The sequence below is a fragment of the Neisseria sp. P0022.S010 genome, assembly GCF_051956635.1.
Genome location: NZ_JBQCXF010000003.1, coordinates 1 through 52,035, shown reverse-complemented (window position 1 = coordinate 52,035; position 52,035 = coordinate 1). Strand labels below are relative to the sequence as shown.

Annotated in this window: 49 protein-coding genes and 1 pseudogene; 26 read left to right on the top strand and 24 right to left on the bottom strand. The window is 49.9% G+C overall.

Annotation, left to right across the window (positions count from 1 at the left end; translation table 11 throughout):
• The 3 genes from ACTHUT_RS01065 to rnhA all read right to left on the bottom strand — a co-directional run.
• Positions 1–1,048 (bottom strand): LD-carboxypeptidase (locus tag ACTHUT_RS01065; protein WP_440418662.1); only part of this gene is annotated, 1,048 nt, incomplete at its 3' end.
• A gap of 74 nt (positions 1,049–1,122) precedes the next feature.
• Positions 1,123–1,521 carry an HIT family protein gene (locus ACTHUT_RS01060; RefSeq protein ID WP_036491586.1) on the bottom strand — a complete coding sequence of 133 codons (399 nt, stop codon included), beginning with the start codon at positions 1,519–1,521 and terminating at the stop codon, positions 1,123–1,125.
• Between the two features lie 321 nt (positions 1,522–1,842).
• On the bottom strand, positions 1,843–2,280 hold the full coding sequence (gene rnhA / locus ACTHUT_RS01055; RefSeq protein ID WP_049323866.1) for a ribonuclease HI: 438 nt from the start codon (positions 2,278–2,280) through the stop codon (positions 1,843–1,845).
• A 120-nt stretch (positions 2,281–2,400) separates the two neighbouring features.
• Here rnhA and ACTHUT_RS01050 point away from each other — a divergent pair, with 120 nt between their 5' ends.
• Both ACTHUT_RS01050 and tehB read left to right on the top strand, forming a co-directional pair.
• Positions 2,401–2,790, top strand: a complete 390-nt coding sequence (locus ACTHUT_RS01050; protein ID WP_049329817.1) for a PH domain-containing protein — start codon at positions 2,401–2,403, stop codon at positions 2,788–2,790.
• A gap of 12 nt (positions 2,791–2,802) precedes the next feature.
• Complete coding sequence (tehB, locus tag ACTHUT_RS01045; protein WP_440385587.1) at positions 2,803–3,672, top strand: SAM-dependent methyltransferase TehB; 870 nt, start codon at positions 2,803–2,805, stop codon at positions 3,670–3,672.
• A gap of 56 nt (positions 3,673–3,728) precedes the next feature.
• Here tehB and ACTHUT_RS01040 read toward each other — a convergent pair whose 3' ends face one another.
• Positions 3,729–4,229: a GNAT family N-acetyltransferase gene (locus tag ACTHUT_RS01040; RefSeq protein WP_070461353.1), complete on the bottom strand. Its 501-nt coding sequence runs from the start codon at positions 4,227–4,229 to the stop codon at positions 3,729–3,731.
• Between the two features lie 13 nt (positions 4,230–4,242).
• Positions 4,243–4,779 carry an isochorismatase family protein gene (locus tag ACTHUT_RS01035; protein WP_440385588.1) on the bottom strand — a complete coding sequence of 179 codons (537 nt, stop codon included), beginning with the start codon at positions 4,777–4,779 and terminating at the stop codon, positions 4,243–4,245.
• A gap of 162 nt (positions 4,780–4,941) precedes the next feature.
• Here ACTHUT_RS01035 and argS point away from each other — a divergent pair, with 162 nt between their 5' ends.
• The gene (gene argS / locus ACTHUT_RS01030) at positions 4,942–6,660 is read left to right on the top strand and encodes an arginine--tRNA ligase (RefSeq protein WP_440385589.1); all 1,719 of its coding nucleotides are present in this window, start codon (positions 4,942–4,944) and stop codon (positions 6,658–6,660) included.
• A gap of 155 nt (positions 6,661–6,815) precedes the next feature.
• Here the strand turns inward: argS and ACTHUT_RS01025 are convergent, their stop codons facing one another.
• Both ACTHUT_RS01025 and ACTHUT_RS01020 read right to left on the bottom strand, forming a co-directional pair.
• Positions 6,816–7,172, bottom strand: coding sequence for an STAS/SEC14 domain-containing protein (locus ACTHUT_RS01025; RefSeq protein ID WP_063067994.1), 357 nt, complete (start codon positions 7,170–7,172; stop codon positions 6,816–6,818).
• An 18-nt stretch (positions 7,173–7,190) separates the two neighbouring features.
• Entirely contained in the window at positions 7,191–8,081 is an 891-nt protein-coding gene (locus tag ACTHUT_RS01020) for a DMT family transporter (RefSeq protein WP_188211391.1), read from the bottom strand.
• Between the two features lie 174 nt (positions 8,082–8,255).
• Between ACTHUT_RS01020 and ACTHUT_RS01015 the strand changes: the two genes are divergently transcribed.
• Entirely contained in the window at positions 8,256–8,603 is a 348-nt protein-coding gene (locus ACTHUT_RS01015) for a hypothetical protein (RefSeq protein ID WP_440385590.1), read from the top strand.
• Between the two features lie 73 nt (positions 8,604–8,676).
• Here the strand turns inward: ACTHUT_RS01015 and ACTHUT_RS01010 are convergent, their stop codons facing one another.
• Positions 8,677–9,429, bottom strand: coding sequence for a CPBP family glutamic-type intramembrane protease (locus ACTHUT_RS01010; RefSeq protein ID WP_063075969.1), 753 nt, complete (start codon positions 9,427–9,429; stop codon positions 8,677–8,679).
• 204 nt (positions 9,430–9,633) lie between these two features.
• Here ACTHUT_RS01010 and ACTHUT_RS01005 point away from each other — a divergent pair, with 204 nt between their 5' ends.
• Positions 9,634–10,032 (top strand): DUF350 domain-containing protein, encoded by a 399-nt coding sequence (locus ACTHUT_RS01005; RefSeq protein ID WP_440385591.1) that lies wholly within the window; start codon positions 9,634–9,636, stop codon positions 10,030–10,032.
• 197 nt (positions 10,033–10,229) lie between these two features.
• On the opposite strand, the gene ACTHUT_RS01000 is transcribed toward ACTHUT_RS01005, so the two are convergent.
• Positions 10,230–11,072 carry an outer membrane beta-barrel protein gene (locus ACTHUT_RS01000; protein WP_440385592.1) on the bottom strand — a complete coding sequence of 281 codons (843 nt, stop codon included), beginning with the start codon at positions 11,070–11,072 and terminating at the stop codon, positions 10,230–10,232.
• Between the two features lie 406 nt (positions 11,073–11,478).
• Here ACTHUT_RS01000 and ACTHUT_RS00995 point away from each other — a divergent pair, with 406 nt between their 5' ends.
• The 8 genes and pseudogenes from ACTHUT_RS00995 to ACTHUT_RS00960 all read left to right on the top strand — a co-directional run bounded on the left by ACTHUT_RS00995 (position 11,479) and on the right by ACTHUT_RS00960 (position 19,285).
• Complete coding sequence (locus ACTHUT_RS00995; protein ID WP_311476270.1) at positions 11,479–12,492, top strand: SPFH domain-containing protein; 1,014 nt, start codon at positions 11,479–11,481, stop codon at positions 12,490–12,492.
• Between the two features lie 162 nt (positions 12,493–12,654).
• Positions 12,655–14,172, top strand: a pseudogene (locus ACTHUT_RS00990) (DUF4178 domain-containing protein); the annotation flags it as partial.
• Positions 14,173–14,176: 4 nt separating this feature from the next.
• Positions 14,177–14,323 (top strand): hypothetical protein, encoded by a 147-nt coding sequence (locus tag ACTHUT_RS00985; RefSeq protein WP_162837292.1) that lies wholly within the window; start codon positions 14,177–14,179, stop codon positions 14,321–14,323.
• Positions 14,320–14,703, top strand: coding sequence for an adenosylmethionine decarboxylase (gene speD / locus ACTHUT_RS00980; RefSeq protein WP_440385594.1), 384 nt, complete (start codon positions 14,320–14,322; stop codon positions 14,701–14,703). Before ACTHUT_RS00985 ends, speD begins: the two co-directional genes overlap by 4 nt.
• A gap of 78 nt (positions 14,704–14,781) precedes the next feature.
• Positions 14,782–15,309 carry a hypothetical protein gene (locus tag ACTHUT_RS00975; RefSeq protein ID WP_440385595.1) on the top strand — a complete coding sequence of 176 codons (528 nt, stop codon included), beginning with the start codon at positions 14,782–14,784 and terminating at the stop codon, positions 15,307–15,309.
• A 170-nt stretch (positions 15,310–15,479) separates the two neighbouring features.
• Positions 15,480–17,171, top strand: a complete 1,692-nt coding sequence (locus ACTHUT_RS00970; protein ID WP_440385596.1) for a DUF4178 domain-containing protein — start codon at positions 15,480–15,482, stop codon at positions 17,169–17,171.
• Between the two features lie 67 nt (positions 17,172–17,238).
• Positions 17,239–18,849, top strand: coding sequence for an NAD(P)-binding protein (locus ACTHUT_RS00965; protein ID WP_440385597.1), 1,611 nt, complete (start codon positions 17,239–17,241; stop codon positions 18,847–18,849).
• 67 nt (positions 18,850–18,916) lie between these two features.
• Entirely contained in the window at positions 18,917–19,285 is a 369-nt protein-coding gene (locus ACTHUT_RS00960; protein WP_440385598.1) for a hypothetical protein, read from the top strand.
• A gap of 106 nt (positions 19,286–19,391) precedes the next feature.
• On the opposite strand, the gene ACTHUT_RS00955 is transcribed toward ACTHUT_RS00960, so the two are convergent.
• Both ACTHUT_RS00955 and edd read right to left on the bottom strand, forming a co-directional pair.
• Positions 19,392–20,030: a bifunctional 4-hydroxy-2-oxoglutarate aldolase/2-dehydro-3-deoxy-phosphogluconate aldolase gene (locus ACTHUT_RS00955; RefSeq protein ID WP_003745733.1), complete on the bottom strand. Its 639-nt coding sequence runs from the start codon at positions 20,028–20,030 to the stop codon at positions 19,392–19,394.
• A 195-nt stretch (positions 20,031–20,225) separates the two neighbouring features.
• On the bottom strand, positions 20,226–22,061 hold the full coding sequence (edd, locus tag ACTHUT_RS00950; protein WP_003745735.1) for a phosphogluconate dehydratase: 1,836 nt from the start codon (positions 22,059–22,061) through the stop codon (positions 20,226–20,228).
• A 481-nt stretch (positions 22,062–22,542) separates the two neighbouring features.
• On the opposite strand from edd, the gene zwf reads away from it, so the two are divergent.
• The 5 genes from zwf (at position 22,543) to pgi (ending at position 28,419) form a co-directional block, all read left to right on the top strand.
• The gene (gene zwf / locus ACTHUT_RS00945) at positions 22,543–23,988 is read left to right on the top strand and encodes a glucose-6-phosphate dehydrogenase (protein ID WP_440385599.1); all 1,446 of its coding nucleotides are present in this window, start codon (positions 22,543–22,545) and stop codon (positions 23,986–23,988) included.
• Positions 23,989–24,051: 63 nt separating this feature from the next.
• A complete protein-coding gene (gene pgl, locus ACTHUT_RS00940) occupies positions 24,052–24,747 on the top strand; it encodes a 6-phosphogluconolactonase (RefSeq protein WP_440385600.1) in 696 nt (231 codons plus the stop codon).
• Positions 24,728–25,708 (top strand): glucokinase, encoded by a 981-nt coding sequence (locus ACTHUT_RS00935; protein ID WP_440385601.1) that lies wholly within the window; start codon positions 24,728–24,730, stop codon positions 25,706–25,708. The genes pgl and ACTHUT_RS00935 overlap by 20 nt, the downstream gene beginning before the upstream one ends.
• A gap of 75 nt (positions 25,709–25,783) precedes the next feature.
• The gene (hexR, locus tag ACTHUT_RS00930; RefSeq protein ID WP_003745745.1) at positions 25,784–26,632 is read left to right on the top strand and encodes a DNA-binding transcriptional regulator HexR; all 849 of its coding nucleotides are present in this window, start codon (positions 25,784–25,786) and stop codon (positions 26,630–26,632) included.
• Between the two features lie 143 nt (positions 26,633–26,775).
• Positions 26,776–28,419 carry a glucose-6-phosphate isomerase gene (gene pgi / locus ACTHUT_RS00925; RefSeq protein WP_440385602.1) on the top strand — a complete coding sequence of 548 codons (1,644 nt, stop codon included), beginning with the start codon at positions 26,776–26,778 and terminating at the stop codon, positions 28,417–28,419.
• A gap of 52 nt (positions 28,420–28,471) precedes the next feature.
• Here the strand turns inward: pgi and ACTHUT_RS00920 are convergent, their stop codons facing one another.
• From ACTHUT_RS00920 to ACTHUT_RS00890, 7 genes are all read right to left on the bottom strand, one after another.
• Positions 28,472–29,569 carry an NnrS family protein gene (locus ACTHUT_RS00920; protein WP_440385603.1) on the bottom strand — a complete coding sequence of 366 codons (1,098 nt, stop codon included), beginning with the start codon at positions 29,567–29,569 and terminating at the stop codon, positions 28,472–28,474.
• 121 nt (positions 29,570–29,690) lie between these two features.
• Positions 29,691–30,305: a CadD family cadmium resistance transporter gene (locus tag ACTHUT_RS00915; protein ID WP_167435446.1), complete on the bottom strand. Its 615-nt coding sequence runs from the start codon at positions 30,303–30,305 to the stop codon at positions 29,691–29,693.
• Between the two features lie 197 nt (positions 30,306–30,502).
• Complete coding sequence (locus ACTHUT_RS00910) at positions 30,503–31,195, bottom strand: ATP-binding cassette domain-containing protein (protein ID WP_440385850.1); 693 nt, start codon at positions 31,193–31,195, stop codon at positions 30,503–30,505.
• On the bottom strand, positions 31,195–31,992 hold the full coding sequence (locus tag ACTHUT_RS00905) for an ABC transporter permease (protein WP_308887689.1): 798 nt from the start codon (positions 31,990–31,992) through the stop codon (positions 31,195–31,197). Before ACTHUT_RS00905 ends, ACTHUT_RS00910 begins: the two co-directional genes overlap by 1 nt.
• A gap of 126 nt (positions 31,993–32,118) precedes the next feature.
• A complete protein-coding gene (locus ACTHUT_RS00900; protein ID WP_440385604.1) occupies positions 32,119–33,084 on the bottom strand; it encodes a YncE family protein in 966 nt (321 codons plus the stop codon).
• A 171-nt stretch (positions 33,085–33,255) separates the two neighbouring features.
• On the bottom strand, positions 33,256–34,233 hold the full coding sequence (locus tag ACTHUT_RS00895; protein WP_440385605.1) for an ABC transporter substrate-binding protein: 978 nt from the start codon (positions 34,231–34,233) through the stop codon (positions 33,256–33,258).
• 57 nt (positions 34,234–34,290) lie between these two features.
• Positions 34,291–36,210 carry a TonB-dependent receptor gene (locus ACTHUT_RS00890; RefSeq protein ID WP_440385606.1) on the bottom strand — a complete coding sequence of 640 codons (1,920 nt, stop codon included), beginning with the start codon at positions 36,208–36,210 and terminating at the stop codon, positions 34,291–34,293.
• Positions 36,211–36,518: 308 nt separating this feature from the next.
• Between ACTHUT_RS00890 and fumC the strand changes: the two genes are divergently transcribed.
• Positions 36,519–37,907 carry a class II fumarate hydratase gene (fumC, locus tag ACTHUT_RS00885; RefSeq protein ID WP_440385607.1) on the top strand — a complete coding sequence of 463 codons (1,389 nt, stop codon included), beginning with the start codon at positions 36,519–36,521 and terminating at the stop codon, positions 37,905–37,907.
• Positions 37,908–37,957: 50 nt separating this feature from the next.
• On the opposite strand, the gene ACTHUT_RS00880 is transcribed toward fumC, so the two are convergent.
• Together ACTHUT_RS00880 and argH are read right to left on the bottom strand one after the other, a co-directional pair.
• Positions 37,958–38,482 (bottom strand): hypothetical protein, encoded by a 525-nt coding sequence (locus ACTHUT_RS00880; RefSeq protein WP_440385608.1) that lies wholly within the window; start codon positions 38,480–38,482, stop codon positions 37,958–37,960.
• Positions 38,483–38,648: 166 nt separating this feature from the next.
• Positions 38,649–40,028 carry an argininosuccinate lyase gene (gene argH / locus ACTHUT_RS00875; RefSeq protein WP_440385609.1) on the bottom strand — a complete coding sequence of 460 codons (1,380 nt, stop codon included), beginning with the start codon at positions 40,026–40,028 and terminating at the stop codon, positions 38,649–38,651.
• Positions 40,029–40,120: 92 nt separating this feature from the next.
• On the opposite strand from argH, the gene ACTHUT_RS00870 reads away from it, so the two are divergent.
• Entirely contained in the window at positions 40,121–41,158 is a 1,038-nt protein-coding gene (locus tag ACTHUT_RS00870) for a sensor histidine kinase (RefSeq protein WP_440385610.1), read from the top strand.
• A 200-nt stretch (positions 41,159–41,358) separates the two neighbouring features.
• On the top strand, positions 41,359–43,944 hold the full coding sequence (acnB, locus tag ACTHUT_RS00865) for a bifunctional aconitate hydratase 2/2-methylisocitrate dehydratase (RefSeq protein WP_036491670.1): 2,586 nt from the start codon (positions 41,359–41,361) through the stop codon (positions 43,942–43,944).
• A 161-nt stretch (positions 43,945–44,105) separates the two neighbouring features.
• Here the strand turns inward: acnB and ACTHUT_RS00860 are convergent, their stop codons facing one another.
• Positions 44,106–45,497: a DEAD/DEAH box helicase gene (locus ACTHUT_RS00860; RefSeq protein ID WP_070849388.1), complete on the bottom strand. Its 1,392-nt coding sequence runs from the start codon at positions 45,495–45,497 to the stop codon at positions 44,106–44,108.
• Positions 45,498–45,928: 431 nt separating this feature from the next.
• Here ACTHUT_RS00860 and ACTHUT_RS00855 point away from each other — a divergent pair, with 431 nt between their 5' ends.
• Positions 45,929–46,264 carry a hypothetical protein gene (locus ACTHUT_RS00855; RefSeq protein WP_440385611.1) on the top strand — a complete coding sequence of 112 codons (336 nt, stop codon included), beginning with the start codon at positions 45,929–45,931 and terminating at the stop codon, positions 46,262–46,264.
• Positions 46,265–46,457: 193 nt separating this feature from the next.
• Here the strand turns inward: ACTHUT_RS00855 and clpX are convergent, their stop codons facing one another.
• A complete protein-coding gene (gene clpX, locus ACTHUT_RS00850; protein WP_440385612.1) occupies positions 46,458–47,723 on the bottom strand; it encodes an ATP-dependent Clp protease ATP-binding subunit ClpX in 1,266 nt (421 codons plus the stop codon).
• Positions 47,724–48,036: 313 nt separating this feature from the next.
• Between clpX and ACTHUT_RS00845 the strand changes: the two genes are divergently transcribed.
• Entirely contained in the window at positions 48,037–48,945 is a 909-nt protein-coding gene (locus ACTHUT_RS00845; protein ID WP_410505886.1) for a serine hydrolase, read from the top strand.
• A 108-nt stretch (positions 48,946–49,053) separates the two neighbouring features.
• Positions 49,054–49,827 carry a M48 family metallopeptidase gene (locus ACTHUT_RS00840; protein WP_070823319.1) on the top strand — a complete coding sequence of 258 codons (774 nt, stop codon included), beginning with the start codon at positions 49,054–49,056 and terminating at the stop codon, positions 49,825–49,827.
• A gap of 62 nt (positions 49,828–49,889) precedes the next feature.
• On the opposite strand, the gene ACTHUT_RS00835 is transcribed toward ACTHUT_RS00840, so the two are convergent.
• Positions 49,890–50,384 carry a DMP19 family protein gene (locus ACTHUT_RS00835; RefSeq protein ID WP_070823395.1) on the bottom strand — a complete coding sequence of 165 codons (495 nt, stop codon included), beginning with the start codon at positions 50,382–50,384 and terminating at the stop codon, positions 49,890–49,892.
• 110 nt (positions 50,385–50,494) lie between these two features.
• Between ACTHUT_RS00835 and ACTHUT_RS00830 the strand changes: the two genes are divergently transcribed.
• Both ACTHUT_RS00830 and ACTHUT_RS00825 read left to right on the top strand, forming a co-directional pair.
• The gene (locus ACTHUT_RS00830; protein WP_036491686.1) at positions 50,495–50,692 is read left to right on the top strand and encodes a zinc-finger domain-containing protein; all 198 of its coding nucleotides are present in this window, start codon (positions 50,495–50,497) and stop codon (positions 50,690–50,692) included.
• Between the two features lie 3 nt (positions 50,693–50,695).
• Positions 50,696–51,052: a hypothetical protein gene (locus ACTHUT_RS00825; protein WP_070823323.1), complete on the top strand. Its 357-nt coding sequence runs from the start codon at positions 50,696–50,698 to the stop codon at positions 51,050–51,052.
• Between the two features lie 6 nt (positions 51,053–51,058).
• On the opposite strand, the gene mutY is transcribed toward ACTHUT_RS00825, so the two are convergent.
• Positions 51,059–52,035 (bottom strand): A/G-specific adenine glycosylase (gene mutY, locus ACTHUT_RS00820; protein ID WP_440418661.1); only part of this gene is annotated, 977 nt, incomplete at its 5' end.

The following is a 52,035-nucleotide window of genomic DNA, read 5'->3' as shown; positions in this document are numbered from 1 at the left end:
CGGTACTGCGGACTTTGGCATGCGCGCCCAACGGGAAAGTGGTTTTGTTGGTGATGTGGCCGAATGGGAAACCGGTCAACACAGGAATCTTGGCGGTGCGCGAAATGTGGTTGACGACGGCGGAGAAGTCGTAGCTGGAATCGTACGCGTCGCGGATGGTGCCCATGCGGAAATCGCCGAAGATGATGGCGCGTTGTTTTTGCAAAACACCTGACAGATAAAGTGTATTGAGCATACGCTCGATGCGGTAAGGCTGCTCGCTGACGTCTTCGATAAAGAGGATGCCGCCTTGAATGTCGGGCATGTAGGGCGTACCGGCGAGGGAAGCGAGAACGCTGAGGTTGCCGCCCCACAATGTGCCTTCGACGTTGACATCGGCGCGTTGAATGGTTGGGACATCAACGATGTTGACGTTGTTGGTCGTGCCGCGGATGAAGGAATCCATGGTAAAGACGCTGGGGTCTGCTTTGCCGAATTCGCTGTACACCATCGGGCCTGCAAAGCTCATCATATTGCCTTTGGCCAACAGGGCGAGTTGGACGGCGCAAACGTCGCTGAAACCGAAGAACAATGTGCCGCGTTCGCGCATTCTGGCACCGAGTGAGGCGAAGTCGATTTGTGGCAGGATGCGTGCCGCGCCATAGCCGCCGCGTAGGCCCATGAGGACTTTGGGTGTTTCAACACGGCCGCTGGCAACGTCTTGGAAGTCGGCGGCGCGTTGGGCGTCGCTGCCGGCAAAGCGTTGGTAACGGCGGCTGCCTGCTTGTTGGTTGGTTACGGTAAAGCCTGCGTTGTAGAGGCGGGTCAGGCCGGTGGTTACGCGGTTGGGGTCTTCGGCGAAGCCTGACGGCGCAACAACGCGCAGGAGGTTGTCGCCGGAACGTGGCGGATGGGGTTGCTTAGGTTGCACGGTTTGGGCTTTCGCGGTGGTGGAAGTGGTTTTGGTTTGCGGCGTGGTGGTCGTGCCTGTACCGCAGGCTTGCAACAACCCTGCGCCTGCCGCGGCAGAGCAGGTGCGCAGGAAATGGCGGCGCGTGGTGGAAGTCATTGAGGTTTTCCTTTCGTTATATGTTCAGACGGCCTAAAGCTTGGCGTGTCGGACCTTACAGGCCGTCTGAAAGTTTAAGCGATTAAGTTTTTGATTTGTTGCGGCCAATTTTCGGGCAGGGTCATGCCGTGTTCGCGGACGGGCGCGGCCCAAATCGGCGCGGGGAAGTTGGCGTCGTTTTCAAAGCGGGCGATGACATGCCAATGCAAGTGAGGCACAACATTGCCGAGGCTGGCCAAATTGATTTTGGCCGGGCGGAAAACTTGGCGCATTGCGGCTTCGACCTGATACACCATTTCCATGATTTCGTTGCGCTCGGCAGGAGAAAGGTCGGTCATCTCGGAAACATGGTTATTCCAAATCACGCGGCAGAATGCCGGTGCGCCGGCTTCGTTGTGGACGGCGATAACGCGCAGATTGGGCGTTTGCAGCAAAATGTCTTCGTTGTCGGCAGTGCAGATGGGACAGGTCATGGTTTTTTCTTTCTCAGTCTGAATAGGAATCGGATGATTTCAATCAGGATTTTTAGAACAAGGTAAATGGCAGTCAGAGATATGAATGCGAAAAGCCACGGTTTGGGTATAAACCACCAAAATAAATAGGAGGGCGTGATTAAGTCGTCACATTCTTCTGCACTCTCAATGTGATCGCACAATCCAAAGTTAAAATAATCATTGACATCATGAAAGGGCGAATAGGCGAACATAAGTGCTTTTGGCGTCACATAAATCAATGCAATGATAGCAATCCAAAAGAATGGTTTGAGATATTTGAGTACAGTCATGGGTGAAGTGTTATAAAAATTTTGCTGCGCCTCGGTTGGCAAGCTCGTCGGCTTTTTCGTTTTCTGGATGTCCGGCATGGCCTTTTACCCAAGTCCAGCGGACATCGTGCTGTTGAACCAAACTATCCAGCTCTTTCCATAAATCGTCGTTTTTGACCGGTTTTTTAGCGGCGGTTTTCCAACCGTTTTTTTTCCAACCGTGTATCCAGCTTTCCATGCCGTTTTTGACGTATTGCGAGTCGGTGCAGATGACGACTTGGCAGCGACGTTTTAAGGATTTCAGGCCTTCGATGACGGCAGTCAGCTCCATGCGGTTGTTGGTGGTTTCGGCTTCGCCGCCGAACAATTCTTTTTCGTGTGTGCCGTAGCGCATAAATACCCCCCAGCCGCCTGCGCCGGGGTTGCCTTTGCATGCGCCGTCTGTGTAGAGGTAAACGGGTTTATCCATGGGCATGTCTTTGTCGAATAAGGCGGTATCATAACATAAGGCCGTCTGAAATATCGGCAAATACAGTTTGCGCGTGTAAAATACCCTGCACTTTATCACTCGTATAGAAAGCAGGCAGATATGGGATTGTTCAGCGGCCTTTTGGGCAATGCTTCACAAAAAGACGCCGATGCGGTGGAACGCGATTTGGCGAATATCCTGATTGATGGCGAACAGGTAAAAATGGCATTCAGCCTGGTGCGCGATTTGATTGTGTTTACCGAATATCGGCTGGTGTTGGTGGACAAACAGGGTTTGACCGGTAAGAAAGTGTCTTACCGTTCGATTCCATACCGTTCCGTGTCACGCTTTTCGGTGGAAACCTCGGGTCATTTCGATTTGGATGCCGAGCTGAAGATTTGGGTTTCTTCCAGCGAAGCGCCAACCGAAACCTTGCAGTTTAAAAGCGACAAGAGTGTGATTGCCATTCAGAAAGCCTTGGCAGAAGCTGTGTTGAAACCGTCAAAATAGAAAGGAAATATGATGAGCGAACAGCAAGAATTGTTTTGTTACAAACAGATGCCGGTGTGGACGGCGGACGAGATTCCCGAAGCCTTGTTGTCCAAACACAATACCGCCGCCGGTACTTGGGGCTGCCTCAATGTTCTCCAAGGCCGTTTGAACTTCAATGAATTGGACGAATCGGGCAATATTACGGCTACGCACGAGCTGACGCCTGAGAGCGGCGATTGGATTATCCATCCGCAAGCATGGCACTTTATTGCGCCGCAAACGCAAGACACGGAAATCCAACTGTCGTTTTACTGCGAGGCGGCGGACTATTTCAATAAGAAATACGGCATGAGCGCGACGCATTCGGCCGTCCGCGCCGCCGAAGGCATCGTGCCCGTCGGCAAGGTTTTGGATATGGGCTGCGGCCAGGGCCGCAATGCGCTGTATCTGGGTTTGAAAGGTTTTGACGTTACCGCTGTCGATAATAATCCCCATGCGGTTCAAAACGTGGAAGAGCTGGCGCGTATTGAAGAGTTGAATGTCCGCGCGTTTGAATACGACCTCAACGCCGCCAATATTCAGGAAAACTTTGATTATATGGTGGCGACCGTGGTGTTTATGTTCCTGATGCCGCGTTACGTTCCTGACGTGATTGCCAATATGAAGGAACACACCAACCCAGGCGGCTATAATCTGATCGTTTCTGCGATGGATACGGAAGATTTCCCTTGCCCGATGCCGTTCCCGTTCAAGTTTGGCGAGGGCGAGCTGCGTGAATACTATAAGGATTGGGAATTGGTGGAATACAAGGAAGAGCTGGGCTCGATGCACGCGAAAGACGAATTCGGCAATCCGATTCAGTTTAAATTCGTTACCATGCTGGCGAAGAAACCGCAATAAAGGTTTTGCCGTCAAAAGGCCGTCTGAATTCAGTTTTCAGACGGCCTTTGCCGTAATCAATCCACAATCCTTTTACCCAAAATCACCACGTCTGCCAACATGGTTTCCAAATCGCAGACTTGTGGCAGCCGCCCCCATTCTTCAAATCCGAAACGGTGAAATAGGTTCAGGCTCGGATAGTTGTGGCCGAACACAAGCGCGATGACGTTGCGGATGCCTAAGGACGGCGCGCGTTCGAGCATGTGCCGCAACAGGATTTTGCCCACGCCTGCGCCGCGCATATCGTGGCGGACATAAACGCTGACTTCTGCGCTGATATGGTAGGCGTAGCGCGGATGGTAGTCGCTGAAACTGCCCCAGGCCAATACGGTGCCGTCGGTATCGTAAAGGGCGTAGATCGGGCGTTTGTCCGTGTGTGCGGCAAACCACATTTCGCGTTCGGCAACCGTGGTCGGCGACAAATCGGCCGTGGATTGGCGCGTGGCCACGGTGCTGTTGTAAATATCGACGATGGCGGGCAAGTCTTGGCGCAGGGCAGGGCGGATGGTGTATTGCATTTCAGACGGCCTTTTATTGAATCAGTTTGGAGATGGTCTTAAAGGCCGGATGTTTGGCATCGCCGAGCAGTTGGAACAAAATACTTTCGACATTGGAAACGGTAATGCCCTGACGGCTCAGTTGCGCCAAACCATTGTCGCGGTTGGCAGTCGTGCGCGAGGCGGTGCATTCAAAAGGCAGGGATACGGCGTAACCTTGCGCTTTCAAATCCAAGGCCGTCTGAAGCATACAGATATGCGCTTCCGCACCCACTAAAATAACGTGCTTAATGTCGTTTTTGCGTAAGATTTCCTGAATTTCGGGCAAAAATGCCGAAAATCGGGTTTTCTCGACAACCGGCGTGCCTTCGGGCAACAGCAGCGATACGGCGGATACAGTGTTGCCCAAACCTTTCGGATATTGTTCGGTTACGGCAAAGGGGATGTCCAAAGCCGTCAAGCCTTGAATCAGTAGGCGGCAGCGTTCCAACATTTCGTCCGCGCCGGAAAGGGCGGGCAGCAGGCGTTCTTGAATATCGACAATCAGACAAAGCGTATTTTTTGGGTTCATGGCTTTTCCTTTCAGACGGCCTTTACAGCAAAATCGTTGAATCAGAATGCAATCATATAACAAGTATAACAAGCCGCTGGAAAAGTATTGCAGCCTGCCCTGTTTTAAAGCCCGAAATTCTTTTAAAATACCGCCTGATTTGAATTGATAGAGACCGACAACATGAATTTATACCAAACCGTCGAACGCGAAGCCGCCGCCGCCTTTGCCGCCGCAGGCATCGCCGACAGCCCCGTTGTTTTGCAGCCGACCAAAAACGCCGAACACGGCGATTTCCAAATCAACGGCGTGATGGGGGCGGCGAAAAAAGCCAAACAAAATCCGCGCGAATTGGCGCAAAAGGTCGCCGAAGCATTGGCCGACAACGCCGTGATTGAAAGCGCGGAAGTGGCCGGCCCCGGCTTCATCAACCTGCGCCTGCGTCCTGAATTCCTCGCACAAAACATTCAGACGGCCTTGAACGACGCGCGTTTCGGCGTAGCAAAAATTGCCCAACCGAAAACCGTCGTTATCGACTATTCTTCGCCTAATCTTGCCAAAGAAATGCACGTCGGCCACCTGCGTTCCAGCATCATCGGCGACAGCATTTCACGCGTGTTGGAATTTATGGGCAACACCGTTATCCGTCAAAACCACGTCGGCGACTGGGGTACGCAGTTCGGCATGTTGGTCGCTTATTTGGTCGAGCAGCAAAAAGACAATGCCGCGTTCGAGCTGGCAGACTTGGAGCAGTTTTACCGCGCCGCCAAAGTGCGCTTTGACGAAGACCCTGCCTTTGCCGACACTGCGCGCGAATACGTTGTGAAGCTGCAAGGCGGCGATGAAACCGTGTTGGCATTGTGGAAACAGTTTGTCGATATTTCACTCTCGCACGCCCAAGCCGTTTATGACACGCTGGGCTTGAAACTGCGCCCCGAAGACGTGGCGGGCGAATCGAAATACAACGACGATTTGCAACCCGTGGTCGATGATTTGGTCGAAAAAGGCCTGGCAGTCGAAGACGACGGCGCAAAAGTCGTGTTCTTGGACGAGTTCAAAAACAAAGAAGGCGAACCTGCCGCATTTATCGTGCAAAAACAAGGCGGCGGCTTCCTTTATGCTTCCACCGACTTGGCGTGTCTGCGCTACCGCGTCGGCACGCTTCATGCCGACCGCCTGCTGTACGTCGTCGACCACCGCCAAGCCCTGCACTTTGAGCAACTCTTTACCACTTCCCGCAAAGCAGGCTATCTGCCGGAAGATGTAAAAGCCGAGTTTATCGGCTTCGGCACCATGATGGGCAAAGACGGCAAACCGTTCAAAACGCGCAGCGGCGACACTGTAAAACTGGTTGACCTGCTGACCGAAGCCGTCGAGCGCGCCACTGCTTTGGTGAAAGAGAAAAATCCTGAACTGGGCGCAGACGAAGCAGGTAAAATCGGCAAAACCGTCGGCATCGGCGCAGTCAAATACGCCGATTTGAGCAAAAACCGCACCAGCGATTATGTGTTCGACTGGGACGCCATGCTCTCGTTTGAAGGCAATACCGCCCCTTACCTGCAATATGCCTACACACGCGTACAAAGCGTGTTCCGCAAAGCAGGCGAATGGGACGCAACCGCGCCAACCGTTTTGACCGAACCTTTGGAAAAACAACTGGCCGCTGAGCTGCTGAAATTTGAAGACGTACTGCAAAGCGTAGCGGACACGGCATATCCGCACTACCTCGCCGCCTACCTCTATCAAATCGCCACCCTGTTCAGCCGCTTCTACGAAGCCTGCCCGATTTTGAAATCAGAAGGCGCAACCCGCAACAGCCGCCTGCAACTGGCGAAGCTGACCGGCGACACGCTGAAACAAGGCTTGGAGTTGTTGGGCATTGATGTATTGAATGTCATGTAAGTTTTTGAATAAAAACGATGAAAGGCCGTCTGAAACTTTGCAGGTTGCAAGGTTTCGGACGGCCTTTTTTATGCTTTGAAAAATATTGTGATACCGTTGTTTGAGCCTGAGCGGTTTTGAATTTGCTCCGGTAATGCGCTTAGACGGCCTTATCTTTATTTCAAATTGCTTGCCAACAACCAAGCCTGTGCTTCGGCAGCGTCGCTGAAATATTTGGGATGTTGGTTGGTCAAGAGGCTGGAAAGGCGCGCGCCGAGTTTGATCCAAATGTCGTCGGTAATGACGGCAACGCGGCCGAAGTCGGTTTCGTGTTGGTTGAGGAATTTGATTTGCTCGACCGCCATATCGATGGTGAAGTCTTTCAACATGGACAAGTCCAACAGGATGTCGGGCAGATGGATTTTTTGTTTTGCGGCCAACAAGGCTTCTTCCAATTGGCGGAAATCGTCCAAAGTGAATTCGTTGTACAGCGCTACGTTTAAGCCGTAAGATTGTTCGCGGATGGAAATCATGGTGTTCTCCTTGTTAAATTATTGCTTCATCAGAAATTTTTTGATTGAGGCCGGAGTAAAGCTGCTGAACACGCCGCCTGCAACAATGATAACCATGCCGGCAGCTTCCTGCCAAGTGATTTTATCGCCGAAAAGCAGTACGCCGGACAGAGCGGAGAAAACGACGGTCAGGTAGGAAAGCGAGGCAACGGTAAATTTCTTGCCGACCTTGTAGGCGCGGGTCATGGCCAGTTGGGCAATCATGGCGGAGATGCCGATGCCGGCCAGATAGGGCAGGGAAGAGACGGTCAGCGGATGCCAGCCTGTGATGGTGCTCCAGACTGCGCCCATAATCAGGCCGGTAAGCGAGAGGTAAAACACCACGCGCCAGCCCGGTTCGCCCAAAAGCGAGAGTTCGCGCACCTGCAAATACGCCCAGCCCGACATGGCGCCGCCTGCCAAACTGACCAGCGCGGCAAACTCCTGTCCGCCTTGAAAAGATGGGTTGAGCAAGAGGATAACGCCGATAAAGCCCATAACCAAAATGGCTTGGGTATAAAGTGTAATTCGTTCTTTTAAAATGAAAAATGAAAAGATGGCCAGCCAGATGGAAGACGTGTAGTTGAGTGTGACGCCTGTTGCCAGCGGCAGGTGCATGACGGAATAAAACGTGCACATCATGGCAAGCGTGCCGATGACGCTGCGGTTGAGATGGGTTTTCCAATACGGCGTGGAAAACGTGTTGCCTTGCGCTTTGGCCATGATGCCTAAGAACAGGGTGGAGACCAGCATGCGCCAAAAGACCAGCTCGCCGCTGGAAAAGCCGAATTGCGTTGAGGCGGCTTTGATGGAGAGGTTCATGACGGTAAAGCCGAGCGCGGCAATAACCATCCAGGCCGAGCCGAGCGGATCTTTTCTGACGGTTTCCATTTGATGGTATGTAAAGCGGTTTTATTAATAAGAGAATATTATACAGGCCAATCAGGCCGTCTGAAAAATATCGTTGGATTTCAGACGGCCTGTAGATTAAGAAATGAGAATTATTATTGAACAATATAGTGGTTTTTTGTAGAATGAAAGCCCTGTTTTCAAGAAAGGCTTGTTATGAAAGTTGCCAATATTGCTGCCGTATTGCTGTCCGCTTTGTTTTCCGTTGCCGTTTCTGCCGCGCCTTTGGGAGAGGTTTCTTCTGAAAACGGTAAGATTTTCAGCGGTGCAAATTACATGGTCGTTAAGAAAGACATGAAAAAAGGGGAGCAGATTAAGCCGCACGATCATCCGGGTTTTAAAACGTTGATTTTTGCCGTTGGAAAAGGAAGCTTTGACGTAACCTTGAATCAGAAGGAAAAACATACGGTCGGCGCAGGCTCGGTGTTGCGGTTTGGCGGCGATGTCGTGATTGAGGCCGTTGCAACGGAAGATGCGGATGTGGCGATTACGTTGATTAAGTAAGCCGATAGATGATAAAAGGCCGTCTGAAAAATGATGTTTCAGACGGCCTTGTTTATTCAGCCAACTGTTGCCATTAAGCGCAAATCAAATAGATGAAACCGGAGCCGAAGATATCTGCCAAGGCATGAATCAGGAAAAACGGCAGCAGGTTTTTGACTTTGTATTTGTAGAAGAAGTAGTACATCAAGCCGAAAACGACGCCGATAACGGTTGCCCAAAGCATGCCTTGGTAAGTATGGAAGGAGATGCGCACCAAGGTCGAATAGGCCAATGCCTGCCATTTGTATTTGTCTTCCACGCAGGTCAAAAGGCCGAGAAAACAGAATTCCTCATAAAAGCCGTTTAAAAGGCCGTAGAGGATGGCCATCGGCGCAAGGGCGGCAAATTTGTCGAAGATGGATAATGGTTTGATGTATTGGAAGATTTCAGTGGTAAAGTAATTGTAGCCGCCGCTTAACGAAGTTACCGCATCGGCGGTTAGGCCCATCAGGATAAAAATCACAGGCGTCCAAAACAACACGCCTAAATTAAAACGAATCGGCAATTGTTTGAAGTCGAAACGGCGGATAATGAGGTAAATCAAAGCAATAGCAAGCAGTGTCAACTGCAGGCTCATGTTTTCCGAATAAGCCACGCCGGTTACCGCAGTATCGCGCGCCTCTTCGGCAACGGCGGCTGTTTCCACTTGCGGCATCAGGCTGGCGATATAAAGTTGGGTGGAGCGGTAGGCAAATTGACCGAACAGGATGGCGGTAACAATCAGCATGTCAAACCAGCGCAGATGGCGCAAAGGTTCTTTAGGGCGGATAGCGGCGAGTATGCTCATATTCTCCTCTTTGCTCTAATAAATGGCGGTGCGCAATAGTTACATAAATATACAAAAATCGTCAACAATTATCACAATAAAACATGAATTAAAAAACAGACTGTTTCAGACGGCCTGAAGTGCTTCCAAAATTCCGTATTTTCTAAAGGGTTTATCTTCAAAAGTATGGCATAATCACTTTATTGCAAACCAAGGAATCTTATCGTGAGTATTTCTCTGTCCCAATATATGCTCTACCTGCAATATATGTTGGTAGGTATCGCCATGACCGTTGTTTTTGCCGCCGTATATCTGCGGATTACACCCGTTGAAGAATTGCGCCTGATTAAAAACGGCAACCTTGCCTGCGCCTTATCATTTGGCGGCGCGTTGGTCGGTTTCTGTCTGACACTGGCTTCAAGTATTGCCCACAGCGTCAGCTTCATCGATTTTATCCTGTGGGCCCTTGCCGCAGCCGTGATTCAGATTTTTGTCTATTTCGCCGCCACCATGATGATTAAAGGCGCTACCGCAGAACTTATTGGCAACAATGTCGCCGTCGGTGCGTTATTTGGCGCAGTGTCCATTTCGATTGGCATTTTGAACGCTGCTTGTTTGACTTGATTTTGGGCTTGATCGCAAAAGATGTACTCATCTCAAATCTTGTCTGGAAAAAAACAGCGGTAGATTTTTTTTGACGGATGATGTCTTATGCCTGATGGTATTAGCGTAATGATGAGATTTGGGAGGTATCAAAAAATTCAGACGGCCTGTTATATACAAGGCCGTCTGAAACGTTTTAACTACTTAAACTCATCAAATTAGAAAGAGTATTGCAATCTTACGCCCGCTTCGTGGGTGTGGTTTTTAGGTTCTATAGATCCCAATCCATATGAGTCATACTCTTCCGTAACGGTAAGGTTCGATTCTTTAACTTTCCAGCCGCGATAGAATGGAGCGAGGCTGATTTTGGAGCCGTTAGCGAATTTTTTAGACATAGGCACTTCAACCTCGATACCTTGTCCGCCGCCTTGTTTCATTCGGGTTTCTACCTGGTCGGGTTCGTAAGAATATTGGCGGCCTTTCACGGCACGATTGTAGGCAATGCGGGGAGATATCTCAAAGTTTGCAGGAAGGGTGATATTTACTCCAGTATTGATTTGCGCATATGTAGTTCGGTTTTTGCGGTCATAATCATTAGGATCAATGCGGCTGCTTAAGTCTCTCAGAACGCGGTGTCCCAAGCCGGCTCCGGCAGTAATGCTAAGGCGATCGTTAATCGGGAGTGTGTATTCGTATAAAGCACGGATATCGTATGCGCGGCGTGGTGCATTTTTGAGTGTGGCTGAGCCATAACTTGCTGAATCATCGATATAATCCTCAGTTATATATTGTATGCTTCCCGTGTAATCTGTTTTACCGCGCGAATAACGGCCTTCTAATTTTGCCGCATGGCGATCGTTGAAACGGTATTTTACGCCGGCATTAATAGACCATAAGTTACCTTTTTGCTGCATTAAGCGAGTGCCATCTTGTTCATATTCGCGATAGGTCTCGTTGTAATATTCGCTGCCAACGGTAAATTCAACAGGGCGGGCAGCCTGTGTACCTACGGCAACAGAGAGTGCTAACACAGCAAAACAGAAATGAGCAGAATTTTTCATATAAATTCCTTTTACTTTATGAAAGCCAATGTGATAATTTGACAATACAGCATGATGAATTTCTAGGATTTAATAAATATTAACAGGTGTAGTGAACGCTTGGTATGGTGTTTAATGATTTTCTACCTGTATTTGTCTTTTTTATGATATAGCGCAGGTAAAAGCAGAAAAATCGTGTAAAACAGAGTCTGCATGAGATTTAATGATATGTTAATGTTTCTAGGTCGGCTAGTGGGCTTAACAGTAAAAATAGATACAGCTACCCACTCTATTCCCATGCATAAAGACATTTTGAATGTTAATATCGTATGACATTCTATTTATATAAAATAAGTGATATAACCGACCAGGCAAATTGACCTGGCTGCCCATAAGTTATCCCTTCTTCTTAAAATAAGGAACTGCGATGTTCAACTTTATCAAGAAACAGTTTATCGACGTCATCCAATGGCCGAATCCTGACGACAGCCTGCTGATGTGGCGTTTTCCGATTGCCGATGAGGAGATCCAAAACGGTGCGAGCCTGACTGTGCGTGAGGCGCAGATGGCGATGTTTGTCGATGAAGGCGTGACCGCCGACGTGTTCGGTCCGGGGCGTTACACGCTTAATACGCAAACGCTGCCGGTGCTGACCAATTTGAAAAACTGGGACAAGCTCTTTGAATCTCCGTTTAAATCGGATGTTTACTTTTTCAATACCAAACAACAGCTTGCACGAAAATGGGGTACGTCCCAACCTGTTACCGTGCGCGATGCCGAGTTTGGCGCGGTACAACTGCGTTCGTTCGGTATGTATTCTTACCGCATCAGCGATCCGGCAAAATTTTTCAAAGAAGTCAGCGGTGTGGCGGCGCAATACAGCGGTGTAGACTTGGAAAACCAACTGCGCAATATTGCAGTCACCCAGTTAGCGGCCGCATTTGGCAGCTCCGGTATTCCGTTTTTGGATATGGCTGCGAACCAAGTTTTGCTGTCGCAAAAAATCGGCGAATTGCTCGGTGCGGAATTTGCCAAGCTGGGTTTGGCGCTGGAAAACTTTACGGTTGAAAGCATTTCCTTGCCTGCTTCTATCCAGGCTGCGTTGGATAAGAAAATTTCGATGGGCGTTATCGGCGATTTGGGTCGCTACACCCAATATCAAACCGCCGAATCCATCCCGCTTGCGGCACAAAATGAAGGCGGACTTGCCGGAATCGGTGCAGGTTTGGGCGTGGGTGCCGGTATTGGTCAGGCGATGGCGGGTGCCATGTCTGGCATGATGCAGCCGAATGCGCAACAGGCTCAGCAAAATGTTCAGCCGGCTGCCGAAGATCCGCAGGCGAAATTGTTAAAACTCAAGTCTTTGCTCGATGGCGGTTTGATTTCGCAAGAAGATTTTGACAAAGCCAAGGCTGAAGTGTTGAAACAGCTGATTGGTTGATCAATTGAAGGCCGTCTGAAAAATATCATTCAAAAGAAGCATTGAGCTGCTTCTGTGGAAAAGGTTTCAGACGGCCTTTCAAATGATTTGATTAAGTCTGTCCGACTTCAAAAACGTTAAGGCCGTCTGAAACATCCCAACCCATTCTGAAAAAGCAAACCCATGTCTCAAACTCCTTTCTTCAAAACCGACTGCCCAAGCTGCGGCGCACCTGTCGAAGCGCATTCTGCTTCCGCCGTGACGCTGGTGTGCGGCTATTGCAACAGCATGCTGGTGCGGCAAGATAACGGCGTTGTCGACTCCGGCCGCGATTCCGCATTGCTGGAAGATTTTAGTCCGCTGCAAATCGGAACCAGCGGTACATTTGTCGCACAACGCTTTACCTTGGTCGGACGGCTTCAGGTGCAGTACGACGATGGCACGTGGAACGAATGGTATGCGCTGTTTGACGACGGCAGGGCCGGGTGGCTTTCTGAGGCGGGCGATTTGTATGTGATGACCATGCCGGTCGAAATCGATAATCCGCCGAGATTTGAAGACACGCGAGCCGGGTTTAGCGAGCTGATTTTTCAAGATAAACGCTATATTGCCTCCGATGTCCGCAACATTAGCTTGAAACATGCGGCCGCGCAGGGTGAGTTGCCGTTTGTTTTGAAAGAGGATACAGAAAATCGGGTTTCCGACTGGCGTTGCGAAAACCTTTTCATCACGCTCGATTACAGCAGCGAAACACCTGAAGCCTTCTTCGGACGGATGGTAAACCTGGATGATTTGAAGCTGGAAAACACCCGCAGCGAAGACGAAATCAAAGAAAGCGCAGGCCGTCTGAAAGGCAGTATTTCCTCAGAAAACTGTCCCAACTGCGGCTCGTCCGTCCACTGGGTCAACGGCCTCACCGCCCATCTCAACTGCCCAAGCTGCGGCAGCGAATTGGCAATCGGCAAAGACAAAGCCGAACTCATTACCGCCAACGCCATGCGAACGGCGCAGCAAAGCCTGTTTACCCTGCCCGTCGGCAGACAAGGCCGTCTGAAAAATCGCGAATTTTACGTTATGGGCGCAGTCAGATACGCCGAAACCGACGCACAGGAAACATTCGAAAACCTGTTCAGCGGCCTCAACCGTACGCTCACGCCCGAAGGGCAATGGACGGAGTATCTGCTTTACAACCCTACACAGGGTTTCTTATGGCTGGTTGAAGCTGATGAAGGTTGGAATATTTCCGAAACCTTGAACGATTGGCCGCGCCTCGACCGCAACCGCCAACCGCAAGGCTATGGCAAACTTTATGACTATGGCGGACAGGTCAAGGTTGCCAGCGGAGCGTTTTATTGGCGTGTCCGAAACGGTGATTTGAACTATTACAGCGATTACCGAGACGGACAAAGCCGTAAGATTGGCTCCGAACTAAACAGTCACGAAATGGCATGGACTAGAAGTGCCCCAATTGCTTATCGGGAAATTGCAGATGCGTTTAATCTGACCAGCCAAGCTCCGCATTACACTGCAAACATGGCGGCGGACGGCATTGATAAATCATTAAGAATGATAATGACCGCCATCTTGGTTGTCGTCAATCTCCCTGCGCTTTTGACCGGCGATAGCTCTGCCGCACTTACTGTCATCTTTGTAGGATGCTGGTTGTTGTGGAGTATGGGCAAAAAAGACGAGGACGAGGATTAATATGTCAAGAATCACTTACATCATTTTCAGTACCATCATCATCGTCATCTCCATGATCATCAGCTACGGCTCTTCCGACTCCGACGGCTCGCGTATGCACTCCGGCGGCTATTACGGCGGCAGCGGTTATTCCGGAGGCCATAAATGACCCATGCGCCCGGTAATCATGGCCTATTGGACTTATACGGTTGCGATGAAGCCATCTTAAAAGATGAAGGCCGTCTGAAAACCGCTTTGACAGCTGCTGCACAAGCCGCAGAAGCCACCATATTGACCGAACACTTCCACACCTTCGGCGGCGCAGGCGGCGTAACCGGCGTTTTACTGCTCGCCGAGTCTCATATCAGTATCCACACTTGGCCGGAACACCGCTTCGCCGCTATTGACGCATTTATCTGTGGTGGCATGAAATTGGAAAAAGTGAAGGAAATCTTGTGCAGGGAATTGGCGGCTGAAAGAGCTGTTTGGACGGTTGCACAACGTGGCGAAGGAATACTGGACGATATACAACCATTGGTTGAACAATAAAATCTGTCAGGCCGTCTGAAAAAATCGGCTAATAGTAAATTAGATAACAAATTTTGTATAAAAAGGCTTTTAAACAAAATGCTTAAAATAAAAAATTGGAAGAGAAACAGAAGTTTGCCATTGGTTATTTACTTGCTTGCAGGTTTGTTTTTGCTTGGAGTAGAAAGTGCCGAAGCAAAAAAATTAACATATGAACGTACAGAGTATTGCCGTAATCAAGTTTATGTCAGTAATAACCAAGGCACATCCCTACAAGTTCAGCCAGGCGATAAGGCATCTTCAATCGCTCAATTGCACTATATGCAATACCTTTGCGTTGTCGGTAATGACAGCAAAAATACCGAAGAAGGATACTCTTGGATAAAAGTAAAAAAAGTACCTTTGGCAATCAAAGAAAACCAAATCAGTTGCCATGATATGGGCCTACCTGACAACTGCACCAAACCTACCGATTTCCCGACTGAATGGAAAATCAAACCGCCCAAAGGCAAAAAATGTCGTCTTTCCACTCATGTTGATAATGAAGGTCAGTTTCTTATTGTCGCAAAAGGCGTTTGCCTGACTGGATGGGTAAAAGAGAGAGATGTACAATTTTTTGCCGATTAGTAAACTTGGCTTTAGTTAAAGAAAAAAACAAAGTTCATCATATGGCAGAACAATCAAGAAAAAAGATTTAACTTATTCTTTATTAAAAGACAGGCCGTCTGAAAGCATATTCAATCCGTTTTCAGACGGCCTTAAACCTTGTGCTGATTAAACTGAAATATTGACGTTATATGGAAAAAACGCCTTTTTTTAAAACCGATTGCCCAAGCTGTGGTGCGCCTGTGGAGGCATATTCCGCTACTGCCGTGACGCTGGTGTGTGGCCATTGCCACAGTATGCTGGTTGCTAGAAGCGGTAAGGGGAGGAGCGGATATTTTGTTGCCAATTCTGGGCGTGATTCTGCGTTGCTGGAGGATTTTAGTCCGTTGCAGATTGGAACGAGAGGCGTTTTTGATGATCGGAAATTTACGCTGATTGGGCGATTGCAGGTGCATTACGATGTCGGCGCATGGAATGAATGGTATGTCTTGTTTGATGACGGGCAGACCGGCTGGCTTTCCGAGGTTGGCGATTTATATGCGATGACATGTTTGCTTGCCCAGAAGAGGAGACGGGGGCCGAAAAATTTTAAGTCGGTGAAAGCCGGTTCCAGTTCGTTGATCTTTAATGGCCAAACCTTTATTGCGTCAGACGTCCGCACCATACATTACCGTAATACCGATGCGCAAGGCGAGTTGCCGTTCAACTTATCTGGGAATCAAGCGACAGGCGAGGTTTGCGACTGGCGGCGGGGCAATTTGTTTTTGACCTTGGATTATTCGACTTTTCCAATGGACTCCTACTTCGGACGCATAGTCAGTTTGGACAGTTTGAAGCTGGAAAATAAGCGTAGTGATGATGAAATCCGTGAAAGTGCAGGCCGTCTGAAAGGAGAGATTCTTTCTGAAAACTGTCCTCATTGCGGCGCTCCTGTCCATTGGCCAAGTGGTGTTACTTCTTTCCTTTTGTGTCAGTCTTGCGGCAGCAGTTTGAACACGACAAAAGATACTGTTGCGTTGATGAAGGCAAATGCCCAAAGGAAAGAACAAGAAAACCTGTTTACGCTTTCCATTGGTACGAAAGGCCGTCTGAACGATACAGAATATCTGATTATCGGGGCTGTAAGATTTGCCGAAATATCGTCCTATAACCAAAATCAGTCCGAATACTGGACGGAATATCTGCTTTATAACACGCAGCAAGGGTTTGCCTGGCTGATTGAGTCTGGAAAACGCTGGCGGCTGTCAGAAACCTTACACACATGGCCGGACTTTGATTCAAGCGGCAATCCTGCCGGTGAAATGTTGATTGATCATTACCGCGGGCGGGTCGAGGCAGCGGCTGGCGCTTTTTATTGGAAAGTCAAACAAGGCGATTTGCTTCATTACAAGGAATATAGCGGCAAGAAAAGTTATGGCCGGAATGTCATTCTGTGTTCCGAGCAGAGCAAGGATGAAATTGTCTGGAGTAAAAGCAGTCCTGTGTCTTACCGTCAAATGAGAAAGGCATTCGGCCTGTCTTTTGATACTAAGGAGATGCTCTCTTACTGGCTGAAGGGCGACAATAGAAATGTTGGGAGTAGAGATAATGTAGCCCGTATCATTGCTATGCTGATTCTTATCATCGTCAACCTTCCGGCCTGGCTGTCGCCGCACCTACGTAGCCCTGTCGGCATAGTGGTCAGTCTGTGTGCGTTGGTATGGATATGGATTTCTGACAGATATAAAAACGATCGTGATTACGAAGAGGAACGGGTAGGGACGATTATTTTCTTTGCTTTCATCATTTTCCTTACCGTCTTGTTCAACTATGTCAAAGCTGAAGACAGCGACTCATCGCATTCCGGAAGCTCCTATCATGGTTATTCGGCAGGACATAAATAACGTGAGATCTGTTTAACCTCATTGTACCGTTTCATTTTTATTTTTTCAGACGACCTTTTTATAAAACATGCTAACCCGCCGTCAATTTCTCAGTTACACCGCCGCGCTTGGCGCTGCCTCTGCTTTTTCTTGGCAAACTTACCAATACCTCAACCGTAAACCGCCGGTTTCTATTAACCGTGTCGGTTTGCCGTTGGGGCATTTGTTGCGCGACGGGAAATTGCTCAGCTCGCCGACTCGACGTTACGAATGCAATACGCTGATACTCGGCGGCGGCGCGGCGGGTTTGGGGGCGTTGTGGTATTTGGCGAAACACGGTCATCGTGATGTATTGCTGGCGGAAGGGTTCGAGCGCAACGGCAACAATGCCGCCTATACGTCTTCAGACGGCCTGAAAGCGCCGAGCGGTGCGCATTATTTGGCTTTGCCGTCGAAAGAAAGCGTGTATGTACGCGAGATGCTGGCGGATTTCGGTATTTTGCAGTCGGACGGCAGCTTTAGGGAAACCGATTTGGTCTATGCGCCCGAATCGCGCCTCTTGTATCAGGATAAATGGGTGGAACATTTATTGCCGAAAGAAGATGCGGATTCCAAACGGTTTTTTGATTTAATATGCCGTCTGAAACAGGCTTACGGCAATGATGGTAAGAAAATTTTTGCCATTCCGATTGCGCTGTCATCGACAGATGAAACATGGCGAAAACTCGATCATCTGACGTTTAAACAATGGCTTGAGCAAGAGGGCTACTCCTCACCCGAGCTTTTGTGGTATCTCGATTATTGTTGCCGCGACGATTACGGACAGGGCATAGCGCAAGTATCCGCCTTTGCCGGACTGCATTATTTTGCCGCCCGCAACAGCGTGGAAACCATCCTCACTTGGCCCGAAGGTTTGGCACATCTTTCTGAAAATCTGCGCCGTCATGCCGGTTTGCAGGAAGGCTGGCAATGGCCGTCTGAAAACCGCATCTATTTGGAGAAACCTGCTTCCGTCAACGCATCCGCCGTTAAAATCAAACCGCTTTCAGACGGCCGGATTGAAGTGTGGCTGCGTGATAATGCAAAAGGGGAAACCGTTGCCGTCACCGCGCAATACCTTATCTCCGCCATGCCGCTGATGGTTGCCGCCCGCATTATTGAATCTCCCGAACAATTTGGTCTGGACATTCCTGAATACGCGCCATGGCTGATTTCCAATTTTGAACTGCACAGTTTCCCTAAAGAAAAAAACAACAGCGAACTTGCGTGGGACAATGTGGTTTACGGCAGCCAAGGGCTGGGTTATGTTGTTGCGACCAACCAGTTTATTCGGGTTGCCCGTCCTGAACGCACGATTTTTACCGCCTACGCCGCGCTCAATCACGATACGCCACAATCCGTCCGCCGCCAGCTGCTTGAAGCAAGCGACGAAGAGCTGCTCCGGCTTGCCGCCCAAGATTTGCTTACCGCTTACGGCGAAGGCTTTTGGCGGCATGTTTCCCATGTTGACATTACCGTCCGCGGACATGGCATGAGCGTGCCGAAACCCGGCTATTTAAGCGAAGAGGCTTTATTAAAAATCAGAAATCGAAATGCCGGATTATTGTTTGCACACAGTGATTTAAGCAGCTATTCGGTATTTGAAGAGGCTTTGTATTGGGGTGTGGAAGCAGCACGGAAAGTGTTGGAACAGGGATAATTTGAATTAGGCGGATACTGGACTAAATATTTGTTTGTATTTAAATTTCAATTCTAAAAGGAAGTATATGAAATATTTGAGTTTTTCTTTGATTTTTGCATTAGGGTTAGGGAGCGCGGCATTTGCCTCTGCTGAAAAAATACTGCCTCTGAACGAAACAGGCTGCATTGACCAACCCTTACAGGTTAAACGTGGCCAAGTGTATGGTTTTAATAGCTCGGCAGATGCCGGTTTAGTGCTTTCATTCGCGCCTGTCAGTCCCGGTGTCGTTGTAAAAGACCCGAAAGGCAAACGGATTGCTTTGGAAGTAGGGGCTGATGGTGATACGCCTGAAAACCGCTTCAGCTTTGCCGAAATCGATCAGAAAGGACATTACACCATCCGCTTCCCGAGGGCAGGTAAGATTGAATCTTTGTGTGTCAATGCCGCCAGTTAGGATAAATATCAAGCTGAATAATGCTTGATTCAGTATGCTTGCAGTAAAGAAAAGGCCGTCTGAAATCATATTCAGACGGCCTTTTCTTTTTTAACCTATAACCTTATTAGGCTTTTGGTTTCAAAGCGGCAGCTTCGCGAGCCAGACGGGTGATGGTATCCCAGTCTTTGTTTTTGATGGCTTCTTTCGGAGTCAGCCATGAGCCGCCGACGCACAAGACATTAGGCAGCGCTAAGTACTCGGGGGCGGTTGCCAGGCTGATGCCGCCGGTCGGGCAGAAGCGCACGTCGGCGTAAGGGCCGTACAGGGCTTTGAGCATGGCTTTGCCGCCAACGACTTCGGCAGGGAAGAGTTTGAGGGTGTCGATGCCGTGTTCCAAAGCCAGTTGGACTTCGCCCGGAGTGGCAACGCCGGGAATCAGGGGAATGCCGCTGTTGTGGCTGGCTTTGGCGAGGGATTCATGCAAACCCGGGCTGATGGCAAAAACCGCACCTGCGTCTTCGACGGCTTTGAGCTGTTCGGGATTGGTTACCGTACCTGCGCCGACGATGGCATTGGGCACTTCTTTGGCAATCAGGCGGATGGCGTCGAGGCCGACGGGGGTACGCAGGGTGATTTCGAGGGTGGGGATGCCGCCTTCGACAAGGGCGTGGGACAAATCGACGGCGGTGCTTAAGTCGTCAATCGCCATCACAGGCACAACTGCGCCGGCGGTCAGGATTTCGCGTGGGGTCAGTTTGGACATTTCAGTTCTCCAAGTGGGATAGGGGCATTTTTGTTGAGGTCAAACAGGAAGAGGCTAAGTTTTCAGACGGCCTTTTTGAAAAATGGGAGACGTTGCTTATTCGTGGGCAAAGCCCACGCTGCGTCTGATCCGTTTAAACAGCTTCAATAATTTTTCAGACGACCTTCTGTTTTAAAAGGCCGTCTGAAACGGACATCAGGCAAATTCGCCGCCGAAGCTCATGGCACCGGTTTCTGCGCTGCTGGTCATGCTGCGGAAGTTGGCGAAGAGTTCGCGGCCGCAGCCTTGTTGGTTGGCGCTCAAGTCGATGTGTTCGACTTCGCGGGCGTTCCATTCGGCTTCGTCAATCAGGACGTTGAGTTCGCCGGTAACGGAGTCGAAGCGGATCAGGTCGCCGGTACGGATTTTGGCGATATTGCCGCCCATCAGGGCTTCGGGCGTCATGTGGATGGACGCAGGCACTTTGCCGGATGCGCCGGACATGCGGCCGTCGGTCAGCAGCGCCACTTTGAAGCCGCGGTCTTGCAGAATGCCCAAAGGCGGGGTCAGTTTGTGCAATTCGGGCATACCGTTGGCGCGCGGGCCTTGATAGCGAACGACGCAGACGAAATCGCGTTCCAATTCGCCGCGTTCAAACGCAGCCAATACTTCGCGTTGGTCGTTGAACACGATGGCGGGCGCTTCGATGATGCGGCAGCCTTCGCGCACGGCGGACACTTTAATCACGCCGCGACCGATGTTGCCTTTCATCAGGCGCAGGCCGCCGTCCGGGGAGAACGGGTTGTCGGCTTTGCGCAGGATGTCGTCGTTGCCGCTGGTTTCGGGGGCTTCGCGCCATTCGAGTTTGCCGTCGATGAGGAAAGGCTCTTTGGTGTAGTGGCGCATACCGTGTCCGACGACGGTATCGACATCGTCGTGCAACAGGCCTGCGTCCAGCAATTCGCGGATAACGAAAGGCAGGCCGCCTGCTGCGGTAAAGTGGTTCACGTCGGCTTTGCCGTTGGGGTACACGCGGATGAGCAGCGGGATGATGGAGGAAATTTCGTCGAAGTCGTCCCAGTTCAAAATCACGCCTGCGGCGCGCGCCATGGCGACGAGGTGCATGGTGTGGTTGGTCGAGCCGCCGGTTGCCATTAGGCCGATCAGGGCGTTGATGAACGATTTTTCGGTCAACATTTCGCCCAAGGGTTTGATGGTGCCGTTTTTAATGCCGCGCGCGAGGTGTCCGGCAGCGTAGCGGGTCAGGGCTTCTCGCAGGTCGGTGTAAGGATGGACGAAGGCGGCGGCGGGCAGGTGTACGCCCATCATTTCCATCATCATTTGGTTGGAGTTGGCGGTGCCGTAGAAGGTACAAGTACCCGGGCTGTGGTAAGAACCCATTTCGCTTTCAAGCAGGGCATCACGGCCGACTTTGCCTTCGGCAAAAAGCTGGCGGGTACGGGCTTTTTCTTTATTGCCGATACCGCTGGACATCGGGCCTGCCGGAACGAAGATGCCTGGGATATGGCCAAACGACAACGCACCAATCATCAAACCCGGTACGATTTTGTCGCATACACCCATAAACAGGCCGCCGTCAAACATTTGGTGCGACAGACCGATGGCGGTACTCATGGCAATCACGTCACGGGAAAACAGCGACAATTCCATGCCGGCGTAGCCTTGCGTGATGCCGTCGCACATGGCGGGCGTGCCGCCGGCGACTTGGGCGGTTGCACCGTTTTTCTGCGCTTCGTCTTTAATTTGGTCGGGGAAGTCTTTAAACGGCTGGTGTGCGGAAACCATGTCGTTGTAGGCGGTGATGATGCCTAAGTTGGGAACGGTTTCCTGAAGCATTTCGATTTTGATGCTTTTAGGCATGGAAGCGTAGCCGTGTGCCAAGTTGCTGCAGCCGAGCTGGTTGCGCTCTAAGCGTCCCATCTGTTTGGCGCTGCGGATTTTCGCCAGATATTTTTCACGCGTCGGGCGGCTGCGCTCGATGATGCGCTCGGTAATTTCGGCGAGTTTCGGGTGAATAGGAGTGGGGTTCATGTGCGGTCTCCTGGCTAAACGATATGATAGGGATTTTGTTTGCGCGTTTCTGATTTTTGTATTGGGTATGTTTCAGACGGCCTTGAGCTGTGGGAATAAATAATAAGGGCCGTCTGAATATTTGAAGATTTCTCTTCGAAGCGTCCGCATATTATAGTACAAAATCTGTAATTTTGTTACAAAATAATTTGCTAAATGTAAGAAATTTGATTTAAATCGAGGTATGGTCAATTCGTAAAACGATGGGCTGTAAAAGTCATCAAACTTTTATGTTAAATCAAACAATTTGTAAAAATGAGAATAGACAAAATGTGTAGCCATGTGTAGTATTACTACTCATTAGCCCGCTTGTTTGAAATTTTGGTGCAGGCGATTGGTTTTTTACTGCTTATTGCTTAAAGGCTTTTGATTCTAATCGATTTTTATAGATGACGACAGTCCAAAAGTTTTGAAGCAAGCTTCCTCAACGAGAGATGAAACAATGAGTACACAGACAAATTTTGATTTGGTGTTGTTTGGCGCGACCGGCGATTTGGCAATGCGTAAACTTTTGCCTTGCCTGTATCAGGCGCATGTAGCCGGTTTGCTTCATCCCGAAGGTCGTATTTTAGGCGTAAGCCGCAGCGAATTGGATACCGCCGGCTTTTTGGCCAAAGTGGAAACGAATTCTAAAATCCATGTCAAACAAAACTTCTCAGAAGAAGCGTGGGCATCGTTTATCCAACGTCTCGAGTATTTAAAAGTCGATGTGACAAAGAAAGATGACTTCATTGCTTTGGGCGACTTGGTAAAAGCGCGCAAGAATACTGAGAATGTCGTGATCTACCTCTCAACTGCGCCGAAGTTCTTTGCACAAGCCTGTGAAAACCTTGCCGAAATCGGTTTGAATGCCGATAACGTGCGCGTGGTTTTGGAAAAACCGTTGGGTACAGACTTGGCTTCTTCCCAACAAATCAATACAGATGTGGCCCGTTATTTCAAAGAAGAACAAATCTACCGTATCGACCATTATTTGGGTAAAGAAAGCCTGCAAAACCTGCTGGCCCTGCGTTTTGCCAATGTGATGTTCGAGCCTTTGTGGAACAACAAATACATTGAAAGCGTACAGCTGACCATTGCCGAGCAGTTGGGCGTGGAAGAGCGCGGCGAGTTCTACGACATTACCGGCGCATTGCGCGATATGGTGCAAAATCACTTGATGCAAATGCTTTGTATGACCGCCATGGAAGCGCCCGCCAGCTTGGATGCCGATGCCGTGCGCGATGAAAAAGTGAAAGTCATCAAGGCTTTGAAACCGCTGACCATCGAATCCGTCAATGAAAATGTTATTCGCGGCCAATATGTTGCGTCAAACGGCATGAACGGCTATCTGGAAGAAGTCGATGTACCGAAAGACAGTTTCACTGAAACCTATGTCGCCATTAAAGCCGAAATCGAAAACGAACGTTGGAAAGGCGTACCTTTCTACCTGCGTACCGGCAAACGTATGGCAGGCAAAGTGGCGGAAATCGTGTTGAACTTCCGTCCGTTGCAAAACCATATTTTTGAAAACAGCCAAGCCGCGCCGAATCGTTTGGTTATTGAGCTACAACCGACCGAATCTGTCCGCCTTTACACGCAAGTGAAAACCCCGGGTGCAGGCAATAAAGTGGAAGTAACGTCTTTGGGTGTGGATTTGGGCAAAGCCGTAGAAGGCCGTCGCGCCGAGGCTTATGAGCGTCTGCTGCTGGATGTGATTAACGGCAAACTCGCTTTGTTCAACCGCCGCGACGAACTCGAAGCCGCTTGGGAATATGTAATGCCGATTTTGGAAAACTGGGCGAACAATACAACGCCTCCGCATGCTTATGAAGCCCATTCTTGGGGCCCAGAAGCTGCGCGCGCGCTGTTGGCGCGCGACGGCAACAAGTGGCACGAAGAGCAATAATATTTCTTTCAGACGGCCTTGTTTTCCAACAAAAGGCCGTCTGAAACCATGAAAGGACGAAACATGTTTGTTTGGCACGAACAAGAAAACGCTGCAACTGCCGCGCAAGCTTTGGCCGATGCCGTTGCCGCCGCATTGCAAACCGCGTTGAATGAGAAAGACCATGCGGTTTTGGCCGTTTCCGGCGGTCGTTCGCCGATTGCGTTTTTCGAGGCTTTGTCGCAAAAAGATTTAAATTGGCAAAACATCGGCATTACTTTGGTGGACGAGCGTATTGTCCCGACCACGCATGCCGACAGCAATACGGGCCTGGTGCGCGAATATCTGCTCAAAAATAACGCGGCCGTTGCTACATGGATTCCGGTTGTTGAAGACGGAAAATCTGAAACTGAATTACAACCTGAAGTTGTCGTTGCTTACGCATTGAAACATTACAAACAACCTGACGTGCTGGTGTTGGGCATGGGTTCAGACGGACATACGGCGTCGTTGTTCCCTCAAGCGCCTCAATTACAGGCCGCAATCAATGAAGCCGATGACCCGACATTGATTCATACCACGCCGGTTACCGCGCCGCATGAGCGCGTGAGCATGACTTTGGGTGTGATTGCCAAAACGCCGAATGTGTTTTTGGCCATTCAAGGCGCAGAGAAAAAAGCAGTATTTGATAAAGCTGCCGCAAGGGCCGATACCGAATATCCGACCAGCCTGATTCTCAATCATCAAGGAATTAACTGCCATGTCTACTATGCACACTGAAGCTTATCCTCGTTTGGTCGCCGATATTGGCGGTACGAATGCCCGTTTTGCACTTGAAACTGCACCACAGGTCATTGAAAAGGCTGAAGTCTTGCCTTGCAAGGATTACGACACCATCGTCGATGCCGCCAAAACTTATTTGGAACGTGCCGGCAGTCCGAAAGTTTTGCACGCTGCCTTTGCGATTGCCAATCCAATTTTGGGCGACTGGGTGCAAATGACCAACCACCATTGGGCGTTTTCCATCGAGACCACCCGTCAGGCTTTGGGTTTGGAAACCTTGATTCTGTTGAACGACTTTACCGCCCAAGCTTTGGCTGTGACCAAAACCGAAAAGAAAGACCTGGTACAAATCGGCGGGCAAAAACCCATCGAATTTGCGCCTAAAGCCGTCATCGGCCCGGGTACAGGTTTGGGTGTCAGCGGTTTGGTGCACAGCGCCGCAGGCTGGGTGGCTTTGTCAGGCGAGGGCGGCCATACCAGCTTTCCGCCGTTTGACGATATGGAAGTGTTGATTTGGCAATACGCTAAAAACAAATACGGCCATGTTTCTGCCGAGCGTTTCTTGAGCGGCGCGGGTTTGAGCCTGATTTACGAGGCATTGGCCAAGCGCGACAACATCAAACAATACCGTCTGAAGCCGTCTGAAATTACCGATAAGGCATTGAGCGGAACATCGCCGATTTGCCGTCAGACTTTGGATATTTTCTGCGCCATGTTGGGCACGGTCGCTTCCAATTTGGCTTTGTCATTGGGTGCGCGCGGCGGCGTGTATTTGTGCGGCGGCATTATCCCGCGCGTGTTGGATTACTTTAAAACGTCCCCGTTCCGCAGCCGCTTTGAAAATAAAGGCCGCTTTGAGGCTTACCTTGCCGCTATTCCCGTGTATGTCGTATTGAGCGAGTTTCCGGGCATCGTCGGCGCAGCGGCGGCATTAGACAATCATTTAAATAACGTTTAAACACACAAACGGCGGTGCAGGGCAGGGGTGGAGAAACCCTTGTCCTGAACGTCAAAAAATCAAAGGGTAGAGTATATGTTAAGCAAAATCAGCGAATCATTGTCCAACCTCTCCGGCGCAGAACGCAAAGTTGCCGAATCTGCGCTGGCCGAGCCGAAATGGTTCGTTCATGCCGCTGTGGCGGAAATCGCCGAGCGTGCGTCCGTCAGTCAGCCGACAGTAATCCGTTTCTGCCGCAGTCTGGGTTACAAAGGCTTGCCTGAGTTCAAACTTGCTTTGTCTGCCAGCATCGGCCACGAAGGCATGCCTTACGTTCATGAAGAATTAAACGCCGATGACAACATGGGCAGCGTGGTCGAAAAAGTATTGGGCAATGCCGCGGCCTCCCTCTTGGGCGAGCGCCGCTTCCTGAAAGAATCCGAGCTGGAAAACGCGATTGCCATTCTGATGCACGCGCGACGCGTTGAGTTTTATGGTGTCGGCAACTCCGGCATCGTAGCCCAAGACGCGCAACACAAATTTTTCCGCTTCGGTATGTCCACCGTTGCCTATGTCGATACGCATACCCAGCTGATGGCGGCTTCCGTATTGACCGAGCAGGATGTATTGGTGGCGATTTCCAATACCGGCTCATCTATCGAATTGTTGGATGCGGCCAGTATCGCCAAAGAAAACGGCGCATCCGTTATTGCGCTGACCCGCAATGATTCGCCGTTGGCCCAAATGGCCGACTGTGTATTGAGCATCGCCACTCAGGAAAATGCCGAGCTTTATACGCCTATGGTGTCCCGCCTTCTGCAATTGGCCGTTATCGACATTCTTGCCATCGGCTTGGCCTTACGCTTGGGCGATACCGCCAGCACGCAACTGCAAAAAAGTAAAAAAAGCATACACAACAAACACATCGAATACGATAAAGATTGATTCTTCACTGACATTTTCAGACGGCCTCGTCCCATATCCAGGCCGTCTGAAACCTCAAAAAACGGAAACCATCCCGTTCCCGTTTCAGACGACCTCACGGCCGTTTTCTCAACAAAACTGTCCACTATCCAGGAGAGCATCCGATGAAACACCTTCACGATTTACCGGCTTGGTCAAAATTATGGATACATTTTGACGAAACCAAAGAACAACACATGCGCGAAATGTTCGAGCAAGATCCCGAACGTGCCGAGCGTTACTGGCTGCAAGTCGGAGGCCTGACGCTGGATTATTCCAAAAATCGCATCAACGACGAAACCATGGCACTGTTGTTCGAGCTGGCGCGTGAAGCAGGCGTGCCGGAGCGGATGCAACAAATGTTCCACGGCGAAAAAATTAATACAACAGAAAACCGCGCCGTTCTCCACATTGCCCTGCGTAACCGCACCAATGCCCCCATCGTCGTAGACGGCGAAGATGTGATGCCTAAAGTCAACCATGTCCTGCAACGCATGGGCGAATTTGCACACGAAGTCCGCAGCGGCAGCTGGTTGGGCTATACCAACCAAGTCATCACCGACGTCGTCAACATCGGTATCGGCGGCTCCGACCTCGGTCCGCTGATGATGTGTACCGCGCTCAAACAATTCGGCCATCCGCGTTTGAACATGCACTTCGTCTCCAATGTGGACGGCTCCCAACTGCGCGACGTATTGTCCAAGGTCCACCCCGAGACCACCCTCTTCATCATCGCCTCCAAAACCTTCACCACCCAAGAAACCCTGACCAACGCCCTGACCGCGCGTAAATGGTTCTTGGATCATGCAGGCGATGAAAGCGCGGTGGCCAAACACTTCGTTGCCGTATCGACCAACCAAAAAGCCGTTGCCGAATTCGGTATCGATACCGCCAATATGTTTGAATTTTGGGACTGGGTCGGCGGCCGTTACAGCCTCTGGTCAGCCATCGGCCTGCCGATTATGTTGTACCTCGGCGAAGAGAACTTCATCGAAATGCTCAACGGCGCGCACCTGATGGACCAACACTTCATCAATACGCCGCTCGAGCGCAACATGCCCGTCATCCTCGCCCTCATCGGCATCTGGTACATCAACTACTACGGCGGCGGCAGCCACGTCATCGCCCCTTACGACCAACATCTCCACCGCCTGCCCAAATTCATCCAGCAGCTCGACATGGAGAGCAACGGCAAACAAGTGACCCTTGACGGCAAACCGGTCGGCTACGAAACTTCCCCGATTATTTGGGGCGAAACCGGTATCAACGGCCAGCACGCATTTTTCCAACTGCTGCACCAAGGTACGCACATCACGCCGATTGACCTGATTGCCTCCCTTGAAAAACGCAGCAATTTGCAAGGCCATCACGAAATCCTGTTGGCCAACGTTTTTGCCCAAGCCGAAGCCTTTATGCGCGGCAAAACCACAGACGAAGTCCGCGCCGAACTCAAAGCCCAAGGCATGGAAGCAGAGCGCATCGAAGAGCTGGTTCCGCACAAAACCTTCTCAGGCAACCGCCCGACCAACCTCATCCTCATGGACAAAATCAACCCGCGCAATATGGGCAGCCTGATTGCCATGTACGAACACAAAACCTTCGTTCAAGGCATTATTTGGGGCATCAACAGCTTTGACCAATGGGGCGTAGAACTCGGCAAACAATTGGCAAAAACCATTCTTGCCGAATTGAACGGCGAGACTGAAGTGCAAAAACACGACAGCTCGACTACACGTCTGATTAATCTTTATTTGAACGCCAACAAATAAAGCATTTAGTTAAATGCCAAGGCCGTCTGAAACTTTCAGACGGCCTTTTGTTTTATTCCGGATCATCCGTAAATGCATTATCCCGAAATATCGGTACAAACGTGAAAAGATACAGTACGAATACGGCGGCGGTCAGAATCGCAGGGACGGTGATGAAGAATATCGGGTTTAAGTTCATCAAGAAAGCACGCGAGACGGCGGCCATAAAGAGCAGGGGAACGGCAATGCGGCAGAGCTTGGGGTAGTCGAGTTTGGTAAAGCCGCTATGCCACAGTCCGGCGGTCAGCCACACCATCATCACGCCGCCCATCATGCCGCCGAGGGTAATCAGGTGCAGGGGAGCGGAGGAAGGCAGATTTTGCAGTTTCGCCGCGCCTGTCCACAGATAGCCTGCGGCGGCAAAGAGTTGGAGCAGGTAATAGGTGCGGACGTAGTGTTTGCGCAGGAGTTCGTGATGGTGCAGTTCGCGCAGTTTGGCAAGCAGGATGAAGCCGACGGCAAGCGCGGTAAAGCCGGCGGTTTGCGCAGGCAGCCAAAGTTCGGCGGCGGCGTGCAGCAACAGGAAAGTAATGGCGATGTTTTTATAAACGATATTTGGAATAAAAACAGGGTCTTTCAGACGGCATTCTTTAAGAGCTTCCGCACCCAAGAGGACGCTGACGCGCACGGATACGAACATCACCGCCGCCATGTTCAGATGCACTTGCGCACGCAACAGGTTTAAATCGCCAGTTGCGGCATAGGCCGTCTGAAAAACGGTAAACGCGGCAAGCAGCATTAAGAGGGCGAAGTTGTCAGTGTTGCGGTCGAGCCAAATCAGCCAGGCGCAAAACAGCAGCAACACCAGCCAATAGGCGGCAACGAAAAACGAGGCAGTTTGCGGCGAAAAGGGAAGTATGGTGGATGCGGCAAGCAACAATGCCGCCATCAAAGTAGCGACAGGTTTCAGACGGCCTTGATAGCCCGTCCATTCGAGCATGGCGGCAGTCAAAAAACCACCATATGCCGCAGGCAGCATGAGTTCTAAGAAGATTTGGCGGTGCAAAATGACGGCACTAGGGCTGATGAAAAACACCAACGCGCCGAGTATGGCAAGTACCGCCGCGCCGACGAAAAACGGCCGCATAGGGTGGGTGAAAAATTTATTCATGGCTTGGCTTGATTCTGCATGAAGATGCTTTCGGATATGGATTTATTGGGCGGACAGGGCTGTATCTTTTGCCAAAGAGGCAAGCCGCAAGGTTTGTCAGATACTCAAATGCCCGTATCATTCATATTATTGATATTATTGTTCGAATCGTATTATTTTCAATAATAATAAATAACCCTAAACCAATATAAATAACAGCCATTATCCAACGACTAAACTTCTCTATAATTTCACCAACACCTGAAATATTAGCCAATCTTTGTGCTGTATATACTAAAACAAAAATCAATATTAAAAATACAAGAAGAGTAACTAATAAGTCGACAAGATCTAAAGTCACAAAGTAAGGAACAAAAAGTCCAATATTATCTGCACCACAACTAGCAACTGTAACCAAAGCAACAATACCGACTAATTTTGACAACCCTTTTTCATCCAATTCTTTTTTAGCTCTTTTTTCGCCCTCACAATCGTCGTAAATAGCAACTTTAATACCTAAGTAAATCGGTATTAAACCTAATAAACCCAACACCCATTTTTCCGGAACATAATTCAAAACAAAAGCTAGAAATAAACTAACTAATATTAAAATTACAGAACCTAAATATTGTCCGATATAAATATCTCGATATTCTTTTCTAGTATTTGCTCTAGCAAAAAATATTAATAGTATTACCAACAAATCTACTGCTGTAGCAATATATAAAACAGCAGCAGTAATCACAGTCGAAAACATAAAGCACCTCATAATGAATCCCCTGCCTCCTTGGCACCACGGCTTTTTCAAAAACCGAATCGCGTTCGGATAACAGATTCGTATCTTTCGCTAAAGAGGCAAGCCTGCGGCTTGCTTACCCTCTCCCTGGCCCTCGCCCCGTGGGAGAGGGTTAGGGAAACGAACCGCAAGGTTCGTCAGATACTCAAATGCCCGTATCATTCATAATAACGAATCCCCTGAAACTCCCTTGCCACCACGGCTTCTTCAAAAGCCGAATCGCGTTCGGACAGCGGCGAGGGCAGGGTAATCACGTTTTGCACGTTCATGCCCTTAGCGGAAAGCAGCATGATTTCATGGCTCAGGCGCGCGGCTTCGAAGCGGTCGTGCGTGACCAGCATACACGCCATGCCCTGTCGCTCGATTTTTTCCACCAGCATGGCAACCAAAATATCGCGCAAATCGCGGTCCAAACCGACAAACGGCTCGTCCAGCAAGGCAAGGTCGCAGCCGCACAGCAGCAGGCGCAAAAACGCCACCCGTTTCGCCATACCGCCGGACAACTCGGTCGGATATTTGTTCAAATCGCCCGCAGTCAGCCCGACTTTCGCCGCCAGAGCGATGATTTCGCCTTCATCGGGTTTGTCCATAAAAATCGCGATATTCTGCATCGCGGTCAGGTTTTCAGGCAGGCGGTTTTCCTGAAACAGAAAACCCGTTTTGCGAAAAGTATTGCGTATCGTGCCCGATTTCGGCGTTTCCAAGCCCGCAATCAGCCGCAAAACCGTCGTCTTGCCGCAGCCGCTCGGCCCGAACAAGGCCTTCACTTCGCCATGTTGCAGGTTCAAACTGAAATCGCGCACGATGGGGTCGCGGAGAATTTCAAAACGCACGTTTTCAAGGCAGAGCATCATCTTCTCCACGGCATAAACAAAATTTCCAAAGGCTTGGTAATCAGGTATTCAAACAGCGACACAAACACAATAACCAACACCACATAAGCCATCACCGTCGAAGTCTCCAGCATCGCCCTCGCGTCCGCAATCCGCGCGCCCACGCCTTCGCTCGCGCCCAAGAGTTCCGCCATAATCACCACCTTCACCCCCATCGCCACCGCCACGCCGATGCTGGAAATCACATAGCCCGTCAGATGCGGGATATACAGATAACGGATTTTTTTCAGACGGCCTAATTTATAAGCGTCAAACAACTCCTCATGCTGCTTGTTCACGCTCGCCATCCCGACCGCCGCACTCGCAAACGTCAGCGGCGCAACCAACACAATGATGGTAAACAGCACGCTCGGATTGCCGAAACCGAACCAAAATAACGCCATCACCACCCAAATAATCGGCGGCATCGCCAACAAAATCGTAATCACAGGCTTGAGCAACGCCATCGCCGTCTTAAAACTGCCCGCCACCAGCCCCGCCGCCAATCCCGCCGCCAGCGCAACCGAAATGCCCACCACCGACCGCCACAGCGAAATCCCGATTTCGTTTTCCTGAAAATGTTTCAATAAATCAAACGACTTTTGAAACACCTCCACCGGCGCAGGCAGCATAAACTCACCGAACACGGCACTGCCCCACGCCCACAACGCCACCACCACCATCGCCACACTCAGACCGGCAAAGCCGCTCCAAAGGTAGTCGATGATGTAAAACACCGCAGGCTGCGGTTTGCGGATTTTGTCGGTTTTAATCATGGTTTGAATATTGGTTTGTTGTTATGTTTTGGAAAGGGAAGGCCGTCTGAAACAGGAGAGGCTGGGTATTTAGTATTTCATTTCTGAGAAAAAAGATAGTAAAACAGGAAAAACATTGTTCTGTTTTTAAGTTTTTAAAATCTGTCTAGCAATCAGCCTTTGTTGACTCGTTTCTTTTTCGCTGCATAAGATTAAATTTTGCTTTTCAAAAAAAGCTTCTAGCCGCTCATTCAAAATGATTTCGCTAACTATTTTTTCTTCGCTCAGCACAAATTTCAAAATGCTGTTTGTATTTAGTAAAAATAGTGATTTTTCATCTGTACTAAGGCGGATTTCTTTAAATTGAACTCCTGTATCCCACTCTTTCTGAGTCCCATCAGTACCCAACATTAAAATTTTATTTGAGAGGAGCATTTGCTCGCCTGTTCCATGGTTGTCATAATTCTTAGCAGGAACGTAAACAGCCGGGTGGAAATACCAATTTCCTTTTTTATCTAGTAGCGAGGCATTGAAAGTACCTACCTCAAAGAGTGTCTCAATTTTACCTTTTGCTACGTCATATCGTTGTACGCTACCACGTACGGGAGTTGTAATAAGATAGCGGTCATCGTGTTCATGTCGCAGCAGCCGACACCCTCTGTCCTTTAGCTTTTTTCTATTTATGCTGCCTTGTACGTAGTTAAAGGCGACAACACTACCACCTAAGCGGTTTGATAAAATAAGAGTGTTACGCTCATTTGATGCTATGAAGTCAGAGTATTTGGGCACACCTTTTTCATATTTTTCTAAAATTTGCAGAGAATGCCTACATAGACGGTAAATTTTGTTATCGGTTACGGCAAAAATGTACTGCCCATCGGCACTAAAATGCATACAACGCACAGCATTTCTTAGCAGTATATTTGCAGTTTGATTACCCGTGGTAAGGTCTAGTCGGTGCAGGCGCATTGAGGTGTAGGAGCTGCCAAATCCATCTGCAATATAAAGTGTGCTCGCATCAAATGGGTCTAAAGTGGGAGAAACTCCGCCGAAGATAGTGTTTTGGAGTTGTACCTGCCACAAAATTTCAGTTTGAAGTTTTAATCGTGTCATTACATCTCCTTTTAGCACATATATAAGCATATAAATTTACTTACAGCTTGTAGGCTGGGATTTGGGGATTTGATTTAACCTACACAGCGGATAATGCTCTGAGGCCGTCTGAAAAATAGAAGATTGAATACTCACAACTATTCTACACTTTCAGACGGCCTTTCTTTCATTTTAAGCCAAGAAGAACCCGTTATCCGGCAACTTGCCGCCCAGAAGTTTCGGATTGAACTGCATCAGGATTTCGTAAAACTTCAAAATCTCGTTCTTCACTTCGCTGCCTTTGGTTACCGTCAGACGTGCGCCGTCCAAGCCCATGACTAGAGCGGGTTCGGGGGCGGGTAGGTAGTTTTTGCCGATTTTCGCGGCGCTTTGGCGGTTGGCTAGTATCCAGTTGAGCGCGTTTTTCAAATCCTGATGGAAGATGTCGAACTGCGCTTTGTGTGCGTGGAAATATTCTTCGTTGGCGATGATGCCCGCCATCGGAATCAGCGGTTTGGTGTCAAACGCTTGTCCCCATGCTTTCACCAAGTCAAATCCGCGCACGACGTTTACGCCCATGGTTTTGCCTTTAAGCAGGCTGGCGGTTGCCATCGGTTCAGGCAGGATGGCGGCGTGGTAGTCCTTGCTCAAAAACAGTCCGACTGCTTCGGGCGGCGTAGCGGTGTAGGTGATGCCGACTTTGTGCGCGTCGATTTTCAGTTTTTTCAACAAGGCTTGCAGCACGATGTCGGGCATGTCGTTTTTAAACGGCACAAGGATTTTTTTGCCGACCAAATCATGAGGCGAGGCAATCGCACTGCCTTTGCACATCAGCTGCGTGATGCCGTTGGTCAAAATATTCACCATGCCGACTTTCTGCCCTTGGTTGCGCAGGTTTACGCCGACATTGCTCGGGCTCATCATAACTTTAAATTGTCCGCTTGCTACGCCCGCGCGCAGTTGGTCGGGCGAACGCCAAATTTTTAGCGATACATCTGCCTGCTTCGCCAGCTTGCCTTGCAACGCCGCTACGGCGATGGTAACGCTGGGCATCGCCGGTGCGCCGTACACGGTAAATTGTTCTTTACCGGCTGCCAACAATGAAGGCGAAACGCCTGCGGCTGCCAGTGCGGCGGTCATTTTTAAGAAATCGCGTCTTTTCATATCCATTTTTTATCTCCTAATTCTTAATAAGCCAGTGTAGGCATTCTTTCAGACGGCCTGATTTTAAAAAGCCGCGTGCAAACTCAACCAATATGTCCTGCCCGGTGCATACACGACACTGGGGGACAGGGCGAGGACGTGGTCGCCGCTGATGTGTTCGGCGTATTTTTTGTTGAACACGTTGTTCACGCCCAGGCGTAAGCCGTATTTGTCTTTGATGTTTACGCCTGCGTACACGTCGGCAACGGTAAAGCCTTTGGCGGCTTCGCGTTTGTCTATGCCCAGACCGCTTGCCGCGTCAAAATCGCCGCGCGTTTGTTTGGCGACAAAGCGTGTTGCGGCGCCGATGTTGTAGCTGCCGTGGGCAAAGTAGTTTTTGTAGTCGGCTTGGACGGCGGCTTCAAACGGACGGATTTGATAGAGCGGCCTGCCGTCGGTTTCATTGTGTCCGTAGTTGTAGGTGGCTTTGATGCCTGCTGCCCAATGCGGATTGAAGTTGTAACGCGCGTAGGCCTGCGCGGTAAACAAGCGTGCGTCCACGTTGCGTGTGATGATGCCGCCGCCTTTGGAAGCTGTGCCGCTTTGTCCGTGTGCGCGGTCAAAAATAATCAAGTCTTTGACTTTATCTGCCACAAGCGTGCCGCCCACGTTCCAGCCTGCGCCTGCGAGCGAGTTCATGTAGCCGTTGTAGTAGTCGTTGCGACTGTCGGCGGTGAGCTTGATGCGGTTGTGTTTTTCGGTTTCCAGTAGGGGATTGCCTGCGATGGCGGCGGCTGGGTTTTGGTTTATCAGCGCGCCGTTCATGCGGTTTTGCACGATGGCGGCAAGCGAGTTGAAGCGTTCGGTGTTGTCGCCGATTCGTTCTAAGTGAGCAAGGGAAACGCTGTATTTTTGCGTTTCAGACGGCGTGAAATCGTATTTGAGTTCACCGGAGAAGGCATGGCGGCGAACTTTGCCGTTGAAGTCGTAGCCGTAATGGGTTTTCCAGATTTGTTGCGATGAAGCGAAGGCAAGGTTGCGGTTCATCGGATGGGCAGGCTGCGCCGTATTTTTGCGAACGTCCGCTTCGTTGATTTCGTAGCTTAAGCCCAAGCCCAGTTTGTGTTGGTCGTTGAACTTGTAAGACAGGGTATCGGCGATGCGCCAGCGGTCGAGGTGTACATCGGCGAAACGGTAGCCGTTGAGGAAATCGCGCATGGCGGTGTGGGCGTTGCGCTCGCCGTTTTGACTGTCGTTACGGTAGCTGACGACGGCGTTGTTGTGGAATTTGCCGAAGTCCGCGTCGTGTTTGAGCGAGAAGTCGTACACTTTGCGGTCAAGTTCTACAAACATTTGCTGCGGCGTGTTGTTTGGGCGTAGGGAGTAGTTGTCGGCATGGCGTTTGAGTTTGATGATGCCTGCTTCCGCGCTGACCGTATTGCTCAAATCGGCATTGCCCCAACGCGCGTTGAGTTTGGCGATGTGGCGTTCGGTATCCAATGCGTCATTGACGAACTGCGGTTGGCGGTCGTTGTTGATGTCATCGTGTAGATAGGTGAGGCGGTATTCCTGGTTTTCAGACGGCACGAAACCGAGTACCAAAGCTTGATTAAAACGGCTGTATTTCCAATCTGTTTGATTGCCGTCGCCGTCTTTATAGCCGTTGGCCTTGGTGTGATTGAGGTTGACCACGCCGTACACTTTCGCCCCGCGCGCTTGCGCGGTAATGGAATTGTAAAAGCTTTTGCCGTAAAAACCGCTGTTTGCTTTCAGCGGACGGAAGGCTTGGTCTATGTTTTCGGTAACAAAGTAATGATCGCTGCGGTCGGTGCGGTCGAATTGGTTTTCGGGGAAATAGCCTTGTGCGGCGGTCGGAGCAATCGGTTTGGGAGGGGAAAAGGTTTTGACAGGCTGGATTTCATCGGGGTCTGCCAAGGTTTCGGCAAAGCCGTTTGCAGCGGCAAAACTGCTCATTAACAGGTAAACCAAATGTTTTCGTTTCATCTCTATCTCCTGATAATCATTTTTATTCATTATGCTCTTGGAGAGAAACAAAGTAAAGAAACGATAAGGTATTTATTGTCGATAAATACCTAGCGTAGAACACAAATCGGCAAGGAGGAAAATTTTTATAAGAGGGGAGCGGCGGCGCAGGTTGTATTTGCTCCGAAATCGGGTTTTATCTTCTATTAGTATTTCAGGTTAATAAAGCAAAAGGCCGTCTGAAAACCTCTCTCTTTTCAGACGGCCTTTTGCTGGGTATAATAAATTTACGAATCATTATTATTTCTGTTTAAATATAGGAGAAACGCATGAGTACCCGTACCGAACACGACACCATGGGCAATGTCGAAGTCCCGTCCGAAGCCTATTGGGGCGCGCAGACCCAGCGCAGCCGCAACAATTTCAAAATCGGCGGCGAAACCCTGCCGCAGCCGTTGATTTATGCTTTGGCGCTGGTGAAAAAAGCCGCAGCTGCCACCAATGTTTCCCTCGGCAGGATTAAGCCCGAACAGGCGGATTTGATTACGCAGGCGGCGGATGATGTGTTGAACGGCAAGCTCGACGGGCAGTTCCCATTGGTAGTGTGGCAGACCGGCTCCGGCACGCAGTCCAATATGAACATGAACGAAGTGCTGGCGAACCGCGCCAACGAAATCGCCGGTACGGGTTTGGCGGCGTATCAGCCCGTCCATCCCAACGACCATGTGAACCACGCGCAATCGACTAATGATGCGTTCCCAACCGCCATCCACGTTGCTGCCGCGATTGAAATCAACCGCCACCTCATTCCCGCTATCCAAGCCCTGCGCGACACATTGGATAAAAAAGCCAAAGAATTTGCCCCCATCGTCAAAATCGGCCGCACCCATTTGCAGGACGCAACGCCGCTGACTTTGGGACAAGAATTTTCCGGCTACGTTTCCCAGCTTGACCACGGCTTAGGCCGTCTGAACGATGCGCTCAAAGGTTTGTACGAACTCGCTTTGGGCGGCACGGCGGTCGGCACGGGTTTGAACAGCCATCCCGAATACGCCGAAAAAGCCGCCGCCAAACTTGCCGAACTGTCCGGCCTGCCGTTTGTCAGCGCGCCGAACAAATTTGAAGCCCTGGGCGGACGCGATGCCGCCGTTGCCGCTTCGGGCGCATTAAAAACGCTGGCGGCAAGCCTGAACAAAATCGCCAACGACATCCGCTGGCTGGCAAGCGGTCCGCGTTGCGGTTTGGGTGAAATCAAAATCCCCGAAAACGAGCCGGGTTCGTCCATCATGCCGGGCAAAGTCAACCCGACCCAATGCGAAGCGATGACCATGGTGTGCTGCCAAGTGTTCGGCAACGACGTTACCATCGGCATGGCGGGCGCATCGGGCAATTTCGAGCTGAACGTCTATATGCCCGTTATCGCTTACAACCTCTTGCAATCCATCCGCCTGCTGGGCGATGCGTGCAACAGCTTCAACGAAAACTGCGCCGTCGGCATCGAACCTGTACCGGAAAAAATCGACTATTTCCTGCACCATTCCCTGATGCTGGTTACTGCGTTAAACCGTAAAATCGGCTACGAAAACGCCGCGAAAGTCGCCAAAACCGCCTACAAAAACGACAAATCGTTGCGCGAAACCGCCATCGAATTGGGCTTGTTGACAGGCGAAGAGTTTGACGAATTGGTTGTTCCTGCCGATATGGTTCATCCGCGTTAAGCTTTAGTAATGAAACATGCCGTCTGAAAATGTGTTCAGACGGCATGTTTTTATGCTGCGCTTGTCTTTTCTTCGAATAGGGCAAAAATCATTGGCGTCAGATTGACGACCATTAGAAACATTATTGAGCTCAAAAATGTACGCCAGGCGTAATGCCACGCTTCCGTTCTGTCTGCTTGGGGTAGGAGCGATGCAGAATAGCGGTTGTGTAGGGTTTTTGCGGTGTCATTGTTTTCCAAATAGTCCAACGAAAGTACCAATAATTTGCCCGTGTCCTTGTGTTGTAAGAATTTGGCATGCTCAACCCAGATGCCCGGCTTGGCGTGTTCGCATAAAGATTCAATGCCGACGCAAGAGGCCAAGCTGTTTTGGTTGTTTTGCAAAATCGACAGCTCGTTTTTTTCAGCTTGCATGGTGGCGGCGGAGGTTTGATGAAGGTATGCGCTCATGCCATTGCGCTCTATTGCTTGGAAATCATGGAGCTGGCTGAATCCTCCATTTTCCCAGGCAACGAATACGGCATAGCATCCGCTGAATAGGCAGATCATAGCCAATTTTAAGACAATGTTTTTCATCCTCGCTCCTTTTTTGAAGACGGCGGCAAAGTCAGGAGGCGTGTTTTCTCGTTTGAAGGTAAGTTTAGGTTTTATCTGTTTTTATTGTGAGATTGAGTGTAACACAGGTAATCAAAAGGCCGTCTGAAAATTTTCAGACGGCCTTTTATTATGTGTTTAGATGGGTTTAAGCCAACAATTCACGCCAGCGTTTCACCTGGAAACGGACTTGTTCAGGCGCGGTGCCGCCCAAGTGGTTGCGCGCGTTTAAGCTGCCTTCGGGTGTCAGCACAGTGTACACATCGTCGGCAATCAAGCCGCTGAAACCTTGCAGGACTTCGAGCGGCAATTCGCTCAAATCAACGCCAGCTTCATCAGCATGGCGCACGGCTTGGGCAACGACTTCGTGGCTGTCGCGGAAAGGCATGCCTTTTTTCACCAAGTAATCCGCCAAGTCGGTAGCCGTTGCAAAACCCTGCATGACGGCGGCGCGCATATTGTCGGGTTTGACGGTCACGCCGCGCATCATGTCGGCGTAAATGCGCAGGGTGTCGATAAGCGTGTCGGCAGTGTCAAACAAAGGCTCTTTGTCTTCCTGATTGTCTTTGTTGTATGCCAAAGGTTGCGATTTCATCAGGGTAACCAGGCCGATCAGGTGGCCAATCACGCGACCGGATTTGCCGCGCACGAGTTCGGGCACGTCGGGGTTTTTCTTTTGCGGCATGATGGACGAGCCGGTGCAGAAACGGTCGGCAATATCGATAAAGCCGAAACGCGGGCTCATCCACAAAATCAATTCTTCAGACAGACGGCTCAGGTGAACCATAATCAGCGAGGCGGCGGCGGTGAACTCAATGGCAAAATCGCGGTCAGATACGGCATCGAGCGAGTTTTGGCAGATTTGTTCGAAACCCAACAGCTCGGCGGTAATTTCGCGCTGAATCGGGTAGGTGGTACCGGCCAGTGCGGCGGCGCCGAGTGGCATACGGTTGACGCGTTTGCGACAGTCGGCCATGCGCTCAAAATCGCGGCCGAGCATTTCAACGTAGGCGAGCATGTGATGCCCGAAGCTGACCGGCTGGGCAACTTGCAGATGGGTAAAGCCGGGCATGACAGTTTCGGCGTTTTGTTCCGCCAAATCAACCAAGGCCGTCTGAAGGTTTTGAATCAGGCTTTGAATAACGGTAATTTGATCGCGCAGCCACAGGCGGATGTCGGTAGCGACTTGGTCGTTGCGGCTGCGGCCGGTGTGCAGGCGTTTGCCGGCATCGCCGATTTTGTCGGTGAGGCGGCGTTCGATGTTCATGTGGACATCTTCCAAATCCAGCGACCAGGAAATCGTTCCTTTCTTGATTTCTGCTATAATCTCGGCCATACCCTGACGGATGGCGGAGAGGTCGTCTTCGCTCAAAACGCCCGACTGTGTCAGCATTTGCGCGTGTGCCAGCGAGCCTTGGATGTCCCATTCTGCCAGCCGTTTGTCAAAATCAATCGAGCCGGTATATTTTTTGACCAGCTCGGAAACAGGTTCGTTAAAACGGCCTGACCAGGTTTTGTCCTTGCTCATATCAGCATCCTTAAAATATAAATAAAAAACAGGGTCTACGTCTTCAATATAGCAGACCCGTCTATACATTATGAAAGAAAACGGTTGAAATCATGTCTATTATACGTCAAATAAACCAGAATTTCGCAGTGCCGGATTTGCGCAATTCCGCAACTCTGGTGCGCCTGCTCATTGTTTTGTTAATCAGTTTGTTTATCTTTCCGTTGATGACGGTATCAGGCGTGCCTTATCCGGAGCAGATTTTCCAACATTTTTCATGGGCTTGCCCCGTCATCCTTTTAATTTTACTCAAGGTCTATTTCTTACAGGCATTTGCGCCGTCCCTGCTTCGCTCGCAGTACAGCGTCGTGGTTTCCTACGTCTCCAACCTGCTGATTTTCTTGTTTGTCGATCTAGTGATTTTGAAGACGGAGATTTGGCCGCTGATTCAACACTTCTTCTTGCTGACTTTTTTTTGTTTCAGTTTCATGTACATCGAAGCCGCCCGTCGCAACAGCCTTGCGCCTTCCATTTCCGAAGCCAGGCTGAGCGCGTTGACGGCGCGTATCCGTCCGCATTTCTTGTTTAACAGCCTGAATGCCGCCATCAGCTTAATCCGTCTGCGTCCGTATGATGCGGAAACTTTGCTGGAGAATCTGGCCAACCTGTTCCGCGCACAACTGCGCGATGGTAGTCAAAACAGCACCTTGGGGCAGGAAATCGAATGGGCGCAGGAATATATTGCCATCGAGCAAATCCGCATGGGGCATATGCGCGTACAGGTTATGTGGCAACACCATGCGCCCGACGATGCGGAAACGCCGCATCTGCTGCTGCAGCCGCTTTTGGAAAATGCCGTCTTTCATGGTGTCGAATCCACCCACCGCCCAGGGATAATTACGGTATTAACAAAATTGGAAAAATCCTCTATTTTCATCAGTATCGAGAATCCGTGCGGAACGGAACCTAATGAAAATACCAAGCCGCATAAAGGCAATTCTATGGCCTTACGCAACCTGAAAGAGCGCCTGACTTTGATGTATGACACCGACGCGAAAATCAGAAGCATCCAATCAGACGGCCTGTTCCGCGTTGAAATCATCTTGCCGTACCGTAAAAAATCAGTCGAAGTTTCCCGTCTGTTTGGCTAAAACGCGTAGAAGAGGGCGGCTTGAGATAAGCTTGACTATTAATACATTAAATAAAATAGTTTAAATTTATTACATTCAGTAACATAACTGTTCCCATTTTTTGAAAACTGGTCTATGATGCTTAAAAGGATTGTTTACAATCTTTAACTGCAAATCATTTGCAACTGCCCAGAAGAAAAAACAGAAAAAGGAACAAAGAGATGTTAGAAGCCTATCGTAAAGCCGCCGCCGAGCGCGCTGCCCTTGGTATTCCCGCCCTTCCTCTGACTGCTCAGCAAACTGCTGATTTGGTTGAGCTGCTGAAAAATCCACCTGCCGGCGAAGGTGAATTCTTGGTTGAGCTGTTGGCTCACCGCGTACCGCCCGGTGTGGACGATGCCGCCAAAGTCAAAGCTTCATTTTTGGCTGCCATTGCCGAAGGCAGCGCATCCAGCCCGTTGATTTCCCCCGAATATGCGACCGAACTGCTGGGTACCATGCTCGGCGGTTACAACATTCACGCCTTAATCGAGCTCTTAGACAACGACAAACTTGCGCCTATCGCTGCAAATGGTCTGAAACACACTCTGCTGATGTTCGACTCTTTCCACGATGTTCAAGAAAAAGCCGAAAAAGGCAATAAATACGCGCAAGAAGTATTGCAATCTTGGGCAGATGCCGAATGGTTTACTTCTCGTGCCAAAGTTCCTGAAAAAATCACTGTTACCGTCTTTAAAGTCGACGGCGAAACCAATACAGACGACCTCTCTCCTGCACCTGATGCATGGAGCCGCCCCGATATTCCGCTGCATGCGCTGGCCATGCTGAAAAACCCGCGCGACGGCATCACGCCTGACAAACCGGGCGAAGTCGGTCCGATTAAATTGTTGGAAGAACTCAAAGCCAAAGGTCATCCGGTTGCCTATGTCGGCGACGTGGTCGGCACCGGCTCTTCACGCAAATCCGCGACCAACTCTGTTATTTGGCATACCGGCGAAGACATCCCGTTCGTACCGAACAAACGCTTCGGCGGCGTATGCTTGGGTGGCAAAATCGCACCGATTTTCTTCAATACTCAAGAAGACTCAGGTGCGCTGCCGATTGAAGTCGATGTTTCCGCACTGAAAATGGGCGATGTCGTCGATATTCTGCCTTATGAAGGCAAAATCGTGAAAAACGGCGAAACCGTTGCCGAGTTCAGCCTGAAATCCCAAGTATTGCTGGACGAAGTGCAAGCAGGTGGCCGTATCAACCTGATTATCGGTCGCGGCCTGACTGCCAAAGCACGCGAAGCACTGAAACTGCCTGCTTCTACCGAATTCCGTCTGCCTCAAGCGCCTGCTGAAAGCAAAGCCGGTTTCACCTTGGCCCAAAAAATGGTTGGCCGCGCCTGCGGTTTGCCAGAAGGCAAAGGCGTGCGTCCGGGTACTTACTGCGAACCACGCATGACTACTGTCGGCTCACAAGATACCACCGGTCCGATGACTCGTGACGAATTGAAAGACCTGGCTTGCTTGGGCTTCTCAGCAGATATGGTGATGCAGTCTTTCTGTCACACCGCCGCTTATCCAAAACCTGTTGATGTGAGAACACATAAAGAATTGCCTGCTTTCATCTCTACCCGTGGCGGTGTATCCCTGCGTCCGGGCGATGGCGTGATTCACTCATGGCTCAACCGTCTGCTGCTGCCCGATACCGTCGGCACCGGCGGCGACAGCCACACCCGTTTCCCTATCGGTATTTCCTTCCCTGCTGGTTCCGGCTTGGTTGCTTTCGCAGCTGCCACCGGCGTGATGCCGCTCGATATGCCTGAGTCCGTATTGGTACGCTTCAGTGGCAAGCTGCAACCAGGTGTAACCCTGCGCGATTTGGTGAACGCCATTCCGCTTTACGCGATTAAACAAGGTTTGCTGACCGTGGCCAAAGCCGGTAAGAAAAACATCTTCTCCGGCCGTATCCTCGAAATTGAAGGCCTGCCTGATTTGAAAGTGGAACAAGCTTTTGAATTGACCGACGCATCTGCCGAACGCTCCGCCGCCGGCTGTACCGTGAAGCTCAACAAAGAGCCGATTATCGAGTACATGAAATCCAACATCGTGTTGATGAAAAACATGATTGCCGATGGCTATCAAGACCCGCGCACTTTGGAACGCCGCATCAAAGCCATGGAAAAATGGTTGGCAAATCCTGAGCTGCTCGAAGCGGATAAAGATGCCGAATACGCTGCCGTGATTGAAATCAACATGGACGATATCAAAGAGCCGATTATCGCCTGCCCGAACGATCCGGACGACGTATGCTTCATGTCCGAACGTTCCGGCACTAAAATCGACGAAGTGTTCATCGGTTCGTGCATGACCAACATCGGCCACTTCCGCGCTGCTTCCAAACTCTTGGAAGGCAAGTCCGACATCCCCGTCCGCCTGTGGATGGCACCGCCGACCAAAATGGACGCGAAAGAGTTGTCCGACGAAGGCCACTACGGCGTACTCGGCCGTGCAGGCGCGCGTATGGAAATGCCGGGTTGCTCATTGTGTATGGGTAACCAAGCACAAGTACACGAAGGTGCGACTGTAATGTCTACTTCCACCCGTAACTTCCCGAACCGTTTGGGTAAAAACACCTTCGTTTACCTCGGCTCGGCTGAGTTGGCGGCGATTTGCTCCAAACTGGGTAAAATCCCGACCGTTGAAGAATACCAAGCTAATATCGGCATCATCAACGAACAGGGCGATCAAATCTACCGCTACATGAACTTCAACGAAATCGACAGCTACAACGAAGTAGCAGAGACCGTGAATGTTTAATGTAACAAGGTAAACCGATTTTCAGCCGGCCTTAAATAACCAAGGCCGTCTGAAAAGGATAAATAAAGGACGTGTTCATCACGTCCTTTTTATTTTAGGTTTAATAAAAGGCCGTCTGAAAGATATATTTCAGACGGCCTTTTAGTACAAAACAGCGTGGTTTATTTTACGCCAAAACCAGGTTGGAGTAGGGCGCAAGGCTGACGCTCGTGACGGCTGCGGCGTGTTCTGCCGGCAATTTTGCCGCAGGCAATACCCGGGTCATTTTTGTCTTCTGTTTTTTTCGAGTTTTTGTCCGACTTGCTCGCATATTCGCTGCGTTTGTTTCTGTCATCACGGCGGGAGCGGCTGTCGTTGTGTTGATTCTGGTGTGTTTCAGTTTCATCTTGGTTGCCGTTGCCCCACCAATGCGGCTCGAAGCCTTCGATGCGTTCTACTTTCAAATCGCTGCCGGTCAGCTCTTTAATGGCTTCAAACATTTTTTGTTCGGTTTTATCCATCAAGGAAATGGCAACGCCGTCAGCACCAGCCCGGCCGGTACGGCCGATGCGGTGGACGTAGTCTTCGGGTTGGGTCGGCAACTCGTAGTTGATGACGAAAGGCAACTCGGCAATATCCAGGCCGCGCGCGGCAACGTCAGTGGCAACTAAAACGCGTAATGTGCCTTCTTTAAAGGCATTGAGGGTTTCCAGTCGGCTTTGTTGGGATTTGTCGCCGTGGATGGATTGCGCGGCGATATGGCGGCGGACGAGGTCGCGGGTAACTTGATCGACGCTTTGTTTGGTTTTGCAGAAAACAATAACTTGATTCATATGCAAATCAACAATCAGGCGTTCGAGCAGGTTGCGTTTTTTAAGTGCATCAACGGCAATGATGTGTTGCTCGACATTGGCGTTGGTGGTGTTTTGCGCAGCCACCTCGACCATTTCAGGCGTGTGCATAAAATCTTGTGCAAGCTTGCGGATAGGCGGTGAGAAAGTGGCGGAGAAAAGCAGGGTTTGTCGCTGTTTGGGCAACATCTGCATGATTTTGCGGATATCGTCGATGAAACCCATATCCAGCATACGGTCGGCTTCGTCGAGTACGACGATTTCAACTTTGTTTAAATTGATGTTTTTTTGTTTGACGTGGTCGAGCAGTCGGCCAACCGTAGCAACAACGATTTCGCAACCGGCGCGCAAGTCGGCAGTTTGTTTGTCCATATTGACGCCGCCGAAGAGGACGGTGTGGCGCAAAGGAAGGTTTTTAATGTATGCCTGTACGTTTTGGTCGATTTGATCGGCCAGTTCGCGGGTCGGGGTCAATACCAGCATGCGGACGGGGTGCATGGCCGGGGAAGTGCTGGATGTGGCATAGCGTTTCAGGCGTTCGAGGCTGGGCAGCATAAAGGCGGCGGTTTTTCCTGTGCCGGTTTGGGCGGCGGCTAAAAGGTCGTGTCCGGCCAACGCCTTAGGAATGGCTGCGGCTTGGATGGGCGTCGGGTTTTCATAACCCTGATCAGTCAGGGCAGAGACCAATTCGCTGCCTAAACCGAGTGAAGAGAAAGGATTCATAATAGCGGCTTTCTGTTCAGACGGCCTCTTGCATAATAAGGCCGTCTGAAAAAATCTGATTCTGAAATGGACAAACCGCAGTATGGTGTCGATTCTGCGGTTTGAAAAAAATGGGGTACGGAAAATCCGTCAAGTAGTCCATTATGCCATAAAACGAAGGACTCCCCAAATGATGGCGACAGCTTTGATTGGCCTGATTTTGATATTTTAGAGTCTAAGAGAAGAAAAATAAATTGATCGGCAAGGTTTTGAGTTTATTGAGTATTAAGCATTTGTCTTAACGTCAATAGGATTAATTTATCAAAAACTTACAGGCTAAAATGAAACTAAATTGGAATTGGGTACTCAATATTGAGGTGCAGGGCTGGTTGACAGCCTGTATCTCCCGTTTAACGGTAAACCATAAAATTAAAATTTAGGAATATACAATTATGAAAACTTTATTGATCGCTCTTGCAACCGGTAGCCTGATGTTGGCAGCTTGTTCTTCTTCCAAACCTGCTGAAGAAGCGGCAGCGCCACGCGTCACTGTTGAAGAAGCAATGACCCAATGCCAACAGGCATCTGGTGAAAATGCTGACCGCGCTGTGTTTGATGCCTGCATGAAAGACAAAGGCTATCAACGTACCGCTGAATCAGCTGCTTCCGAGACTGCTGCCTCTGAACCGGTAGCAGCGCCTGAGGCTGTTGCTCCTGAAGCTGCCGCATCCGAGCCTGCTGCTAAAGCCGCTCCTGCAAAAAAAGCTGCTAAAAAAGTGAAAAAATAAGCTTCATAAAATTCAAGGCAGTCTCGCTCATCAATACTCCGGATGAAAGCAGGCTGTAGAGCAACTTGAAGACAAAGGCCGTCTGAATATGTTTCAGACGGCCTTTGTTTCGTATATGGAATTGTTCGGTAACATGGTTTAATTCAAAAAAAGACGTGTACGGTTACACGTCTTTTTCCTCAAAGAATCAGTTTTACTGTTTGTATTCGCTGCCGTCTTTTCGGAAAAGTTTTGGCTGATCGCCTTTTTCCACCACTTCTTTATTGATGACGACTTTGGCGACGTCTTTCAAATCTGGCAGGGCATACATGGTGTCCAAGAGGCAGCGTTCGACGATAGAGCGCAGGCCGCGCGCACCGGTTTTGCGTTCCATTGCCAGTTTGGCGATGCTGCGCAAAGCGTCTTCTTCAAACTCAAGGCTGACATCTTCCATTTCAAACAAGGTTTGATATTGTTTGACCAAGGCGTTTTTCGGTTCGGTCAAGATATTGACCAAAGCATCTTCGTCCAATTCCGCTAATGTGGCAATCACGGGCAGACGGCCGATCAACTCGGGAATCAAACCGAATTTAATCAAGTCTTCAGGCTCGACGGTTTCAAACAGGGCTGAAATATCGGCGTTTTCATCTTTGCTGTGTACCGCCGCACCAAAGCCGATACCGCCTTTTTCAGTACGTTGGCGGATGACTTTTTCCAAGCCGGCAAATGCGCCGCCGCAGATAAAGAGGATGTTGGTGGTATCAACATTGATGAATTCTTGGTTCGGATGTTTGCGGCCGCCTTGAGGAGGAACGCTGGCTACAGTGCCTTCAATCAGTTTCAGCAAGGCTTGTTGCACGCCTTCGCCGGATACGTCGCGCGTGATGGACGGATTGTCGCTTTTGCGTGAGATTTTATCGATTTCATCGATATAGACGATGCCGCGCTGGGCTTTCTCAACGTCAAAATCACATTTGCCCAAAAGTTTGGTGATGATTTGCTCGACGTCTTCACCGACATAACCGGCTTCGGTCAAAGTTGTGGCATCTGCCATGACAAAAGGGACGTCTAGTTTGCGCGCCAAAGATTGCGCCAACAGGGTTTTACCTGAGCCGGTAGGGCCGATAAGCAGGATGTTGGATTTGGACAATTCAACCTTGCCGTCTGCTTTTGGATGGCGCAGGCGTTTGTAGTGGTTGTAAACCGATACTGCCAACGCTTTTTTTGCGTGTTCCTGGCCGATAACGTGGTCGTTGAGGTTGGCAACGATTTCGGCAGGGGTAGGCAGTTTTTTCTCGGCATTTTCTTCTTTTACTTTGGCAAATTCGTTTTCAATCTCGCCGGACTCGTTGTCTTGCAGCATCAGGCCGCAAGTTTCCACGCATTCGTTGCAGATGAAGGCGTGTTCGCCTTCAATCAGATTTTTAACGTCGTTTTCAGACTTTCCGCAGAATGAACAGGTGCGTTTTTCTTCAGACATAATAATTTCTTCGTATGGTTGTATGGAGGCTGTGTTGTAAAGGTGAAACAGATATTTCGGGCGTATTGCCGGATTGAGGGAATGCCTCTGACAAAGGTGCCTAAGTATAATGACTATCTTGTGTTTTTTCAAATCAGAGCAGGTATCGCGCCGTATCGTCTGAGAAACAGATGAGGGCACTGGATTTGAATATCTCGCAAACAAACGCAAAGTTTTCTCAACTCGCTTTACAATTGCCGAAAAATTTAACAGAATGTTGAATTAAATGTATTTTTTTGAATTGGCAGATATGAAATTCTATAAAACTTTAGGAATGGTATGGACAGGTGTGGCATTGGCCTTTGCTTCTGCGCCTGCCGTTGCCGATGATATGGATGTATTGGGACAATTTTTGGAGCAAAATTTCCCAGTGCAAAATGACCCGATGGAAGCTTTTGCGTTGAGTCATGCCGACCAAGTCGAAGCTCAAGCCGCTTTGGCAGGTCCTCTGCTGTCTTCGCAATCGGCTTTGATTTTCAATAATAAAACCGGTGAAGTGCTGTATCAGAAAAACCCTGATCGTGTCATGCCGATTGCCTCTATTTCCAAATTGATGAGTGCGATGGTGGTTTTGGATGCGCATCTGGATATGAACGAGCCTATCACGATTACCGAGGCTGAAATCGACCGTCTGAAAGGTACGGGCAGCCGTTTGAGCATCGGCACGACACTGACACGCGGCGAACTGTTGCACCTGAGCCTGATGAGCAGTGAAAACCGTGCCACTCATGCATTGGGCCGTACCTATCCGGGCGGTATGAGTGCGTTTGTTGCGGCCATGAATGCCAAAGCGCAAAGCCTGGGTATGACCAGCAGCCGTTTCTATGAGCCTACCGGTTTGAATTTCCAAAATGTTTCCACTGCACGCGATTTGAACCGTATGGTTGCGGCAGCCAGCAAATATCCGCTGATCCGTAAAAATTCGACTTCAAATTACGGCTCGGTGTTGACGGCAAATGGCCGCCAAAACTATAAAAACTCCAACGCCTTGGTGCGTGAGGGCAGCTGGAATATCGAATTGCAGAAAACCGGCTATATCCGTGAAGCCGGACGTTCTATGGTAGTTAAGGCCAATGTACAGAATCAGCCGATTACCATCGTATTGCTCAACTCTCCGTCTTCTACAACCCGCGTAAATGATGCGCGTAAGATTGAGTCTTGGATGTTGCAGCGCCGTTCTTAAATATTACGCTTAAAGGCCGTCTGAAACCGTTCAGACGGCCTTTTGTGTCAAATGTATTAAATTTGGTTACAATGTCGTTACATTAATTTTAAAACACAGAGAGAAAACATGTTGAAAAAATGGAATAAAAAATATTGGGCCGGCATGGGCGTGATTTTGGCGTTGACCGGCTGTACTTCCGTAGCGGATATGGTTGGCTACGATACCGCGACTTTAAATGAAGACGCAGCTAAAAGTTACTCACAAGTCATTCAAAAAGCGCGTGGTCAAAAAGCCTTGGATGTTTCATCGCCAACTGCTCAACGCGTTCAACGCGTGTTTGCGCGCCTGCGTCCTCATGCTGAACGTGCCAACAAAACCGGTGTGCCTTTCAATTGGCAGATGAACGTTATCCGCAGCAATGAAATGAACGCTTGGGCGATGCCGGGCGGTAAAATGGCTGTGTACACCGGTATCGTAGAAAAATTGAAGCTGACGGATGATGAAATTGCTGCCGTTGTCGGCCATGAAATGACCCATGCTTTATTAGAACACAGCAAAAAAGCTTTGGGCGGACAAGTATTGACCGGCTTGGGCGGTTCGATTTTGGCCAGCTCAACCGGTGTGGATGGCGATTTGGTCGGCTTGGGTGCAGATTTGTTGGCAACCAAACCGTTCTCGCGTCATCAGGAAAGCGAAGCGGATGCCGGCGGTGTGCGTTTGATGGCTGAAGCAGGCTACAACCCTGAGGCTGCGGTAAGCGTGTGGGAAAAAATGAACAAAGTACAGGGCGGCAGCTCATTGTCTATTTTGTCGACCCACCCGACTAATCAGGCGCGTATCAATGCAATCCGCAAAATGTTGCCTGAAGTAATGCCGATTTATCAGAAAAACAAACGTTAATGTGATGCACTTATAATTTTGCCGGTTTGAACGGATGATTCAAACCGGCAAAGTTTTAGGTTTCAGTCTGACAGTTTTGCAAATTTATCCCAATTTGCCTGAACGTAGGCTGCTGCGGTTTCCAAGTCTTCGTCGGCAACGTCATAATAATCGCCATCAAGTTCTTCAAAATCGGGAAAAGCTTTGCGGATTTCGTCGAAATCCCTTTGTTCGTCTGCCATTTTTTCAATAGCTTCGCCGTGTTTTTCGTACAGTGCTTTGGCTTTGTCTAGGATTTTCGGTATCGGTTTGATGCGCCAGCGGCGCAGGCTGTCGGCAACCGGGTTGCAGAAGATGTATTCTCCGTATCCTGAAGCGATAAGCTGTACGAAGCCGCCTTCTTGAACTTGGCTGTCGAGATAGCAGAGCGCGGTTAATGTATGCTGTTCGTCATTGAGGCCGGACATTTCCTCGTCGCCTGCCTGTTCGGTGTGGTCCAAATAGGCTGCGCTGAGTGTATAAAGAAATGAAGCGGAATCGGAAGTGTCGAAATCTTGAATGCTAAGCAGGGTGGTCATCATCAAAGGCCGTCTGAAAAAAGTGATTATATAATGTTTTCAGTCTGAACCTAGCGGCCGTTTTGCTTTACAATATTAGAAGATAAGAAAACATAGTGAGGAACCAAACCATGAGTACACAATCTGAAAAAAACGTTGTAGTCATCAAGCCGCAGGATTTGCCGCTGCATTGCTCCGGCCCTAATCATGAAACATGGAACGGCCATCCGCGCGTGTTCTTGCCGATTCAGTCCAACAGCGAGATTGAATGCCCGTATTGCAGCACTTACTACCGGCTTGATGGCGAGATTCCGCATCACCATTACTGATCTATGCCTATGTTGAACAAAATCATCTGCGCCTTGTGCCTGAGTTTGTGCGCTGCGTGCGGCTCGTATAAGGCCGTGCGCCCTGATGCGCCGTTACCGGTCATTGCACAGGCGCAGACGTATTCTGTCCGTTATCAATCCGCACAAGGTCGGACGATTACCGCAATTTATATCAACAGCCACAGCCCGATGATGGTTGAGCTGCATGAAGGCAATACGGTTGAGAAACTGGTTCAAGTCCGCTTGCGCAGTCAGGGAGTAGAGTACGCCAATCCAAGCTCGCGTTGGCAGATTGGCGATGGTTTTGCCGTATTGATTCGCGGCGGGAAAGAAGTTGTATTTAAAGAGATTGTGGAATAGGGTGGTTTAGCCTTTAGCCAAATATTTGATTAAAGGTTTGGGCAAACCATAATCCTCCAAATGTTCCGCTGATACCCAAAGGCCGTCTGAAAGATGTTCAGACGGCCTTTGTTGCGTCTGAAAAGGGGTAATCATCAATAAGCGGTGGGTCAGGCGGTGGGTAAACGTGGTTTGTTCTTCAAGGCCGTCTGAAACAATGCCGAAGCGTTCGGCGTAAGCATACAAATCGTCTAATTTTTCAAAACAGGGTACGCAATACAGACCGCCCCAAATACCTTTGGCAGGGCGTTTTTCAAGCAATAATGCGCCGTCAGTGTTATAAATAATCAGCCAATAAAGCGGTAGGGTTTGCACTTCGGGAGCAGTTTTTTTGCGGGGCAGTTCGTCAATGCGGTTTTGTTTTCTTGCTTCGCAGATGTCTGCCATAGGGCATTGATGGCAAAAAGGTTTTGTCCGTTTGCAGACGGTTGCGCCCAAATCCATCAGCCCTTGTGTATAGGCAGGCATATCGGTGTTTTTAGACGGCAGCAGGCTTTCGGCAAGTGTCCAGAGCGAGTTTTCAAATTTTTTGTCTTGCGGATTGCCGTCTTGGGCAAAGACACGGCAGAGAACGCGTTTGACGTTGCCGTCCAAGATGGTTTCTCGTCGGTTGAAAGCAAAGGCAGAAATGGCGGCGGCGGTACTTCTGCCTACGCCGCAGAGCGTTTCCAAGTCTTTGCGTTCGGAAGGAAAGATGCCGCCGAATTGTCCGACGACTTGTTGCGCGGCTTTGTGCAGGTTGCGTGCGCGGCTGTAATAGCCCAAGCCTGCCCACAAGGATAAAACCTCGTCTTGCGGTGCGGCGGCAAGCGATTGTACGGTTGGGAATTTGGCTAAGAAACGCGGATAGTAGTCCAATACGGTAGCAACCTGCGTTTGTTGGAGCATGATTTCTGAAAGCCAGACGGAATAAGGGTCTTTGACCTGCCAAGGCAAGTCGTGAC

What these genes read in the sequence shown, in the direction of transcription:
- ACTHUT_RS00905 (WP_308887689.1), bottom strand. Translation starts at nt 31,992, where the DNA reads ATGATTAAAACCGACAAAATCCGCAAACCGCAGCCTGCGGTGTTTTAC.
- ACTHUT_RS00920 (WP_440385603.1), bottom strand. Translation starts at nt 29,569, where the DNA reads ATGAATAAATTTTTCACCCACCCTATGCGGCCGTTTTTCGTCGGCGCG.
- ACTHUT_RS00995 (WP_311476270.1), top strand. Translation starts at nt 11,479, where the DNA reads ATGTTCAACTTTATCAAGAAACAGTTTATCGACGTCATCCAATGGCCG.
- ACTHUT_RS00845 (WP_410505886.1), top strand. Translation starts at nt 48,037, where the DNA reads ATGGTATGGACAGGTGTGGCATTGGCCTTTGCTTCTGCGCCTGCCGTT.
- ACTHUT_RS00910 (WP_440385850.1), bottom strand. Translation starts at nt 31,195, where the DNA reads ATGCTCTGCCTTGAAAACGTGCGTTTTGAAATTCTCCGCGACCCCATC.
- speD (WP_440385594.1), top strand. Translation starts at nt 14,320, where the DNA reads ATGACCCATGCGCCCGGTAATCATGGCCTATTGGACTTATACGGTTGC.
- ACTHUT_RS00855 (WP_440385611.1), top strand. Translation starts at nt 45,929, where the DNA reads ATGAAAACTTTATTGATCGCTCTTGCAACCGGTAGCCTGATGTTGGCA.
- hexR (WP_003745745.1), top strand. Translation starts at nt 25,784, where the DNA reads ATGTTAAGCAAAATCAGCGAATCATTGTCCAACCTCTCCGGCGCAGAA.
- ACTHUT_RS00890 (WP_440385606.1), bottom strand. Translation starts at nt 36,210, where the DNA reads ATGAAACGAAAACATTTGGTTTACCTGTTAATGAGCAGTTTTGCCGCT.
- ACTHUT_RS00895 (WP_440385605.1), bottom strand. Translation starts at nt 34,233, where the DNA reads ATGGATATGAAAAGACGCGATTTCTTAAAAATGACCGCCGCACTGGCA.
- ACTHUT_RS00955 (WP_003745733.1), bottom strand. Translation starts at nt 20,030, where the DNA reads ATGTCCAAACTGACCCCACGCGAAATCCTGACCGCCGGCGCAGTTGTG.
- ACTHUT_RS00985 (WP_162837292.1), top strand. Translation starts at nt 14,177, where the DNA reads ATGTCAAGAATCACTTACATCATTTTCAGTACCATCATCATCGTCATC.
- ACTHUT_RS01010 (WP_063075969.1), bottom strand. Translation starts at nt 9,429, where the DNA reads ATGAGCATACTCGCCGCTATCCGCCCTAAAGAACCTTTGCGCCATCTG.
- rnhA (WP_049323866.1), bottom strand. Translation starts at nt 2,280, where the DNA reads ATGGATAAACCCGTTTACCTCTACACAGACGGCGCATGCAAAGGCAAC.
- ACTHUT_RS00975 (WP_440385595.1), top strand. Translation starts at nt 14,782, where the DNA reads ATGCTTAAAATAAAAAATTGGAAGAGAAACAGAAGTTTGCCATTGGTT.
- ACTHUT_RS00915 (WP_167435446.1), bottom strand. Translation starts at nt 30,305, where the DNA reads ATGTTTTCGACTGTGATTACTGCTGCTGTTTTATATATTGCTACAGCA.
- ACTHUT_RS01025 (WP_063067994.1), bottom strand. Translation starts at nt 7,172, where the DNA reads ATGATTTCCATCCGCGAACAATCTTACGGCTTAAACGTAGCGCTGTAC.
- pgi (WP_440385602.1), top strand. Translation starts at nt 26,776, where the DNA reads ATGAAACACCTTCACGATTTACCGGCTTGGTCAAAATTATGGATACAT.
- ACTHUT_RS00840 (WP_070823319.1), top strand. Translation starts at nt 49,054, where the DNA reads ATGTTGAAAAAATGGAATAAAAAATATTGGGCCGGCATGGGCGTGATT.
- ACTHUT_RS01000 (WP_440385592.1), bottom strand. Translation starts at nt 11,072, where the DNA reads ATGAAAAATTCTGCTCATTTCTGTTTTGCTGTGTTAGCACTCTCTGTT.
- tehB (WP_440385587.1), top strand. Translation starts at nt 2,803, where the DNA reads ATGAGCGAACAGCAAGAATTGTTTTGTTACAAACAGATGCCGGTGTGG.
- ACTHUT_RS01020 (WP_188211391.1), bottom strand. Translation starts at nt 8,081, where the DNA reads ATGGAAACCGTCAGAAAAGATCCGCTCGGCTCGGCCTGGATGGTTATT.
- ACTHUT_RS00965 (WP_440385597.1), top strand. Translation starts at nt 17,239, where the DNA reads ATGCTAACCCGCCGTCAATTTCTCAGTTACACCGCCGCGCTTGGCGCT.
- ACTHUT_RS00960 (WP_440385598.1), top strand. Translation starts at nt 18,917, where the DNA reads ATGAAATATTTGAGTTTTTCTTTGATTTTTGCATTAGGGTTAGGGAGC.
- ACTHUT_RS01040 (WP_070461353.1), bottom strand. Translation starts at nt 4,229, where the DNA reads ATGCAATACACCATCCGCCCTGCCCTGCGCCAAGACTTGCCCGCCATC.
- pgl (WP_440385600.1), top strand. Translation starts at nt 24,052, where the DNA reads ATGTTTGTTTGGCACGAACAAGAAAACGCTGCAACTGCCGCGCAAGCT.
- acnB (WP_036491670.1), top strand. Translation starts at nt 41,359, where the DNA reads ATGTTAGAAGCCTATCGTAAAGCCGCCGCCGAGCGCGCTGCCCTTGGT.
- ACTHUT_RS00935 (WP_440385601.1), top strand. Translation starts at nt 24,728, where the DNA reads ATGTCTACTATGCACACTGAAGCTTATCCTCGTTTGGTCGCCGATATT.
- fumC (WP_440385607.1), top strand. Translation starts at nt 36,519, where the DNA reads ATGAGTACCCGTACCGAACACGACACCATGGGCAATGTCGAAGTCCCG.
- ACTHUT_RS00970 (WP_440385596.1), top strand. Translation starts at nt 15,480, where the DNA reads ATGGAAAAAACGCCTTTTTTTAAAACCGATTGCCCAAGCTGTGGTGCG.
- ACTHUT_RS00825 (WP_070823323.1), top strand. Translation starts at nt 50,696, where the DNA reads ATGCCTATGTTGAACAAAATCATCTGCGCCTTGTGCCTGAGTTTGTGC.
- ACTHUT_RS00860 (WP_070849388.1), bottom strand. Translation starts at nt 45,497, where the DNA reads ATGAATCCTTTCTCTTCACTCGGTTTAGGCAGCGAATTGGTCTCTGCC.
- edd (WP_003745735.1), bottom strand. Translation starts at nt 22,061, where the DNA reads ATGAACCCCACTCCTATTCACCCGAAACTCGCCGAAATTACCGAGCGC.
- argS (WP_440385589.1), top strand. Translation starts at nt 4,942, where the DNA reads ATGAATTTATACCAAACCGTCGAACGCGAAGCCGCCGCCGCCTTTGCC.
- ACTHUT_RS00830 (WP_036491686.1), top strand. Translation starts at nt 50,495, where the DNA reads ATGAGTACACAATCTGAAAAAAACGTTGTAGTCATCAAGCCGCAGGAT.
- ACTHUT_RS01015 (WP_440385590.1), top strand. Translation starts at nt 8,256, where the DNA reads ATGAAAGTTGCCAATATTGCTGCCGTATTGCTGTCCGCTTTGTTTTCC.
- ACTHUT_RS00835 (WP_070823395.1), bottom strand. Translation starts at nt 50,384, where the DNA reads ATGACCACCCTGCTTAGCATTCAAGATTTCGACACTTCCGATTCCGCT.
- ACTHUT_RS00900 (WP_440385604.1), bottom strand. Translation starts at nt 33,084, where the DNA reads ATGACACGATTAAAACTTCAAACTGAAATTTTGTGGCAGGTACAACTC.
- ACTHUT_RS01035 (WP_440385588.1), bottom strand. Translation starts at nt 4,779, where the DNA reads ATGAACCCAAAAAATACGCTTTGTCTGATTGTCGATATTCAAGAACGC.
- ACTHUT_RS01050 (WP_049329817.1), top strand. Translation starts at nt 2,401, where the DNA reads ATGGGATTGTTCAGCGGCCTTTTGGGCAATGCTTCACAAAAAGACGCC.
- ACTHUT_RS01060 (WP_036491586.1), bottom strand. Translation starts at nt 1,521, where the DNA reads ATGACCTGTCCCATCTGCACTGCCGACAACGAAGACATTTTGCTGCAA.
- zwf (WP_440385599.1), top strand. Translation starts at nt 22,543, where the DNA reads ATGAGTACACAGACAAATTTTGATTTGGTGTTGTTTGGCGCGACCGGC.
- ACTHUT_RS00870 (WP_440385610.1), top strand. Translation starts at nt 40,121, where the DNA reads ATGTCTATTATACGTCAAATAAACCAGAATTTCGCAGTGCCGGATTTG.
- ACTHUT_RS00880 (WP_440385608.1), bottom strand. Translation starts at nt 38,482, where the DNA reads ATGAAAAACATTGTCTTAAAATTGGCTATGATCTGCCTATTCAGCGGA.
- clpX (WP_440385612.1), bottom strand. Translation starts at nt 47,723, where the DNA reads ATGTCTGAAGAAAAACGCACCTGTTCATTCTGCGGAAAGTCTGAAAAC.
- argH (WP_440385609.1), bottom strand. Translation starts at nt 40,028, where the DNA reads ATGAGCAAGGACAAAACCTGGTCAGGCCGTTTTAACGAACCTGTTTCC.